Here is a 56695-nt window from a genome sequence, read left to right as displayed (position 1 = left end):
TGTGCGGCTGCCAGACCCTGTGGACCGCCGCCAACATCATCGACGACCAGATCGCCCGCGTGCGCGAGCAGGTGGGCGATGACGAAGTGATCCTGGGCCTGTCCGGCGGCGTCGATTCGTCGGTGGTGGCCGCACTGCTGCACAAGGCCATCGGCGAGAAGCTGACCTGCGTGTTCGTGGATACCGGCCTGCTGCGCTGGCAGGAAGGCGACCAGGTGATGGCGATGTTCGCCGAGCACATGGGCGTGAAGGTCGTTCGCGTGAACGCCGCCGACCGTTACTTCGCCGCGCTGGAAGGTGTGAGCGACCCGGAAGCCAAGCGCAAGATCATCGGCAACCTGTTCGTTGAGATCTTCGATGAAGAGTCGAACAAGCTGAAGAACGCCAAGTGGCTGGCGCAGGGCACCATCTACCCGGACGTGATCGAGTCGGCCGGCAGCAAGACCGGCAAGGCGCATGTGATCAAGAGCCACCACAACGTGGGCGGCCTGCCGGAGCACATGAAGCTGGGCCTGGTGGAGCCGCTGCGCGAGCTGTTCAAGGACGAAGTGCGCCGCCTGGGCGTTGAGCTGGGCCTGCCGCGCACCATGGTCTATCGCCATCCGTTCCCGGGCCCGGGCCTGGGCGTGCGTATCCTGGGCGAAGTGAAGCGCGAGTACGCCGAGCTGCTGGCCAAGGCCGATGCCATCTTCATTGATGAGCTGCGCAAGGCAGACCTGTACGACAAGACCAGCCAGGCGTTTGCCGTGTTCCTGCCGGTGAAGTCGGTGGGCGTGGTGGGCGATGCGCGTGCTTATGAGTGGGTGATTGCGCTGCGCGCGGTGGAGACGATTGATTTCATGACCGCGCACTGGGCGCATCTGCCGTATGAGTTCCTGGGTACGGTGAGTAACCGGATCATCAATGAGTTGCGGGGGGTGTCGAGGGTTGTGTATGACATCTCAGGCAAGCCGCCGGCGACCATTGAGTGGGAATGAGTTGAAAGAACGAGGGCGCCGAGAGGCGCCCTTGTTGTTTGAGGGAGGGCCCTCGCAGACATTGGCCCTGGGTTGCGGTCTGGCTGCGGTAGTGCCGGCCGCTGGCCGGCGGTCGATGTATGGGGTGGCGCGCGAAAAGAGGTGAGGGCGGCGGGGGGGCTTCCTACTCCTGCCGGCCGGCCTTGAGTGTAGACTTTCCCTTTAGCATTTGATTCAAGGTGTTGTTGCGTGAACACGGAAAATCACTCCCAGACGGCCGCATTTCTCTGGTCGATTGCCGATCTTTTGCGTGGTGACTTCAAGCAGTCCCAGTACGGTCGAGTCATTCTGCCGTTTACTCTTCTTCGCCGAATGGAGTGTGTGCTCGCACCGACCAAGGACAAGGTGATCAAACAAGCTTCGGCTCAGCAAGGTCGGCCAGATCAAGTGCGAGAGATGCTACTGCTGCGCGCTTCAGGCCAGCAGTTCTTTAATGCGTCATCGCTCAACCTCAGCACTCTATCTGATACGCAGACCGCGGCCGATCTGATGAGCTATGTGCAAGCCTTCAGCAAGGATGCACGTGAGATCTTCGAGCACTTCCACTTTGAAGATTTCGTTCAGCAGCTGGAAACTGCCAACCTGCTCTATCAAGTGGTACAGCGTTTCGCAGCTACGGATCTGAGCCCGGAGCGCATCAGCAACTTCGGCATGGGCATCATCTTCGAAGAGCTGATCCGCAAGTTTGCAGAGAGCTCCAACGAAACCGCCGGTGAGCACTTCACGCCGCGCGATATCGTGCACCTCACTACCTCCTTGGTGATCACCAATCAGGACCACAAGCTCGCGCCCAACAGCATCGTCACCATCTACGACCCAACCGCTGGCACCGGCGGTTTTCTGTCTGAGGGTGATGAGTACATCCAGTCCATCAGCGAAAAGGTCAGTGTGTCGCTGCACGGCCAAGAGCTAAACCCCGAGTCTTACGCCATCTGCAAGGCGGACATGCTGATCAAGGGCCAGGACGTGGCCAGTATCAAGCTCGGCAATACCCTGTCCAACGATCAACTGGCCGGCAAGCACTTCGACTTCATGCTCAGCAATCCGCCATTTGGCGTGGAATGGAAGAAGGTGCAAAAGCAGATCACCGACGAGCACAGCCACAAAGGCTTCGACGGCCGCTTTGGACCCGGCCTGCCACGCGTATCCGATGGCTCGCTGCTTTTCCTCCTGCACCTGGTCAGCAAGATGCGTGACCCGCGCGACGGTGGCTCGCGCATCGGCATCATCCTCAACGGCTCGCCATTGTTTACCGGCGGCGCGGGCTCGGGGGAGTCGGAAATTCGCCGCTACCTGCTGCAGAACGACCTGGTAGAGGCCATCGTCGCGTTGCCGACCGACATGTTCTACAACACCGGCATCGCCACCTATGTGTGGATACTCAGTAACCACAAGGCCGCTGTGCGTCAGGGCAAGGTGCAGCTGATCGACGGCAGCCAGCACTTCGCCAAAATGCGCAAGTCGCTGGGCAGCAAGCGCCAGTACATTACCGAAGATCAGATCAGCGATCTGGTGCGCCTATATGGTAGCTTCGAGCAGACCGCCAATAGCAAAATCTTCCCGATCGAGGCCTTCGGCTACCGGCGCATCACCGTCGAACGCCCGTTGCGTCTAAACTTCCAGACCAGTGCTGAGCGCGTCGCTAAAGTGCTGGAAGAAAAAGCCCTACAGAAGCTCGACAGCGCCGCTCAGCAGCTCCTGATGGCGGCCCTGCAAACAATGGATGCCAGCCGGCTGCACCGCAACCGCGAGCAGTTCAGCAAGCTGCTGAAAAAAGCCCTCACCGCCCACAGCGTCAGCCTCAGCACGCCGGAGCTAAAAGCTTTGATGAGCGCCTTGAGCGAGCGCGACCCCGAAGCGGACATCTGCATGACCAAGGGCCAGTCGGAAGCCGACGCCGGCCTACGCGATAACGAGAATGTGCCGCTGGGCGAATCGGTGTATGAGTACTTTGCGCGCGAAGTCATTCCCGATGTGCCGGATGCCTGGATCGACGAAAGCAAGACCGATGCGCTGGATGGTGAAGTCGGTATTGTCGGCTTCGAGATTCCCTTTAACCGCCACTTCTACGTGTTCCAGCCGCCGCGCCCATTGGTCGAGATCGACCGCGACCTAAAAGCCTGCACCGACCGCATCAAGCAGATGATCGAGAGGTTGTCGGCATGACGTTCCCAGCGTATCCGGCGTACAAGGATTCCGGGGTTGAGTGGCTGGGTGAAGTGCCGGAGCATTGGGCTGTGAATCGACTCAAACGGGCTATTGAACGAATCGAGTCTGGAACAAGTGTCAACGCGGCGGATCTTCCAGCTGAGCCTGGCTCCGTGGGTGTTCTGAAAACCAGTTGTGTTTACACCGGGAAATTCAACTGGGCCGAAAATAAGACGGTGGATGACGAAGACCTTGGCAGAGTCAGCTGTCCGCTTCGTAAAGACACGCTTATTGTTAGTCGGATGAACACTCCCGATTTGGTGGGGGCCACGGGTCTGGTTACCGAGGCTCCCAATGGGATTTTTCTCCCAGACCGACTCTGGCAAGTTTACGTCTTGGCGAACCACTCTCCAGGTTTCATTTTTTACTTCACCAAGTCTCGGGAATATCGGGAGCAGGTAAAGATGGCCTGTTCCGGAACAAGCGCAAGCATGCAGAATCTTGGTCAAGATGATTTTAGGGGTTTGATCTTCGCAGGGCCGCCAAAGATTGAGCAAATCCAAATTGCGCGCTTCCTCGACCATGAAGTTGCTCACATCGACGCGCTAATCGAAGAGCAGCAGCGCCTGATCGAACTGCTTAAGGAAAAGCGCCAGGCCGTGATCTCCCACGCCGTCACCAAAGGCCTCGACCCCAGGGTGCCGATGAAAGACTCCGGCGTGGAGTGGCTCGGTGAGGTGCCGGCACATTGGAAGCAGATTCGTATCAAGCACATATTGAACGCAATGATTGATGCTGAGCATAAAACTGCTGAATATAGTGATGATGGTGAGTACTTGGTTTGTCGCACGACAAATGTTCGAAATGGCTTGCTTAGTCTTGACGGGGCAAAATATGCCGACAGAAATACTTACATTGACTGGACTAGGAGAGGGGTGCCAGAGCCATTAGATATACTTTTCACGAGGGAGGCGCCGGCAGGTGAGGCATGTTTGGTGCCAGAAGACCTTGAGATATGCCTGGGTCAACGCATGGTGCTTTTTAAGCTTGACAAGACTAGGATTGATCCTGCCTTCACTGTCCACTCAATATATGCCGGGCTGGCTTCAGACTTCGTTAAACAGTTGTCTCAAGGAAGTACTGTCAGTCATTTCAATATGGCGGATATCGGAAATATTCCACTTTTTGAGCCGCCTCTGTCTGAGCAGAAGGGGATTTCTGATTTCTTAGCCAAGCGCTGTGACTCTTATGACCTACTAATCAACGAGGCACAGTCTTCGGTGAAGCTAATCTCCGAACGCCGCTCCGCCCTAATCTCCGCCGCCGTCACCGGGAAAATCGATGTGCGCGGCTGGCAGCCACCGACCCGCGCGTCATTCCCCGAATTAGAAGAAGAGGCCGTGTAATGGCGGATAGCAAGGAAGCGCAATTCCAGCAAGACATCATCGACGTCCTGGCCGCCCAAGGCTGGCTGGTTGGCACCGCCAGCGGCTACGATCGCCGTACGGCGTTGTACACTGAAGATGCGCTGGGTTACTTCAAGGAGGCCTGGCCGGAGCGCTGGGACAAGTTCGCCAAAGCCAATCCGAATAATCCGGATGATGTGTTGGTGCAGAAACTAGTGCGCGAGCTGGAGCAGAGTGGCACTCTGGATGTGCTGCGGCATGGCTTCAAACTGCCGGGTGTGAAGGTGGAGCTATGCAGCTTCCAGCCCGACCATGGCATGAACCCCGACACGCTAAGACGTTACCAGTGCAACCGCCTGCGCGTGGTGCCGGAGGTGTCCTACTCGCCGCATGCGCGCGAGGCTGGCAGCGGTGGCCAGAGCTACAATCCACGGCTGGATCTGGTGCTGTTCGTTAACGGCGTCCCTACCGCCACGCTGGAGCTGAAAAGCGAGTTCAAGCAATCGGTGGAAAACGCCAAGCGTCAGTACCGCCAAGACCGCCCGGTAAAAGACCCGCTCACGCGCAAGCCCGAGCCGCTGCTGACCTTCAAGCGCGGTGCGCTTGTGCACTTTGCCGTGGGCCAGAACGAAGTGGCGATGACCACCAAGCTGGCGGGCAAAGACACCTTTTTCCTGCCATTCAACCTCGGCAGCGAAGAAGGCGGCGCGGGAAACCCCATGCCCGAAGACGACAGCCAGTACGCGACCAGCTACCTGTGGCAGCGCTTGCTGCAGCCGGATGCCTGGCTCAAGGTGCTGGGGCGCTTTCTGCACATAGAAAAGAAGACCAGCGAGGGCTCCGACGGCACGCCGGTGACCAAGGAGACGATGATCTTCCCCCGTTACCATCAGTGGGAGGTGGTCAACCAGTTGATAAGCACCACCCGTGCCGAAGGGTCGGGCAAGCGCTACCTTATCCAGCACAGCGCTGGTTCCGGCAAGTCGAACTCCATTGCCTGGACGGCGCACCAGTTGGCCTCGCTCTACGAGGCTGACGGCCAGCGCCTGTTCAACTCGGTGATCGTGATTACAGATCGTACGGTGTTGGACAGCCAACTGCAGAACACCATCTACCAGTTCGAGCACGCCCAGGGCGTGGTCAAGCCGATCACTCGTGATGTCGGCACTCTGAGCAAGTCGGAGCAACTGGTTCAAGCATTGGCCGGGCAGGCGCGCATCATCATTGTCACCATCCAGACTTTCCCTGCTCTATTCGATGCCCTGGACAAGCACCCCAAGCTGGCCAGTGGGCGCTATGCGGTGATCGCCGACGAGGCGCACTCCTCACAAACCGGCTCATCGGCCAGCAAGCTGAAGCAGATTCTCGGCAGCGATGCGTTGGATGCCGAAGAGGTCAGCGCCGAAGATCTACAGAATGCCGCCGTTGCAGCACGTGGCCCCAATGAGCGCATCAGCTACTACGCCTTCACCGCCACGCCTAAGCCCAAGACACTGGAACTGTTTGGCCGCCCGGCCGACCCGACGCTCCCGGCCAGCTCCAGCAACAAGCCAGAGGCGTTTCACCTGTACTCGATGCGCCAGGCCATCGAGGAGGGCTTCATCCTCGACGTGCTGCGCAACTACGTCACCTACAGCACCGCCTGGAAGATCGCCCACCCGGAGGGCGCAGACGACGAGGTGGATAGCAAAAAGGCGCGCATCAAACTGGCCCGTTGGGTACGGCTTCACCCGTACAACATCAGCCAGAAGGTGGAGGTGATCGTGGAGCACTTCCGCGCCAGTATCCGTGGTCTGCTGAATGGTCAGGCCAAGGCCATGGTGGTGACCGGCAGCCGCCAGGAAGCGGTGCGCTACCAGTTGGCGGTGAAGGCGTATGTGCAGCAGATGGGCTACCGCGATGTACACCCCCTGGTGGCGTTCTCGGGCAGCGTGTTGCCCGATGAGGTGATCCCCGAAGAGGTGACGGAAAGCAGCAACTTGCTCAACGCCGGCCTGAATGGCCGTGACCTGGCGGATGCCTTCGATACCCAGGATTTCAATGTGATGATCGCGGCCAACAAGTACCAGACCGGCTTCGATCAGCCAAAGTTGTGCGCCATGTACGTGGACAAGAAGCTGCAAGGCGTGGACTGCGTGCAGACCCTGTCTCGCCTGAACCGCACTTTCGGTGACAGCAAGGAAACCTTCATCCTCGACTTCTTCAACGAGCCGCAGGATATCCTCGACGCCTTCCTGCCGTACTACACCAAGGCAGAGCTGACCGACGTGACCGACCCGCAGATCATCTATGACCTGCAGAAGAAACTGGATGCCGAAGGTGTCTATCACTGGCAGGAAGTTGAGGCGTTCGCCATGGCCTTCTTCGACCCCAAGGCGGCGGCCAGTAAGCTCAGCTACTACTGCGCGCCCGCGAGGGAGCGCTTCGCCAAGCGTTATGCATTCTCGCTGGAATCACGTCAGCAGGCGCTGGAGTACAAGCGCACTGCAGAGACTAATGGCGACATCGCCGGTCTGAAACTGGCCGAACACGCACTGAAAGAGGCCGGCGAGCAGGTGGACCAGCTCGATCTGTTCCGCAAGAACCTGCAGAGCTTTGTGCGCCTGTACGAGTTCCTCTCGCAGATCGTTCCTTATGAGGACCGCGAGCTGGAGCAGCTGTGCGTGTACGCTAAGCACCTACACCCGTTACTCCGCGTGGACCGTCTGCAACAAGACGATGTGGACGTGGGCGAGCTGCAATTAAGTCATTACCGCTTAAGCAAGCGCGCTGAGCACCGCCTGCGATTGAGTGAGGAAGAGGGCGAGTACGCCCTAAAGCCGGGCAGTGACGTGGGCAGCGGTAAGCCACATGATCCCGAAAAGAAGCGACTGTCGGAAATCATCGAGGCGCTGAATGATATCTTCGGTGCGGAGGTTAGCGATGACGACCAGCTGCAGTTCCTCACTGGCATCGCTCAGCGCATTAGCCGGCAGGAAGATGTAATGGCCCAGGTCAACAACCACTCGGTGGAACAGGTGATGCATGGACTGTTCCCCAAGCGGGTACTGGAAACCGTGCTGGACGCGATGACCGACCACGAGAAGCTGTCGCTGGAAGTGCTGGATAACGACACCAAGAGTCGAGCATTCGCGCTGGTCATTCTGAAAATGCTCAAGACGGCCGTTGATACGCGCAAGCTTGAGTAGCCTCCGGTGTCTCATTGCGGGTGCTGCGTGAGAGTCTAGTCGGGTCTCACTTGCTATGACGAGGCTATCGTGCGTCCATCGTCTGTACTTCATGGACTGTGGGCTCTAGTAATAAGTTCATGTGCTTCAGTTGAAGAGACGGGTATAGAGAAAGTGAGCGACATCAAACTCTTTAGATTGGTAGATGGAAGGGCGGCAGAGTTGCGTGGCAGTGCGTCTGACTTGGAGAAGCCGCTGCAATCGCTTATCGAGGCCAATCTACTCACCATGTTGGGTATCCGTTTCGTTGCCACCGAGTACGCCACGGGGAGAACTCATGGCGGTCGCATCGATTCACTGGGCTTGGACGAAAACAATAGTCCCGTGATCCTCGAGTACAAGCGTTCCGTCGGCGAGAACGTTATCAACCAGGGCCTTTACTACCTGAACTGGTTGATGGATCACCAAGCGGAGTTCAAGCTCCAGGTAATGGATGCCCTTGGCATGGACGTGGCTGCACAGATTGACTGGAGCTCGCCGCGAGTTCTTTGCATCGCCGCTGATTTCACGAAGTTCGATGCACATGCCGTTCAGCAGATCAATCAGGGCGTGGAGCTCATCCGATACCGCCGTTTTGGTGCGGATCTGCTGCTCTTCGAGCAGGTCAACACTGTTGGTGGGCCCCGATCTAAGCCGAGGGCGCGGATCCAAGAGGTTGAGGCACAGCCTGCGAGTGGGACTCGACCAGTTGGAGCTACTGGCGACCGTAGCTATGCAGAATGGATGGGCTTGTTTGGGTCGGATATGAAAGAGCTGGTCAGCTCACTGGACGACTTCATCGGATCGCTTGGTGATGACGTTCAGCGAAAAGAGCTGAAGTTGTACATGGCCTTCAAGCGTCTGAAGAACTTCGCAACGGTTGTTCCTCAGAAGAGCCGTCTGCTTCTGTTTTTACACGTGGACCCGGATTCTCTCATGCCACTCCCGCCCAATATGCGTGATGCGAGGGTATTCGGTCACTGGGGCACCGGGGATCTGGAAGTTTCTATCTCAAGCTTTGAAGATCTTGAGCAAGCGAAGCCGCTCATCGTGCAGGCTTACGCAGGCCGGGCATAGCGAGAAGGTAAGGCTGCGGTTGTGGTGCGGGCTGTGATCTGGCTCCGAAGACCTCTGGATGATCCTTTGGCGGATCATCTAGGATTATCGCAGTACCTCACGACAGGCTCACTCAGCCAGGCGCCGGTAGGCCAGAAACAAACCATCAACGATCCCCTCATCCGGATGCCGCTCCGGCTCCGCTGCCGCCCGGCATGGTCTGCCGAATGCGGTACCTTCAGCTCGGTCAGAAGCCCGCCAACGCGCGCTCGGTCCTCGCCAGACCTATGCGGCGGCCGAGCGACAGAACCTTCTCCGGCCGGAGTAGGGCATCGGCCCCGTCGCAGCCAGGCATGCCCTTGAGGATGCCGAGCAGGAATTCTAGGTCCACAATCCGGCACCTGCGAACGCTGCTCTTGCAGCGCAGTCGATGTCGCTGGCATGCAAGCTTGGGAACATACTCGCCGCCCTCCTGTCGATCCAGTTTCCTGGACGGCGTGGACGCGCGGGGTCGAGGTGCCTAGCAATGGATCGGATGCTGACACCGTTGCTGATCTCGGTCTGCGCCACGGCGCGTTCCTCTAAGCTCGAATGACTTTATTGCTTTCCCATGCGGCGCCTTACTTTAATGCGGGGTGCTGCATTTGAAAGTTGAATCTAAGCTGTCTCAGCTTGTGAGACATTATTAGTGCTCAATGTATTCGCCACTTCGGCGCTATCGAGGACTAGTGATGTCAGATCATCAGGTGCTTTGTATTAACAAGGGCAATCGTCAGAGCGCACATGAACGCATTGAGTTCATTGGAGGACTCAATGAGGACGGAACTCGCTGGAAGGTCTCGCAAAAGGACGCGATTGCCGGGATAGAGGCAGGCAAGTGGCGATTCTGGGTCCGAGCTGCTGGCCAGTCCGTTTGGGTCATTGTGGCGACCAGCGCGTCCGGGAACAAATATATTAAGACTCAAAATGACGAGGAGCAGCCTAACAACTTGCTGAGTCTTCCCGAATGCCCATAGCGAAGTACTGGTAGGTTGGTTAGCCGCCCCGTTTAACGGGGCGGGCTAACTTGTATAGATCGACTTGGTTGGGAGACTTAGGGAGAGAGACGGCACCGATTGCTCGGATGGTGCTGCGCCGAGTGTCCAATCGTGCCCTCACTCCGGCCTAACCTCCCGACAAGCCCACTCAACCAGCCCCCGGCAAGCCAGAAACAGCCCATCAACTGTCCCCTCATCCAAATGCCGCTCCGGGTCCGCTGCCACCCGGCAGCGGTCGGCCGCGTGCAGCAGTTCCAGCACCGTCAGTGCTCCCACCATTGCGCGCTCGGTCCTGGCCAGACTCACGCGGCGGCCGGGTGATACATCGGTTTCTGGCCAAGGATGCCCATCAGCCCCCTCGCAGCCGCGCATGCGCTTGAGGATGCCGAGCAAGGAGTTCAGGTCGGGGAGGGGAGTGTCGTCGTTGATGGGCTCAACAACGGTGTACGAAGAGAAGGTGTCGGACTCGTTCATGGCGTCGGCTTCCGTGGCTGTGCTTAACAGTGCCACCGCGAAGAGGTGGCGGACGATGCATGGCTGCAAACCGGGATGAAGTAGCGTCATAGAACCGGTGGATCCGAAGACCCCCACGCACCGCCCGCCAGAAAGGCCGACGGATTGCCCGCCGGCACCGGTTAAGGGCGGTGCCGACGGGCAAGCGCAAACTACAGACGCGTACATCAATGCGGGTTTGCAGACCCGGCCACCCCTTGTCGGTGGCGCGCCATGGTGTGTACGCCGTCGTTCTGAATGCCAATAGAAATTCGCGAAGGAATTGCGGAATCCGAAAGCGAAGAACTATTGTTGCACGCGCCATTCGTGCAGCACGCGACGCCAGCAGACGCATTCGCGCAGCTGCTCTGCTGATGGCGAATCAAACTGGCGCAATCGCCCGCGCCACAAGCGAATAGCGCGACGGCCTGCTTTGCAACAGTTCTTAGTCAGCCTCGGCAGGCAGCGGCGCCGGATCAGCCGCACTCCCCGAAAATCGGTTCAATCCCGACAACGCCAGCGAACCTCGCAGCCTCAACCAACGCCATCCTCAGCCGCATTCCCCACCAGCAACTCAATCATCGCCCGCGCCGCCGCCGACTGCCGCCGATGCGGCGCATAGATCACCGAGAACGGCCGCGATCTCCCCCGCAGCTGCGGCAGCACTTCCACCAGCTGCCCACGCTGCAACCGCTCGCGCACGATGAACGCATAGCTCTGGCAGATGCCGATGCCCTGTTCGGCCAGCGACACCACGCCCAGCACATCGTCGGAGGTCTCGATGGACGAACGCGGTAGCCAGTCCACGTCGCGCCCGCCGTCGCGGAAGATCCACGGCGCCAGCCGCCCGGTGCGCGGCATCACGAAGGGCAGGCACAGGTGCTGCTGCAGGTCGTCCAGCGTCTGCGGCGTGCCGCGGCGCTGCAGGTAGTCCGGCGCGGCCACCAGCAGCAGCGGCGCGTCTTCCAACTTGCGCCCCACCAGCCCGCTGTCCGGCAGCTGGCCCAGGCGGATGGCCAGGTCGAAGCCTTCGGCCACCAGGTCCACGTTGCGGTTGGTGATGTTCAGTTCCACCTGCACCTGCGGGTACTGCTGCGCAAAGCGCGCCAGCACGGGCGGCAGCCGGTAGTGGCCATAGGTGGTGGGCACGCTCAGGCGCACGCGGCCGGCCAGCGCACCGTCCTGGGCAAGCACGTCGCGCTCGGCGTCGTCCAGCAGGCCGAAGGCGGTGCGCACCTGTTCCAGATAGAGCCGCCCAGCGTCGGTCAGGCCCACGCGGCGCGTGGTCCGCTGCAGCAGCTGCCGGCCCAGCCGCGCCTCCAGGCGGGTGACCGCGCGGCTCAGCACCGAGGGCGTGGTGGACAGCGCCACCGCGCCGGCCGTGAACGAGCCGTGCTCGACCACCGCCAGGAACACCTCCACATCGCCCAGGTAGTCGAACTTGCGGCTCATTTGGCTCTCCGGGGAACAGATGTTTTGCGATGGGGCCAATTTATCGCCGCTGGGGCGATGAATAAAGTGGCGGCCATTCCCCGATAGGAGCTCCCCATGAACCTGATGACCCGGCTGGCCGCTGCGCTGGCCCTGACCCTGGCCGCCAGCGGCGCGCAGGCCGCCAACGTGCTGGTGGTGCTGTCCGACGAAAACCACCTGGACCTGAAGGACGGCAAGGTGCTGTCTACCGGCTTCTTTCTCAACGAGCTGATGCAGCCGGTCAAGCTGCTGCTGGACGCGGGTCACGAGGTGACCTTCGCCACGCCGCAGGGGCGCGCGCCGACGGTGGATGCGTCCTCGGTGACGCCGGCGTACTTCGGCAACGATGCCGCGCAGCTGACGCTGCACAAGGAGCTGCTGGAGAAACTGGCGTTGACCTCGCCGACCGCCTCGCCAGTGGTCAGCCTGGCGCGGGTCGAGCAGCAGGGCTACGCGCGTTTCGATGCGGTCTACATTCCCGGTGGCCACGCGCCGATGCAGGACCTGCTGAAGAGCCCGGCGCTGGGCCGGCTGCTGGCCGACTTCCACCAACGCAACAAGACCACCGCGCTGGTCTGCCACGGGCCGATCGCGCTGCTGTCCACGCTGCCGGATGCCGGTGGTTTCGTGGCGAAGCTGGACGCGGGTGCGATGCCGGCCACGCCGAAGTGGATCTACAGCGGCTACCAGATGACGGTGATCAGCAACCAGGAAGAAGAGCAGGCCAAGCCGCTGCTGGGCGGCGGTGAGATGAAGTTCTACCCGCAGACCGCGCTGCAGCGGGCGGGGGCGAAGTTCAGCAGCAATGCCACGCCGTGGACCGGGCATGTGGTGGTGGACCGCGAGCTGATTACCGGGCAGAACCCGGCTTCGGCGCTGGAGGTGGGGCAGCGGTTGGTGGAGCGGTTGAAGTAAGGCCGATTCTGCATCGCATGCGGTGCCGTGGCACCATGGTGGGCTGGCCTCGTCCTTCCGGGCGGGGCCGTTTTCCCAGGGAAGCCCTCGAACACGACATGCGAACGTCTTTTTTCATTCTCTCCGCCCTGTGCCTTGGCCTGCTGTCTGGCTGCGCCAGTGGCCCGGAGGAGCACGCCTCAAGCCGCGAAATCACCGGTGCGTTCGTGGCCGACGACGGCCAGCTGTACCTGCTGCCGCGCTTTGAAGAGCCAATGCGCTTCAATGCCGCGCCGTTCCGCGAGTACCGCGCGCTGATGGACAGCCCGCTGCGCGAGGCGGTGGCCTGCGCGCAGATGTACTTCCATGAGGACTGGCGCGAGCCGGCCAACAAGGCGAAGGTGCACGGCAGCTATGCGCTGCTGCTGCGGCCGGAGCAGGTGACGCCGGAACAGGCCGCGCAGTTCAAGCTGGAGCGGATTGAGGTGCTCCCGCGCGAGGCGAAGTATGTGGATGAGCGTGCGCGCTACTACCTGCCGCAGGATCGGAGCCGCTACGCGCTGGCGTTTGATCGGGCCTGCAATCTTTCAAAGAAGGGCGGCAGCTATTACAGCGCGCTGTTCGAGGGCGACGGCGAGCGGGTGAAGTTGCCGGACGCTGCTGCGTTGGCGGAGAAGGGGAAGCTGGCGCAGCCGATCAGTGCACGGGCGCAGCGGATCCTGCCGGAGAGGGAGGACAAGCCGGGTGTTGGGACGGCGGCCGGCAAGGTGCTGGGCGCGGCGCTGATTCCTGTGGCGGTTCCGGTGTTTGTGTTGAGCCTGCCGTTCCTGGGGCCGGATCATTGGAAGTGATGGGGCGTTGAAGCCGAAGCATCCACGCGTGGCGTGGACCTATTCGGGCGTCGTTAGTGCCTGAACGTTCATCCTGGAGATCTGTGTGCCCAGCACGCTGGAAACTGTTTTGAAGACCGTAGGCTTTGTTGTCCTTGCGGCGCTTCCGTTGGTGATCCTCTGGTTCATCCTTCGGCAAATGCCAGCGAGAGCCCGTTCGGCGTTGGGATCAGGGTTGCGTCTGAATCCGCCGCGCCGGATTTCTGGCAAGTCCATGACCTTGGTGATGGTGGATGGCAAAGAGGATCGCGAGCACTATTTCTTTGATACAGAATCCTTCTACCTGCGACGTGGGCCGGTGCCCACGGCGGTTCCGCTTTCGCAGATCACCTCAGTCACTCGAACGTCCGACGTCATCTATGCGCGCTATGTCTGGCAGGTATGCTTCAGCAGAGCATCGGGTAGAAAGTGCGTGACGTTCACTAACAACCTTTCGCTGTTCAACCGCGACTTTCTGCTCTTTCTGGAGGCGGTGCGGAAGGCTAATCCGCTCGCGACCGTTGAGCGAGCGAGTCTGTTTTTCTGAGTGCTGGATGACTCAGATGTGCGGGCGTTGAGGGAGTGAATCCACGCGTGGCGTGGATCTACAGCTTGGCCTGCCGCCAGCCACACAGCTTGCCCGCCAATGCTCCCAGACCTTGGCATCGATGCCAGCCTTCAGTGCGATGGCCTGCAGCTCCGCCCAGTTCTTCGGCGAAGGCGCGGCCAGTAGCTCGCGCATGAAGGCCTGCATCTTCGCCTCACCCACCTGCTTTTCCAGCGAGAGCAACAGCAAGGGGCCGTAGCCATAGCGGTACAGTTCGCCCACGTCCGAGTTGTCGTCGATGGCATCGAACGCGGGCAGCGGCTTGTCCGTCTTATCGATGGCCGATTGCAGGCGCGCAATGTAGCGATCCGCCGCGGCATCGCCACTGATTTCACGCAGCGCCTTGATCGACAGGAACTCGGCGCTGGATTCCAGCAGCACCCAGAAGTAGGGGCCCTGCGGACGGTTCAGCGTGCCGAAGTAGTAATGGCTCATTTCGTGTGCGATGTACTGCACGCGGCGGTCGGCCTTTTCGCCACCGGCGAGCAGTGAATCGGCCACGTTGCCGATGCTGCCGCTCATGGCGATGGTCGGCCAAGTGGCAAAGCCCCATTCGCTACCCTCGCGGTCGCGCTCGATCTGGTTGAGGGTGACCATGCGCAGGAAGGTGGGGCGGTCGGCCAGCGGCACGCCCATGTAACGGCTGTGCACGTCGGCTACCTTCTGCACCGTGCTGGACAATGCATCAACCTTGGCCTTGGGCAGGGTCTCGTTGAGGACCGTGACCTGCGCGGTGCGGGTGATCGGGCCGCTGCCGCCGAACAGCAGGATCGGCCGTGCGTTCTCGCTGCGGAAACGGCCCCGCGCGCCTTCGATGGCCGGGCTGCCGTTGAGATACAGGAAGCGGCAGCCGGCGCAGTCCACCTGCAGGTCGTAGCGGCTTTCGCTGCTGCGCACGCGGGCCTTGGGGTCGAATGCCTGCGGCAGCCAGGCGGACTGTTCGGTGAAGCGGGCGCTGTCGCCGTTGAAGGCCATCAGGCCCTTGAAGTCGGTTGGGACATCGTGCCGGGCATAGACCGGGAAGGCGCCCACGTACTGCACGCAGAGCGTGGCGGATGGCTTGGCCACGGTGTACACGCGTGCCTCGCCATCCACACCGGGGGCGTACCATCCTTCGAAGTCCAGCGGCGCGCCATCGCCATCGGTCACCCGCGCGACATTCAGGCCCGCGTTGAGCACGAAGGTGTTGAGCGACCCGGCAGGGCGGTTGGACACGCAGACGTCGCCCTCGACGCGGCCACTGGTGATATCCAGGCGCACGCTGCCGGTGGTAAGTGGCGTCGCGGCCTGAGCGGGCGGCGTGGCCTGGCTGATGGCAGGGGCGAGCAGTGCGGCAACAACGGCGGGCAGCAGGGCCTTGCAGGGGTTCATCGGGCCATCCATGGGTGGATTGCGCTGACTATAGGGGTAATGTGAAAGTCTGCCGAGAGGGGGGGGCATCCACGCATGGCGTGGACCCAGAGGGCTACACTGGTTGCCTGTGCCCGTTGGAAGCTCGCCCATGTTCAGTGGAAAGGTTGCGGTGGTTACCGGTTCCACCAGCGGTATCGGTCTTGGCATTGCCACGGCGCTGGCACGGCAGGGCGCCGACATCGTGCTGAACGGATTTGGCGATGCAGCGGAGATCGAACGTATCCGTACCAACTTGGAAACCGAGTTCGGCGTACGGGTGGCGCATGATGGCGCAGATCTGTCCCGTGGCGAGGCGGTGCGCGGAATGATCGACCACGCCGTTGCGACGATGGGCCGCATCAACATCCTGGTGAACAACGCGGGTATCCAGCACACCGCTTCAATCGACGAGTTTCCCGTAGAGAAGTGGGATGCGATCCTGGCGCTGAATCTCTCGGCGGTGTTCCATGCAACGGCGGCGGCCTTGCCCCACATGAAGCAGCAGGGCGCCGGTCGCATCATCAACATTGCATCCGTGCACGGCCTGGTGGGCTCGGTGAACAAGTCGGCCTATGTGGCGGCCAAGCACGGCGTGGTGGGGTTCACCAAGGTAACCGCGCTGGAGAACGCGGGCACCGGCATCACCGCCAATGCGATCTGTCCGGGTTGGGTGCGGACCGCGCTGGTCGAGCAGCAGATCACCGCGTTGGCCGAGCGCGAAGGCACGGATCAAGAAACCGCCGCGCGCGCGTTGCTGGCCGAAAAGCAGCCCTCGTTGCAGTTCGTGACGCCCGAGCAGCTGGGAGAAATGGTGGTGTTCCTGGCCTCGGACGCCGCGGCCCAGATCACCGGCACGGCGTTGCCGGTGGATGGAGGCTGGACGGCGCGCTAACTGCAGGTGTTCGGAGTAAAGAGGGGACAGGACAAGACAGCCAGCTGGATGGCGGGTTCAGTCCCGCTGGATTCGACGCAACCAAGTGTCCCACGATTCGAGCCGCACTCGGGGTGACGTTCCGCGTTCGTAATCGTGGCGTTTGCGGCTCTCTTCCAGGTCGTTCTGGGTTCTCCCTCCGATGATCACCGGGCGGATGTTGATGTCCTTATCGGGATCGACCTCAAGAGGGGCTTCGGGGCCGAGAAATGCATTATGGAGCGAACTCCCGCGCTCGGCTTCTGCGCGGATACGGTGCAGCTCGCAGCGGATGGGCTCCTGGTTGCGATAGAACAATCCGAGGCGTTTGCGGAGCTGGCCTGCGGCTTCCAGTACTTTGTGGTTGAACTCCTCGTAGTGGTTGCTATTGACGAGGTTGAAGTCGGCTCCCTTGACCTCGATCAGAATGACATCCATGCGCGAGCGACCGGTGAACACGGCGAAATCCACATAGCCGTCGCCAAAGGGAAATTCCGAAAAGCAGATGTATTCGTCATCTGGCGAGGTGAACGCTTCGGCGACAATCGATAGATCGCTCTTGAGCAAGCGTTGGAGCTCGCGTTCACCACTTCCAGCCTCGACAAGTGCGCGCACGGAGGAGCGCGAGATCATGGTGTCTGCGATCTCCAGCTTGCGCTTGGTGACCTCGGGAGACTCGGGCCAGGGTGAACCATCAAATCGCCTTGTGGAGAGTCTGAGCGTTTCGGTCCTGCCGACGATTCGCTTGTTGTTTTCGGTACGGTCTTCAAGCTCGTCCGGACTACAACCCAGAAGGGCAATCGCCGTCTTTTTCGAGATCGACTGCCAGTTCACCCCTGGAGAGACTCGCACCTGGTCAAAGGTGTCATGCTCTGGGTCAGGTCTCTCATAGTGTTCGATATAAACCGTCGCACCGAGGGCCAGTCCGCTGTCCTCGATTCGCTCCACGATCGTTTCAATGGCATTGGTGACGGACCGCCCGTTGTTACATGGGCCAAGATCCGTGATGAGAACGCGGGGGCCGTCATCTCCGGAGAACACGCGGAGACGGCACATGCCTTTGGATTGCGGGTGGTAGTCGCCTGCGTAGCTGAGTACCGTATCTACAATCTTCATTCTGCAATTGCTCTCGCTCCTCCATGGAATGTCAACAATGTGCGTCTTATGTTCCGCACACAATCGGGGATTCCCCTACAGATTTCACCAATGGGGACGACAGTTGGGAATCAACGGCCAGGGATATTCAGGCGTTACAGTCACTGGACCGGCTGCGCCCGCCGCTGCAGCATCGGCAGCGCCACCAGTGTGGCGAGGATGGCGAACAGCACCAGCGACGAGCCCACCGTGCCGAAGCCCAGGCCACCTTTTTCCAGCGGCTTGGTGAGCAGGTCGCCGAAGGTGGCACCGAACGGGCGGGTGAGCACGAAGGCGATCCAGAACAGGATGACCCGGTTGATGCCTTTGATGCGGCTGGCCAGCGCGGTGAGCGCGATGAGGCTGCCGATCAGTAGCGCGCCGCCGGTGAAGCCCAGCCCGGAATCGTCGGCGAGGAAGTCGCCCAAGGCGGTGCCCAGCGTGTTGGAGAACAGCACGGCGGTCCAGTAGAAGCCTTCGGCGCGGCGCGATGCGATGTTGCTGACCGAGATCGACTTTTCAGACAGGCGCCAGGCCAACAGCACCAGCGCCAGGCAGACGGCGAGCAGGCTGGCACCGGTGGCGTAGCCCAGGCCGAGCGTGCGGTCGATCAGGTCGGACATCGTCGTGCCGGCGGTGCTGGTAGCCAGCACCACCGACCAGAACAGCACCGGGTGGAAGCGCCGCGCTGACAATTGCACGGACAGCAGGCCGGCGAAGATCGCAAGCAGGATGGCCGAGCTGGCCACATAGCCCAGGTTGAGCGTCATCGACAGCAGGTCACCCGCGGTCTCGCCGAGGGTGGTGGCGGCGATCTTCATCACCCAGAAGCCGAGGGTGACCGCCGCCACTTTGCTGTGCAGGGAATCTGCGTCTGAAGCACTCATCGAGGGTCGCCAGGGATGCCTGCGGGCGATGCTGTGGCGGCGGGCGTCGGAGCGCGGTCGGAAACGGGTTCGGCGAGAGTGAGCGTGGGGGCGGCGTTCAGCCGGCGCGGGCCGGGGCCGGCAGGCGTGCCAGCAAGGCATCCCAGTCGGCGACGAAGCAGCCGTTGTGGCCGCGGTTGCACTCGGTGATCCATGCGTCCAGCGACTCGCTCTGCGCGCGGTAGGCACTGACATCGCCCAGCACGGCGAAGCGCAGGCGGTAGTTCACCAGCAGCTGCAGCCATTGCCCAGCCATGCCGGAGCGCAGTTCGAAGAAGTCCGGCGACAGGCGCTGCACTGGCACGGCGATCCACTCGGCCTGGTGCCCAAGGGCATCACCGACCAGGTCGCGCAGGCCGTTGTCATCCAGTACCGGGCCATGCGCTGGGTTGCGCAGGATGCGGGTGCTGCCGAACTGTTCCAGGTGTGGGTGCATGAGGGTGCTCTGAAGTCCGTGTCGTCCTTCCAGTATGGTCGCGCAACGATATGACGGCGAGCAGTTGCAGCATGCGCTGGGAGAATGAACGCGCTACGCTGCGGCGATCCCCGCACTGCGCGGGTCTACGGTGGTGGGGAAGGACATGGCAGGGTGGAAGGGGCGTTCGTTGTTGTGGGCGGTGCTGTTGTCCTGGGGCCTGCCGGCAACGGCAGCGGAGCTGTGCACGGCCAGCGCCTATGGTGACGGGCAGGGCAACATCGTGGTGCTGGGCGCACCCGCTGCGGCACCGGCCACGGGCCAACGCTATCTGATGCTGGACGGGCGACGCGGTGCCACCGGCGATGCCAACGCACCGGTAAGCTGCAGCGGCGATGTGGTCAGCTTCAGGACACCCGCCGGAACCACGCAGCGCTGGCAGCGCCTGTTGACCCGCGATACCGATGCAACCTTCAGTAGTGCCGGAACCACGCTGGTGGGGCAGTTGATCGAACCGGCTGGCCCAGCTGACCCGAAGCGGCCGCTGGTGGTGTTGGTGCACGGCTCGGAACGCACGATGGCGGTGGCGGCGATCTACCAGCGCATGCTGGTGGCTCAGGGCATTTCGGTGTTCGCCTACCAGAAGCGTGGCACCGGCGATTCGGAAGGCGAATACACCCAGAACTTCGAGCTGCTGGCTGACGATGCCGCGGCGGCCTTGGCGAAGGCACGTGAGCTGGCAGCGGGGCGTTTCGGTCGGGCCGGCTACTTCGGTGGCAGCCAGGGTGGTTGGATCGCGCCGCTGGCGGCGACGCGCTCGCAGGCGGATTTCGTGGCGATCGGGTTCGGACTGGTGGTGTCACCGATCGAGGAGGACCGCGAGCAGCTGTTCGACGAGGCACGCCGCATGCAGCTGGATGCAACGGCGATGAAGCAGGTCGGCGAGCTATCGGACGCGACCGCGCAGCTGATGCGCACGCATTTCAGCCAGGGCTACGAAGCACTGGCCCGGGTGCGTGCACGGATCGGTGCCGCACCGTGGGCAAAGACGATCAGTGGCGAATACAGCGGTGACATGCTGCGGATGAGCGATGCTGATCTGCGCCGCATCGGTCGCGCGCGCTTCGACAATCTGGAACTGATCTGGGACTACGACGCCGAGGCCACGCTGCGTCGCCTGAAGGTGCCGTTGCTGTGGGTGTTGGCCGAGCAGGACCGGGCCGCGCCGATTGCGGCCACGCGCACCATCCTGGAACGCCTGCGCGCGTCGGGGCAGCCGATTGATACCTACCTGTTCCCGGACACCGACCACGGCATGGTGGAGTTCCGCACCGATGCCGAAGGCAACCGCGTGTCGACGCGGATCACCGACGGGTATCTGCGCCTGTTGGCCGAGTGGATCAAGCAGGAGGTGAGTGGGCGCTATGGGCGTTCGCGCAGGCTGAGCGACTGAGCGGACAGGGAGTGCTGGCGGCGGGCTGCTCTCCGCCGCCAGTTGCACCGGGGCTCACTTCGGCTTCGCAAACACATCCAAGCCCTTGCCCGTCTCCAACAGCGACTTCAGGCTCGACAGCACGATCGGCCAACCCTGGCGGATGCCGGTATCCATGCCGCTGCCGGGTTCCAGTTCGTCGTGGGTGACGGTCAGTCGGACCATGTCCTGGTAGGGCACGATGTCGAAGGTGACGCGGCTGTAGGCATCCGGATTCTCCGCCTGCGAGGCGGCGGCCCAGGTGATGACCAGCCGCGAGGGAGGGGTGCTTTCCACCACTTCGCCCACCAGTTCGACCGAGCGCGTTTCGTTGGCGCGCACGTGCTGCCAGCGTGAGCCGGGTTTCCAGTCCGAGACGTTTTCGTGGCCCCAGTAGCGGCTGGCGATCTCGGGGCGGGTGATGGCCTCGAACACCTTCTGCGGGGTGGAAGCGATGTAGATCACGTGGATGAAGCGGGTGGTCTCTGCGGACATCGTCATTCTCCTTCCAGTTCTCGTTTCAGGTCATGCAGCAGGCTCAGGCGCTGCTGCTCGAACTTGCGTACCCAGCGCTCGTAGACTTCGTGCAGCGGCACCGGGTTGATGAAGTGCAGCTTCTCGCGGCCACGGCGCACGGTGCTGATCAGGTTGGCGTCTTCCAGCAGGCCGAGGTGCTGGGTGACCGATTGCCGAGCCATGTCCAGGTGGTCGCACAGCTGGCCGAGCGACTGCCCGTTGTCTTCGCAGAGCAGATCCAGCAGCGTCCGGCGCGTGGGATCGGCCAATGCCTTGAACACCTTGTCTGCGTCGCGCACGTTGTCTACCGCCATGGGGATGTCTTCAATTCCAGTTGTCGATCCTGACGTCGTGCGGGTTGGGCTGGCCCTTGCCGGTCTCCAGCAGGGCTTTCAGGCTCATCAGGAACACCGCCCATTTGGTGCTGCAGTGGGAGGTGAACTCGACGCGCTCTTTCCAGCCCTCGTGGGTGAACAGGACGATGCAGTAGTCGCCCTCCTGCTTCAGCACGAAGCGCGCGTGGGTGCCGATCCATTCGGCGGGACCGGCGAGGAACCGCCAGAGCACGAGCTCACCTGGGATGAGCTGTTCCTGCGTCATTTCCATCGCGCCGATCTCCTGGCCGTTGTTCGTGAAGCGCGCCTTGACCGTGCCGCCGACCTCGCGGTCGCCCTGGGTGTCTTCGGCCCACCAGGCGGCGACGCCTTCGGGCGTGGCCAGGGCCTGGTACACCTGGTTTGCGGGGGCCTTGATGCCGACCCTGTGTGCGATATCCACCATTGCAGGTTCCTCGCGAAGGGCCGGCAGGCGCCGCCCTTGAGTGGATGATATGCAGGTAAATGCCTGCATGTCAAGCCCGGCCCAGAGACTTCCGGCCCTGGTAGTGCCGGCCGCTGGCCGGCATCCTCGTGGCAGCTGATTGACGCGTTGAAACGAGTGCGCACATGACTGAAACAGGAAAGGACATCTTGACCCTCCGCCGCGCCAGCGTGGCCGATGCCCCTGCGGTGCTGGCGCTCTTCGACGAAGTCATCGAATGGTTCGTGTCGATCGGCAACCTGCAGCAATGGGGCAGCGAGCCGTGGTCCACGTTGCCGCGCCGGATCACCCAGGTGACCGATGCGTGCGCGCTTCCGGGTGCATGGGTGGCGCAGAACGAGCACGGCGTGGTGCGCGCATTCCTGGCGCTGGGCGAGTCGATGCCCTATGTGCCTGCGCCCACCGGCCCGGAACTGTATGTGCGGGTACTGGTGGCATCGCGTGACGTGCGCGTGCGTGGCATCGGACGCCGCCTGATGGCCTTTGCGGATGAGCAGGCGCGCGCTGCCGGGCTCGACCATCTGCGCGTGGACTGTTACGGCGGTGGCAACGGTGATCTGGTGCGCTTCTATGAGTCCTGCGGCTATACGCGCATCGCGCCTTTCAACGTGGACGGCTGGCCGGGCATGCTGCTGGGGCGACAGCTCTGAAGTGGCTGCGTCATTCGGTCGCAGCGTGCGTGCAGGAAACGGTACATCGGTTCGGCGCTAGAGTAGGGCCATGACCTGCATGGAATGGCTGTGTCATTCCACCGCGGGTTCCTGATGACCCCCTCCAGGAAGGAGCAGCGCATGTACTACAGCAGTGGCAACTACGAAGCCTTTGCGCGCCCGCGCAAGCCCGCCGGTGTCGACGGCAAGCGCGCATGGTTCGTCGGTTCGGGCCTGGCCTCGCTGGCTGGCGCCGCGTTCCTGGTGCGCGACGGCCGCATGGCCGGTGAGCGCATCACCATTCTCGAGCAGCAGCAGATTCCCGGCGGCGCGCTGGATGGCCTGAAGGTGCCGGAGAAGGGCTTCGTGATCCGCGGCGGCCGCGAGATGGAAGACCATTTCGAGTGCCTGTGGGATCTGTTCCGCTCGATTCCGTCGCTGGAGATTGAAGATGCCAGCGTGCTGGACGAGTTCTACTGGTTGAACAAGGATGATCCGAACTATTCGCTGCAGCGTGCCACGATCAATCGCGGTGAAGATGCGCACACCGACGGCCTGTTCACCCTGACCGAGCAGGCGCAGAAGGACATCATCGCGCTCTTCCTGGCCACCCGGCAGGAGATGGAGAACAAGCGCATCGACGAGGTGCTGGGCCGTGATTTCCTGGACAGCAACTTCTGGCTGTACTGGCGCACCATGTTCGCGTTCGAGGAGTGGCATTCGGCGTTGGAGATGAAGCTGTACCTGCATCGCTTCATCCACCACATCGGTGGCCTGCCGGATTTCTCGGCGTTGAAGTTCACCAAGTACAACCAGTATGAATCGCTGGTGCTGCCGCTGGTGAAGTGGTTGCAGGACCAGGGCGTGGTGTTCCAGTACGCCACCGAGGTGACCGACGTCGACTTCGATCTGGCGGCCGGCCGCAAGCAGGCCACGCGCATCCACTGGACGCGTGACGGTGTAGCCGGTGGCGTGGATCTGGGCGCGGATGACCTTGTATTCATGACGATCGGTTCGTTGACCGAGAACTCGGACAATGGCGATCACCAGACGGCTGCGCGATTGAATGAGGGACCGGCGCCTGCCTGGGACCTGTGGCGACGCATTGCTGCCAGGGATCCAGCGTTCGGGCGCCCGGATGTGTTTGGCGCGCACATTCCGCAGACCAAGTGGGAATCGGCGACGGTGACCACACTGGATGCACGCATTCCGGCCTACATCCAGAAGATCGCCAAGCGTGACCCGTTCAGTGGCAAGGTGGTGACCGGCGGCATCGTCAGCGTGCGCGATTCGCGCTGGTTGATGAGCTGGACGGTGAATCGCCAGCCGCATTTCAAGAACCAGCCCAAGGACCAGATCGTGGTCTGGGTGTACTCGCTGTTCGTCGATACGCCCGGCGATTACGTAAAGAAGCCGATGCAGGATTGCAGCGGCGAGGAGATAACCCGCGAGTGGCTGTATCACCTGGGCGTGCCGGTGGAGGAGATCGACGAACTGGCTGCCACGGGCGCAAAGACGGTGCCGGTGATGATGCCGTACGTCACCGCGTTCTTCATGCCGCGCCAGGCCGGTGATCGCCCGGACGTGGTGCCGGAGGGGGCGGTGAACTTCGCCTTCATCGGGCAGTTTGCCGAATCGAAGCAGCGCGACTGCATCTTCACCACCGAGTATTCGGTGCGTACACCGATGGAAGCGGTCTATACCCTGCTGGGCATCGAGCGCGGCGTGCCGGAGGTGTTCAATTCCACCTATGACGTGCGCTCGTTGCTGGCGGCGACCGGCCGCCTGCGCGATGGCAAGGAACTGGATGTTCCCGGCCCGGCGTTCCTGCGCAACCTGCTGATGAACAAGCTGGACAAGACCCAGATCGGTGGCTTGCTGCGCGAGTTCAAGCTGGTGCAGGAGGACTGAGCGGGCGTCGGCGTGGAGGGGAGCGTCCTGGCAACACCGCGGATCAGTCGGCCAGCACGGTACCTGCACCATCGCGATAGGTCGCCCTGGCGCTGCCACACACCGCGTAGGTGGCAGCGCTGGCAGGCAGGCCAGTGGCCTTGATGCCGCGCTGCGAATCGCCGTCAAACACCTCGGCGTAGCGCTCTGCGGCCAGCGCATCATCGGGCAGCATGTACAGCAGAACGCGCTGCAACGTGGATTGTCCCTGCAGTGGCTGCGGCTGCCGGAATGCCGGCACCTGCACGCGCGCGCTGTGCCACCGCGTCGGCGCGTCTGCAGTCTGCCAGCGCACCTGCAGGGGCAGGTTGAGTGGCAACAGCGCGGCGCTGACAGGGTAGCCGTAGGCCGTGCAATCCTGGGGCGCTTCCGGGATGTTCGCGATGGCCCGGTCGCCGATGTCCAGTGTGAGGCCGTTGATTTCCATCCGCAGGATGGGCGCACTGCCGTAGTTGTGGATCTTGAACAGCGCCAGGCCTTCGAAGCGGCTGCGCTCCAGATCATCGGTGGTGAAGCCACTGAGGCGTGCAAGTGCGGGCGCGACCTCTACGTGATCGCTGTAGTGGTAGTAGATATGCACGAGCTCGGGTGTACCCGCGCGTCGCCAGGCCGTGTTGAATGGCGCAAGGTCGGGATACGGCCGACGGACCAGTGGCACATCGGTGACGGCGCGATCTCCGGACGGAGTGGCGTAGCGGTAGTGGTCGACGGCGCGCTTCAGGCGCGCATCTTCATACGGGAACCCCCTGTCTGCATCGGACTGCGCGTTGGGGTAGCGGTGGAAGGCCAGGAAGCGCTCGGGGGTGTCGCCCTGCATGGGCAGGTCCGGGCCAGCGCCGGAGCCGGTGGATGCATGCGGCGAGGTGTCCAGCCACAGGGGGTGCCCGCTGAGGTTGACGTGCAGCTCGGCGATGGATGCACGTGAGCCGCCGGCCAGGCTGTCCACACTGCCTTGCAGGGCGTGCCACAGTGGGATGATGAGCATGGAGGCGGCGGTTGGCACGAACATCAGCACGTGTATGCGGCCCGGCACCTGCCCGCGCTGGCGCACCATGTAGCGCAGCCAGGCCAGCAGGAGTACCAGCAGCAACGGGACGCCGACCCAGATCGCGATGGTGGCCAGCGCCACGACGCCCCAACCCAGGTTGGGGGTAGCGACGGCAATCAACGAGAGCGTGGCGATCAGCGCAGCCAACACCAGCGATACGCCGATTCCAACGCGGTAGGTCCTGTAGGGGCTGTCGTTCATCACCGTTCCGTCGGCACTGCGGGGCATGCCTCTATCTTGCAGCGCAGGTGCCTGCGTGAAAAGGCCGGGAGCGGGGGACAGGGGTGTTGCCGGGAATCAGCAGCCGATCAGGCGGTCCGCACCGATGCCGCTGCGGTGCTGGCTGCGGTATTCGGTGGGGCTGGCATCGACCTGGCCACGGAAGTGGCGGCGGAACGATTCCTGCGAACCAAAGCCCACCTGCTCGGCGATCCATTGCAGCGGCCGGTCGGTGGTTTCCAGCAGCTCACGGGCGAGGGCTACGCGCTCGCGGATCAGCCAGTCGATCGGTGACAGGCCCGTTGCTTCCAGGAACTGTCGCTGCAGGGTGCGCTGGCTGAGTGCGGCCTGCTCGGCGAGGCTGCCTAGCGAATGTGGCTCGCGCAGGTTGCGGCGCATCCATTCCATCAGCTTCGCCAGGCGCGTGGGCTCGCCATGGGGGATGGCCCGGCTGACACGCTGGCTGCGCCCGGCATCACGCCACGGCGCCAGCACCAGCCGCTCGGCCACCAGGTTGGCCACGCGGGCACCGTAATCCTTGCGCACCATGTGCAGCATCATGTCCATGCCGGTGGCCGAGCCGGCCGAAGTGATGATGCTGCCGGTGTCCACATACAGCACATCCTCGCGCACGTCGATGCGTGGAAACTGGCGTGCCAGCGCTTCGGTGAGGCGCCAGTGCGTGGTGGCCTGGCGGCCATCGAGCAGCCCGGCCCAGGCCAGCACGAACGCACCGGAGCAGATCGAGGCGATGCGTGCGCCGCGTGCGTGGGCGCGGATCAGTGCATCGAGCAGGATCTGCGGTGGACGCTCGCTGGGTTCGCGCCAACCGGGGATGACGATGATGTCGGCGTCGTCGACGCTGCCAAGATCGTAGGGCAGTTGCACCTGGGTGTTGCCGAGCATGCGCAGCGCACCGGGCTCGCCGGCGCATAGCTGGGTGCGGTACCAGGCCACGCCCAGTTCAGGCCTTATCGGCGCGAACAGGCCCACCGCACAGCCGAACTCGAACAGCCCCTGGCCGTGGCAGGCAACGATGGCGACGAGCGGCGCGGTGGGATCGGCGGGTGGGCTGGGCATGGCCTGATGCTACGGGTGGCGGTGCGTGGCGCAGAGTGGTGCGCGGGCATGAGGTGATGCCGGGCGGGCATATGGAGGCCGGGGTCGGATCCCTTCCGCAGGAAGGGCTCTGACCCCGTGGAGGGATGCGTGCCTGGGGTCAGAGCCCATTCCTTTGGAAAGGGATCCGACCCCGTGTGTTCAGGCCGCCTAACGTCATTACCAGCGGTCATGTGGGTGGCCGGATGTTACGGCTGGGTGACGCGATCCCGCCTGTCGCGGTGGGTGAACAGGCCCTTGAATGGAAGCGTGTTTCCGGCCCACCCCCACGAGCCCCCATGCCTGCCGCCTACGCCCCAGCCTTGAGCACTCTTGCCGTCCTGATCGCGGTCGCCCTCGCCGCATCGCCCAGCCATGCGGCGGAAGCCGATGCAGATCCTGCCACCACTGCAGCTACCGCCAATGTGGCGGCCTCCACGCTGGATGCGGTGGTGGTCACCGGTTCACGCACCAGCACGCGCACGGTGAAGAACAGCTCCACGCCGATCGATGTGATTTCCGCCGAAGACCTTGCCGCCACCGGCCAGGGCAACCTGCTCGAAGCGCTGCAGCGCAGCCTGCCGTCGCTGAGCCAGATCGGCGGCTACCAGAGCGACCAGGAAAGCCTCATCCGCGGCTACCAGCTGCGCAACCTGTCGCCGGGCTACACACTGGTACTGGTCAACGGCAAGCGCCGCAATGCCAGTGCCTATGTGAGTGGTGCCAATGGGGGCGGCTTCCCCGGCCATGCGTGGGCGGACCTCGCGTTGATTCCGGTCTCGGCCATCGACCATGTGGAAGTGCTGCGTGATGGTGCCTCCGCCATCTACGGCTCGGACGCGATCACCGGCGTGGTCAACGTGATTCTGAAATCGCAGGCGCACGGAGGTGATGTGTCGGTGGAGAGCGGGCAGAGCATCGATGGTGATGGCTCGCGTACCAGCGTGCGCGCAAACGTGGGCCTGCCGTGGGGCGAGGATGGCTTCGTCAACCTGTCCGGCGAAACCACCCGCCAGCACCATGCAATCCGCACCCGCCGCTATATCGACGGCTACCTGAGCTATCCGGCCGTGGATGGCAGCGGCGATCTGGTGGCGCTGCGGCCGAACAATCGATTGCCAGCGGGTGCTGCGCCGAACCCGGCCGAGGCCAACCGCAATGCCGAGGCCAATACCATCCTCAGCTCGCCGTCGTATGCGTTGAAGGCCTTCGCGGTGAACGTGGGCCATGGCCTGGGTGAGAGGGCGCAGTTCTACGCCAACGCCACGGCCAGTGACCGCACCGCGCAGGCGATCCAGAATTTCCGCCTGCCGGCGACGATCTTCACCACCTACAAGGCCCCCGGCGTGCTGAGCGTGTTTCCCGACGGCTTCCTGCCGGTGCTGGAAACCAAGGAGAAGCAGTACACCGGCACCGCCGGCGTGAAAGGCCAGATCGCGGGTTGGGACTACGACGCCAGCCTGACCGGCAACCGCAGCACGGTGCGCACCTATACCCGCAACTCGGTGAACTACTCGCTGCCGTATCCCGGTTCGCCCACCGACTTCTATGACGGCAAGCTGGATTACCAGCAGGGCATTGCCAACCTCGACCTGCGCCGTGGCTTCGAGGTGGCGGCGTTTGCTTCGCCGCTGGAGGTGAGCGCGGGCGCCGAGTATCAGCACGAACAGTACGAGCGTGGAGCAGGTCAGTGGGAGTCGTATACCGGCTTCGGCGCTGCAGCCTTCGTCGGCTATTCCACCGCCGACGCGGTGAAGGCGACCCGCAACAGCAAGGCGGTGTACGTGGGTGCGGCCACCAATATCACCTCACGCTGGTACCTGGATGCTGCCGCGCGCTGGGAAGACCATTCCGATTTCGGCAGTGTCTCCACCGGCCGTCTGACCACGCGCTTCGACTTCACCGACGCGCTGGGTGTGCGTGCCACGGTCAGCAACGGCTTCCATGCGCCCAGCCTGGGCGCGCAGTACTACCAGGCTACCGGCAGCTGCCCGTGCGGGACCACACTGGTGGCGCAGGTGTCTTCGCCGGCGGCGATTGCGTTGGGTGCCACGCCGCTGAAGCCGGAAAAGGCCACCAACTACAGCCTGGGCGTGACCTGGGACCCGAGCCCGGCCTTCCACCTGGCAGTGGATGCCTATCAGATCGACATCCGCGGCCAGCTGGGGCAGTCCAGCCAGATCGGCTACAACGCGCAGGATCCGGCGCGCGTCACCGACAACAGCGGCACGGTGCTGAGTGCGGCGCAGAAGAACACGATCGATGCACTGCTGGGTTCGGCCGGCATCAGCATCCTGCCGGGTGATGCGTTCTACGCCAGCTACTTCACCAACGTGGGCAATACCCGGACACGCGGTGTCGAGCTGACCCTGGAAGCGAACCAGGAAACGGCGTGGGGCAAGCTGCGCTGGAGCTACGCGGCCAACGTCGGCCGTACCACCATCCAGAAAGTCAGCGACATTCCGGCGGCACTGCAGGGTCTGCCGAACATCAACCTGCTGACCAAGAGCAGCGAGTACGCGCTGCGCTTCCGCACGCCCAGCTACACGCAGGTGGCGGGACTGGGCTGGCAGAACGGGCGCTGGCGCTCGAACCTGGACTTCACCTACTACGGCCCGATCAAGCGCCTGAACAACGGCGTGGAGTACAGGCAGCCGCCGGTGCTGGTGACCAACCTGTCCGGTGGCGTGGAGCTGGGTGCGGGCTGGAGCGCGGCGCTGGGCATCAACAACGTGTTCGACAAGCGCACGCGCAAGGTGCCGGAGTACGCGCGCAGTGCCACCGATGTGGCGAGTATCGAGACCACCTGGGACAGCGGCGATGTGCTGAGCAATGTGGGTGCGTATTGGTTTGGCCGGGTCAGTTACCGGTTCTGATCTGGAGCAGTCGAGCATGGCTCGACTCTACAAAAGGCGAAAGGCGGCCGGACGTAGTTCGGCATCATCGAGGAGCAGTTCATGTCTTCTGCATTGAAGGTGGTTGCATTGGTGGGGTCACCGACCAGCTCGGCGACGTCGCGCACGTTGTTGCTGGCGCGGCATCTGCTGGTGTCGCTGCAGCAGCGGGTGCACGCCCGCGTGGACCTGGTGGAGCTGGCGCCGATCGCGCGCGCGCTGGGTCAGTCGCTGTCGCGCGGCGAGGCGGAGCCGGCGGTGGAACAGGCACTGCAGACCATCGAGGCCGCCGAGCTGCTGGTGGTGGCAGCGCCGGTCTATCGCGGCTCGTATCCCGGGTTGTTCAAGCACCTGGTCGACTTCATCGGGCTGGAGGCGCTGGTGGATGTGCCGGTGCTGCTGGCAGCGACCGGCGGCAGCGAGCGCCATGCGCTGGTGATCGATCACCAGCTGCGGCCGTTGTTCAGTTTCCTGCAGGCGCACACGCTGCCGATCGGGGTGTATGCCACGCCCGCCGACTTCGACGGCGAGCACATCAGCAGTGCGGCCTTGCAGGCGCGCATCGCGCTGGCGACCGAGCGTGCGGCCGGGCACTTGGCCACGCAGGCGCTGGCGGTAGCGGCGCCGCTGCGGCGTATTGCCTGACGCCATAACCGGCGGCGCTTTGCTTATGGCCACGCCGCATCTGCGTGGCCGGATCTGACCGCCGATTGTCGCCAGCCGTCGCTGCTGCGGCTGCTGGCATCTCTAGCATCGATATCGAAGCGGCATCGCATTGCCGGCCCCGATGAGGACGACCCCTGTGACTTTCGACGCAGCAAGCAAACCCATCCTGTTCCTGCTCGACCGTGAGTTCGAGGACGGCCAGATTCCCGGCCAGCGCTTCTTCTGCCGGCACAGCCTGTTGCTGGAGGGCGCGTTGTCGAGCATCGATGGCCTGGACGCGCAGCTGGACGTGCGCCGCATCGGCTTCGCGCGACCGCGCCGTGAGGTGATCGCCGAGATCGGTGAGCAGGACCAGTCACTACCCAAGCTGGTGCTGCCGCAGGGCGTGCGCAGCGAACTGGCCAGTGGCGCGCACCAGGACCGCCAGTACGTCTCCGGTGCCGAGCCGATCCTGGCCGCGTTGAACGGCTTGCTCGGCATTCCCGTGGCCCACCCCTGAGCGAGGACGTGATCATGAGCTATCAGATCAGCGTGCTGGACAAGAGCCCGGTGGCCGAAGGTGCCTCGGCAGAGCAGGCGCTGCGCAACAGCCTGCAGCTGGCGCAGCGCGCCGAGCAGCTGGGCTACCACCGCTACTGGTTTGCCGAGCACCACGCTGCGCCGACGCTGGCCAGCCCTGCACCGGAAGTGCTGGCTGCGTGGGTGCTGGCGCAGACCCGGCGCATCCGCATCGGCAGTGGCGGGGTGATGCTGCGCCACTACGCACCGTACAAGGTGGCGGAGAACTTCAACCTGCTGTCGGCGCTGGCGCCAGGGCGCGTCGATCTGGGCGTGGGCAAGGCCCCCGGTGGCCTGCCGGCCTCGACCGCGGCGCTGGCAGCCGGGCGTCCGGCGTTCGCCGACTTCGACCAGCAACTGCGCGACCTGGAAGGTTATCTGTCCGGCGCCGAAACCGAGGCACAGGCTCGGCCGGTTCCGCAGCAGGCACCGGAGCGCTTCCTGCTCGGGGCCAGCCCGCAGAGCGCGCAGCAGGCGGCCGAGCTCGGCTGGCGCTTCGTCTACGCCGCGCACTTCGATGGTGACCCGAAGCATATCGAGGCCGCGTTCGATGCCTACCGCAGCGTTTCAACGCAGCCGCCGCTGCTGGCCACGGTGGCGTTCGCCGCACCAACTGCCGAAGCCGCAGCGCGTCATATCGGCGCGCTGCGCGTCTACAAGCTGCACCTCGGCCCCGGCCAGACGGTGAATCTGCCCAGTCCCGAGGCGGCTGCCGAGTACGCGCGCCAGGTGGGCGTGGCTGACTTCCGCATCGAGGAGACACGCCCGAGCGTGTTGTCCGGTGATGCGCAGCACGTGCGTGACGAACTGGATGCGCTGCATCGGCGCTTCGGCGTGGGCGAGTTCATCCTCGATGCGCCGGTGGCCGACCTCGACGCACGCCTGACATCCCTTGAACTGCTGTCGCCCGCGCCGCGCGCGGCGGTGGCCTGACCTGCTGGAGCGATTCCCATGAGCACGACCCCGCGCCACATTCCGTTCGGCATCATGCTGCAGGGCCCTGGCAGCCACATGCATGCCTGGAAGCATCCCTCCAACCCGGCCGATGCCAGCGTCAACCTGCAGTTCTACATCGACATCGCGCGCACCGCCGAGGACAACGGCATCGCCTTCGGCTTCGTGGCCGACGGCCTGTACATCAACGAGAAGTCGATCCCGCACTTCCTCAACCGCTTCGAGCCGATCTCGCTGCTGTCGGCGCTGGCCACGGCGACGAAAAAGATCGGCCTGGCCGGCACGCTGTCGACCTCGTACAGCGACCCGTTCACCGTCGCCCGCCAGTTCGCCTCGCTGGATCTGCTCAGCGGCGGCCGTGCCGGCTGGAACGTGGTGACCTCGCCACTGGAGGGCTCTGGCCGCAACTACGGCCGGCCACACCCGGAGCACGCGCTGCGCTACCAGATCGCCGACGAATATCTGGAGGTGGTGCAGGGACTGTGGGATTCCTGGGATGACGATGCCTTTGTGCGCGAGCGCGACAGCGGCACGTTCTTCGCGCCGGAGAAGTTCCGGCGGCTCGACCACAAGGGCCGCTTCTTCCAAGTGGAAGGGCCGCTCAACATCCAGCGTTCGCCGCAGGGTCAGCCGGTGATCTTCCAGGCCGGTTCGTCCGACGATGGCATCGCGCTCGCCGGCAAGTACGCCGATGCGGTGTTCACCCATTCGCCATCGCTGGAGGAGACCCGCGCGTTCACCCAGAAGGTGAAGAACTCGGCGATCGCCCACGGCCGCAGCGGCAATGACGTGAAGATCTTCCCGGGCATCGGCCCCATCGTCGGCCGCACTGCCGAGGAGGCCGAGGCCAAGTACCAGGCGATCGCTGCGCTGGCCACGCTGGAGGACGCGCTGGCCTATCTCGGCCGCTTCTTCGACCACCATGATTTCAGCCAGTACGACCCGGACGCGCCGTTCCCGGAGCTGGGTGACATCGGCAGCAACTCGTTCCGTTCCACCACCGACCGCATCAAGCAGGATGCACGTGAGAAGGGCCTGAGCCTGCGCCAGGTGGCGCTGGAAGCGGTGAGCCCACGGCCGAATTTCATCGGTACGCCGGAGCACGTGGCCGACGAGTTGATCCGCTGGTTCGATGCCGGTGCCAGCGACGGCTTCATCCTCGGATTCGCGGCACAGCGCGAAGGCCTGGACGATTTCGTGACCCAGGTACTGCCGATCCTGCAGGCGCGCGGCTACCACCAGCGCGAGCTGGAAGGGCAGACTCTGCGCGCGCATCTGGGCCTGCCGTACAAGGCCAGCCGCCACTCGACCGACGCCGAGCCGGCGCGGAAGGCAGGGTAAGGCGATGAGCGGAGAAAGCGCGACAGCGCCGGGCCATGCCCGGCGGAGTTCCCCAACGACGGGCGTACTGCCGGAAATCGCGGCACGCGCCGAGGCGGCCATCGCGATCCGCCATGACCTGCACCGGCACCCGGAACTGGCTTTCGAGGAGCACCGCACCAGCGCCCGCGTGGCCGAGCTGCTGCAGCAGTGGGGCTATGAGGTCACCACCGGCCTCGGCGGTACCGGTGTGGTCGGTACGCTGCAGCGCGGGCAGGGCAGCCGTCGCCTCGGCCTGCGCGCCGACATCGATGCACTGCCGATCCACGAGGATTCCGGGCTGGCCTACGCCAGCCAGACCGAGGGGCTGATGCATGCCTGTGGCCACGATGGGCATACCGCCATCCTGCTGTCCGCGGCGCACTACCTGGCCCATCATGGCCGCATCGACGGCACCCTGCAGTTGGTGTTCCAGCCGGCCGAGGAAACCGGTTCGGGGGCCTCGAAGATGATTGCCGATGGCCTGTTCGAACGCTTCCCGGTGGATGCGATCTATGGCCTGCATAATTGGCCGGGCGTGCCGGTGGGGCACTTCGGTTTCGTCGATGGCCCAGCGATGGCGTCGGTGGACTGGGCGCGGCTGAAGGTGATCGGCAAGGGCGGTCACGGTGCCGAGCCACAGGGCAGCGTCGACCCGATCCTGGCGGCAGCGCACATCGTCACCGCGCTGCAGAGCGTGGTCTCGCGCAATGTCGATCCGCGGCAGATGGGCGTGGTCACCGTCGGTTCGATCCACGGCGGGCAGGCCGCCAATGTGATCCCGGACGTCGTCGAGCTGAAGCTGACCGTGCGCGCCTACCTGCCGGAAGTACGCGATACGTTGCGGCGCCGGGTCACCGAGATTGCCGAGCAGACTGCCGCCGCGTTCGGTGCGCGCGCCGAGATCGCGTTTCCGCGTGGCTTCCCCAGCGTGATCAACCACCCGCAGCAGACTGCCTATATCCGCGACGTAGCCGTACAGGGCTTCGGCAGTGAACAGGTGGTGCCGGAGTTCGCGCCACGCACGGCCAGCGAGGACTTCGCCTTCCTGCTGCAGGCGCGGCCCGGCAGCTTCGTGTTCGTCGGCAACGGCGACAGCGCACCGCTGCACAGCCCGCGCTATGTGTTCAACGACGCCGCCATCGCACCCGCCGCCAGCCTGTGGGCGCGGCTGGCCGAAGACTATCTGGTGAAGGACGTGGCATGAGCAGCAACGAACGCTTCCTCTACACCTCGGTGGACGATCCACTGGCCCGTCCACTGTTCGATGGCCTGGAGCAGGAGTACGACAGCCGCTACGCCGATGTGCGCCGCCGTATCGGTGGCAGCGCCCGCGAGGAGCTGCAGCGCTACCCGGCGCAGGCATTCGCGGCGCCGGTAGGGGCGTTCGTGCTGCTGCTGCGCGATGGTGTGGCGATCTCCGGCGGTGCGTTCATGCCGCACCGCGATCCGGATACCGCCGAGTTCAAGCGCATCTGGACATTGCCAGGGCTGCGCCGCCAGGGCATCGCGCGGCGCGTGCTGCAGGAGCTGGAAGACCAGGCAGCGCGGCAAGGATACCGGCGGGTGTTCCTGACCACCGGCTTCCGCCAACCTGAAGCCGTCGGCCTGTACCTCAGCCACGGCTACACCGCGCTGTTCGATCTGCAGGCCGACCCGGAAACCATCGCGCATCTGCCGTTCGAAAAACACCTGCGGGCCTCCGCGCCCGTCATCGCGCCTGCGCAAGCCCAGCTGCATGGAGCCCACGCATGAGCACGCCTTCGACCGCGCTGGATGGACTTGCCGCACGCCCGGCGCCAGCTCCGGCGTTGAAGATCGTGCCGGCCCGGCATCCGCTGCAGGTGGTCGGAACCCTCCTGGCGCTGGCTTTGATCCTGATCGGGCTGCAATCAGTGCTGGGCAATCCGCGCTGGGGCTGGGGCACGTTCGCCGAGTGGTTCTTCGCACGCCCGGTGCTGGAAGGCCTGGGTCGCACGCTGCTGCTGACCGCGTTGGGTACTGGCCTCGGTTTCGCGCTGGGCACCTTGCTGGCGTTGGCCCGCGTCTCCGGTTCGCCGCTGCTGTCGGCGGTGTCGTGGGGCTATGTGTGGCTGTTCCGCTCGATTCCGCTGCTGGTGCTGTTGCTGTTGTTGAACAACCTGGGCTACCTGTACAGCACCATCGAGCTGGGGGTGCCGTTCACCGGCATCAGCCTGTTCTCGTACCCGACCACGCAGCTGATCGGCGTGTTCACCGCCGCGGTGCTGGGCCTGACCCTGAATCAGGCCGCGTTCTCGGCGGAAGTGATCCGTGGCGGCATTCTCTCGGTCGACCATGGCCAGTACGAAGCCGCAGCGGCGCTTGGCCTGCCACGTGGCCGCCAGGTGCGCCGCATCATCCTGCCGCAGGCGATGCGCTCGATCCTGCCGGCCGCGTTCAACGATGTGATCGGCCTGGCCAAGAGCACGTCGGTGGTCTACGTGCTGGCGCTGCCGGAGCTGTTCTACACCGTGCAGGTGATCTACCGGCGCAACCTGGAAGTGGTGCCGTTGCTGATGGTGGCCACGGTCTGGTACCTGGTGATCCTGACCGTGCTTTCGCTGCTGCAACGGCGCGTGGAGCAGCGGTTCGCGCGCGGCCAACTGCAGCGCGAGCGTTCGGTATCGCGTGTCTCGTCGCCAACGCGCGCCACAGGTGATGCCGCACCGCGCGTAGTCAATCGCCCGCGCATCGCCGCGCAGGTTGAAGCGGGCGAGGGGGCATCGGTGTCGCTGCATGGCGTAGGCAAGGTGTTCGGCGACCAGCCGGTGCTGGAAGAGGTGAACCTGGACCTGCGCGCTGGCAGCGTGACGGTGCTGATCGGCCCGTCCGGCGCCGGCAAGTCCACGCTGCTGCGGCTGATCAACCATCTGGAACGTGCCGACAGTGGCTTTGTGACCGTCGGCGGCCAGCTGATCGGCTACCGCCGCGATGGCGACACCCTGTACGAGCTGCCCGAGCGTGAGATCCGCCGCCGTCGTGCGGAAGTGGGCATGGTGTTCCAGGGCTTCAACCTGTTCCCGCACCTGACCGCGCTGGAGAACATCATCGAGGCGCCGATCGCGGTGCGCGGTGTGCCGCGTGCGCAGGCCGAACAGCAGGCGCGCACGCTGCTGGAACGGGTCGGCCTGGCCGACAAAGCCGATGCCTTCCCGCGCCAGCTGTCCGGCGGCCAGCAGCAGCGCATCGCGATTGCCCGCGCGCTGGCCCTGCAACCGAAGGTGCTGTTGTTCGATGAACCGACCTCGGCGCTGGACCCGGAGCTGGTGGCCGAAGTGCTCAGCGTGATCGAGGAGCTGGCCCGTTCCGGCACCACGCTGGTGATCGTCACCCATGAGCTGAGCTTCGCTCGTCGCGTGGCCGACCACGTGGTGATGATGGACCAGGGCCGGGTGATCGAGCAGGGCACGCCCGAAGCCCTGTTCGAGCGTCCGCGCCAGCAACGCACCGCCGATTTCCTGGCCAAGACCCTGTGACCCCGGAAGGAACACCATGAGCCCTGCAGCACCGCGTCGCCCCTCGCGCAGCACCCTGTTGATCGTGGGCGTGCTGGTCATCGGCATCGCCGGCATCGTCTATTCGCGCGTGCGTCAGGCACCGGATGCCGGCACCGTGGCCGCAGCCAGCCTGGCGGGTGCGAACACCGCCATCCTGAAGGGCACGCTCGATCCGAAGGCGCAGGCGTTGATCCCGGCCGACTATCGCTTTGTCACGCCCGGTACGTTCACCGTGGCCACCCATCCGGGGCAGCTGCCGCTGGCCGACTACGGCGCCGACAGCAAGGACGTCGTCGGCATCGAGCCGGACATCGCGCGGCTGATTGCCGATGGGTTGGGCCTGAAGCTGGTGATCGTGCCGGTGGCGTGGGCCGACTGGCCGCTGGGGTTGGAATCAGGCAAGTACGATGCCGTGCTGTCGAACGTGACGGTTACCGAGGAGCGCAAGAAGAAGTTCGATTTCTCCAGCTACCGTTACGATCTGCTGGGCATCTATACGCGCACAGATGGGCCGATCCAGAAGATCGAAAAGCCGGCCGACGTTGCCGGGCTGAAGGTGGTGGTCGGTGCCAGCACCAACCAGGACCAGATCCTGCGGCAGTGGGACCAGCAGAACATCGCCGCTGGCTTGAAGCCGGTGGAGTACCAGTACTTCGATGACGCCGTGGTTGGGCGGCTGGCAGTGATTACCGGCCGCGCCGATGTCTCGTTCGAGCCCAACGCCACCGGCGCCTATTCGGCGCGCGATGGCAAGGTGCGGCGTGTGGGCCTGTTCCCGGGGGGCTGGCCGAACGCCGCGGCGATCTCGGTGACCACGCGCAAGGGCAGCGGCCTGGCGGATGCGGTGACGCAGGCGCTGAACACCCAGATCGGCAGCGGCACCTATGCGCAGGCATTGGCGCGCTGGAACGTGACCGAGGAAGCGGTGCCGCAGTCGCAGACCAACCCGCCGGGGCTGCCGACGCTCTGACGCCGGGCATGGCCCGGCAGCTACCGCTGCTTTTGTAGAGCCGAGCCATGCTCGGCTGCAGTTCGCGTGGTGTGCGATGCGTCGAGCATGGCTCGACTCTACAAGAGCATCCACGCATGGCGTGGATCTACTCGCAGAGTCTGATTTCTGTAGAGCCGAGCCATGCTCGGCTGCATTACCAGACCGCTTCCAACGTCCGGAACGGTTTCGCCAGGCGCACGCCCTCGGCATCGAAGTCGGAAACGCTGCGTCCATCTACGCGCACAGACTTCGGCGCGGTCCGGTTCGGCCACCACATGCGCACGGCGGTGTCCTTGCGCAGCCCCTCGCCAATCACCACTGTCAGCAGCCCGTCGCGCTGCCGCGCCTGCATCTGCAACGTGCCATACGCGGTCGGCAGGCGTTCCACCGCCAATCCATCGCCCGCCACCCACGAGGGCGGCGTGCCCGGCAGCAATGACAACGCATCATCGTCCTCGCGCATCAGCATGCCGAACAACGTGCGGCCGTACTCGGCACCGATCCAGGTATGCGGCATGTCGCCGAGGTAGCGCGGGAAGCGCAGCCGTGAATGCACTACTTCGGCCAGCACCTGCCATTCAAGCGGGCGCCGATCGTGAAGCAGGCCCTGCAACAGCTCGTCAGCCACGTCTGGCTGGCCAAGATGCACATAGCTCAGCACATTGCGGATCTCGTACGGCGTGTAGGCGTACAGCGCACCGGGCTGGCTGCGCTTGCGTACGTCCTCCAGATAGCGCGCGAAGGTCGTCCGCAGTGCCTCGGCCGGCAGCACGCTCTGCGCACCGGTGGGGTCCAATGCAATCGAAACGCCGGTGGGATCACCATCGCCCAGATCCGCCGAGGACGGAATGAAGTCGATGCCCTTCCACGCCATCGTCGCCCGGATCGAGGCATGCAGTGCGTCGTACAGCGCCTTGTACTGCTCACGTGCCCAGCGCGCGGTCTCATGATCGCCCAGCGATTCGGTCAGCCATGCACCGTCGTGCCAGCCCTTCAGGCCCCAGTAGTCATCCCAGTAGCTGTGGGTGGGCGACGGATAGCCTTCATGGCTGATCGACGGCGCGAGGATGCCGGCGAAGCGCTGCGGCGCCGGCTGGTCGGCCATGTAACCGGGTACCAGCGTGCGCTCGCGCAGTTCCTGCAGGAAACGCAGCGCTGCTTTCACTTTCGGCAGGTAGTCACGCACCGACTCGGGCCCGCCATCGAGGCGGGCGACATCGGCCACCAGTGCCACATACTGGCCCTGGCTGTCGTACTCGATGTCCGAACCAAAGCCGGTGTTGACGCTGCCATCGTCGTTGAGGATCGGCGAGACCAGTCCGCTGCCGTGCACGCCGTGCTGGCTGTACCACGCCAGGTAGTCGCGCGCGACCTTGGCTTCGCCCATACGCAGCAGCACCGCCGAGGTGGCCATGCCATCGCGGATGAAGGAGCGGTTGTAGTTGCGCGGGCCGGGCTGCATGGCCGGGCCGGTCTGGTTGATCAGCATGTAGGCAGCCTGCGCGCGCAGCATGTCGACCAGCGAGGGATCGGGCAGGCGCAGGCCAACCTGGCCCAGCCGCGCCTGCCAATCTGCGGACGCCTGCGTGGCCAGCGTCTCGAACGCCGCATTGGCATCACGGGGCAGCGTGGACAGGTCAAGCGCAGGCGCCTCGGGCAGCACGCCATTGGCATCGGCAGCGGCGGTACCGAGTGGGAACGCCACGACCACCGCATCGCTGGCACCGGGCGCGAGGCGGATCCGGTAGCTCAATGCGGCTGCGGCCAGTCCTTGCTCGTCACGTGCCTGCTGCGAGGAAGGCAGTTTGCCGGCAGCGATGTCCGCGGTGATCTCCGTTGCGCCGTCCTTCCCGAACGGCGCAACGCCGGACGCAGCCATCGGCGTGAGCGATTGCAGCAGCGTGCGGCCATTGATGCGCACCGCCTGTCCGTCGATGCGCACCTCGCGGATCGGCGACAGCCCGCCGTTCTGCCACGGCGGATTCATCTGCATGGGGCGGACGACCAGGCTGAGCGTGCCGTCGATCGCCGTGGTGCCGGTGTTGTGCAGTCGATGGCGGAGGAAGGTCACCGGCTGGCCATCGCGCTCGATGGCGAACACCTCACTGCGCAGCTCCAGCCCGGGTTGCGGTGACCAGGTGGCGGAGGGCATTGGCTTCCAGCCGTCGCGCAGTGCGTGCTGCACCTTCTGCCCGGCGGCGCCGGCGGTTTGGCCGTCGGCATTGCGCCAGATCGGCTGCACCAGCGGCGCGCCCTTGAAGGCTTCCAGATTGCCGTATTCGTCGAAGATGGATTTCTGCCGCCCTGCGTGCACGCCGACGGCGGTCCAGTAGGTCTGCTGCATCTGCAGCGACGCCGGAAACAACGCACGCTGCGCGCCGCTGGCGGCGATCTGGTAGCGCTTCATCGGCGTCATCATCGCTTTCGGGCCGAGCAGGCGCAGGCGCGCGATCTGCGGGGCAGCGCCGTCCACGGCCAGACGGAATGCACGTAGAGGGTGTGCCGTGTCAGCAGCCAGCCAACTCTGCCGATGGCTGGCCGCCTGTGCATCGTGTGCGAGGTCCTGCCAGCGGCCCTGTGCGTCCTGCGCCTGCAAGCGGGCGGCGCCGCGCCCGCCATCGGCCCAGTCGACCGCGAGACCGGCCGTGGACTGGGCGCGAGGCAGCATGATCTCGAGCATATGGGATCCACCTTTTCCGGCTGGAACCGCGACGGTGCCACCGCCTTGCCAGAGCGCCGCCGCCTGCGTTGCATCGACACCGCTGATGCGTGCGCTGAGCGTGCTGTCCAGCGGCTCCATCTCGAAGATCGACACGCCCCAATCGGAGGTGCGCTGTGGGCTGGCCAACCGCAGGTAGCGCGCCTGGCGTGGCGCGAAGTACAGCGTTTCCACGTCGCCCAGCGAATCGGCCATGGTGTACGCGGTCTGCCACTGCGTGCCGTCCAGCGAGGTCTGCAGTGAATATCCCTCTGGATTGGAGACATCCCAGGTAAGCCGTGCGCCCGCCAGCATCGTCGGTGCGCCCAGATCGATCTGGAACCAGTGGCCCGGACTGAAGGCACCGCCGGTGACGGTCTTGGGGTCGCCGTCGATCAGGTGGCTGATCGCCATCGCCGGTACCTGCTGCGAGGAGGCGCTGGCCTGCCATTGGCTGCGTGGTGGCAATGTCTGTGCCTGCGCGGAGGATGCCAGGACGGCGAGCATCAGAGTGGCGGCAGGTCGCCATGGGGCAGGTGGGCGGGAGACCTTGGAGCGTTCGGTGCGCAACGTCATTACGGACAGCCTCGCAGGTTCGACCGGATTCGGGCGAGCGCTAGGCTAGCAAGGGATGTAATCGGTTACATGACGCGCTGCAATAGCTGCGGGCGACGAAGTCACGGGTTGGCAGCGGCCGCGATCTGCTCGCGCAGCCAGCGATGCGCCGGATCGCGGTGCACACGCTCGTGCCAGAGCATCACCATCTCGAATCCCGGCACCTCGAGCGGCGCCTCGACTGCTTTCAGGCCCGGATCGGCTGCTACCAGCCGGGAGGGCATCATGGCCACCAGATCGGTCTGCAGCAGCACATCGCGCAGGAACAGGAAATGCGGCACTGACAGTACCACCTCGCGGCGGGCGCCGGCGCGGGTCAGTGCATCGTCGGTACTGCCATGGAAGCCGCCGCCGTCGGGCGAGACGATCACATGCTGCAGGGCGCAGAACTGCTTGAGCGTGGGGCGGCGCTTCAGCCTCGGATGATCGCGGCGGCCAGCGAGCACATAGCGCTCCTGGAACAGTGGACGGTGATGCAATGACGGCGGCGCCTCGGACGTGATGTGGATGGCCAGATCAATCTCGCCGCGCTCACTCAGCACTACCATCTGTGCTGGCACCAGTCCCACCACTGCCAGGCGTGCGCCGGGTGCCGAACTGCGCAGGGCGGGCAGCACGGGCAGCACCACCGTGGATTCACCGAAGTCGGAGGCCATGATCCGCCAGGTCTGCTGCGCCTGGGCCGGGTTGAAGGCTTGCACCGGTGCAAGCGTGCGCCGCACTGCCAGCAGCGCGTCAGCCAGTGGCTGGCGCAGCGCATCGGCACGCGCAGTGGCGCGCATGCCGCGCACGCTGGGCAGCAGCAACGGATCGTTGAACAGCTCGCGCAGCCGCGCCAGCTGCACGCTGACTGTAGGCTGGGCCAGATGCAGGCGCTCGGCGGCGCGGGTGACGTTCAGCTCTTCCAGCAGGGCCTGCAGAGTTACCAGCAGGTTGAGGTCGACGCGACGCAAAGTATTGTCCATGACAATGAAATGGATTGCAGGAATTCATTTCAACTATAGCGTAGTGCTGCCTATCGTCTGGGGTCTTCCCCGTCTGGTGCTCCCATGAACGTCCTGCTGGTCTATGCCCATCCCGAACCCACTTCGTTGAACGGCACATTGCGCGACTTTGCCGTGCAGCGGTTGCAGTCTGCCGGTCACAGCGTGCAGGTGTCGGACCTGTACGCAATGCGCTGGAAGGTGGCCCTCGATGCCGAAGATCATCCCGGTCGGGATTGCTCCGCGCCCTTCAATCCATCGCTGGATTCACGGGAGTCTTTCATCAACGGTCGGCAAAGCGCCGACATTGCAGCCGAGCAGGAGAAACTACGTTGGGCCGATGTACTGATCCTGCAGTTTCCACTGTGGTGGTTCTCGATGCCGTCTATCCTCAAAGGCTGGATCGAGCGGGTATATGCGTACGGCTTTGCCTATGGTGTGGGCGAACACTCCGACCAGCACTGGGGCGACCGCTACGGCGAAGGTGTGATGAGTGGCAAGCGCGCGATGCTGATGGTCACTACGGGCGGTTGGCAGTCCCACTATGCGCCGCGTGGCATCAACGGCCCGATCAACGATGTTCTGTTCCCTATCCAGCACGGGATGCTGTTCTATCCCGGGTTCGAGGTGCTGCCGCCCCACGTGATCTATCGCAGTGGCAAGGTCGACGGGAACACGTTGCCGGCGTTGCTGGAAGGGCTGGGAAGGCGGCTCGACGGCCTGGCCAGCGATCCGGTGATCCCCTATCGGCGGCAGAACACCGGTGACTACCTGATTCCCTCGCTGGAGTTGAGGCCGGAACTCGCAGAAGGACTGACGGGGTTCGGCATCCACCAGATGACGACAGACGAGCACCGCGCCTGACGGAGCGAAGGCTCTGATCTGGCACCTGACCGGCAGTCCCGCTTGGCTGCAAGCGCGCGGCAGCAGGAAAGTCACGACGGAAATGACTGAACTCGCTGTCGCCGCGTTGCAGCTCAATCTGGGCCCTGGAAGGGCGCAGGCAGCAGCCGAAGACGTAGTGCCCGCAGGGCTGGAACGCCCATTACAGCTCCACCGTCTCCCACCAGCGCGTGCCCGCCTGCGGCGCCTGCATGTCCAGCGCCTCGCCCATCATCGGCGTGGCCACCGGCACGTTCTTTGCGGCGGCCAGTGCGGTGATGCGCTCGAAGGGCTGCTGCCATGCGTGCAGCGCCAGATCGAAGGTGCCGTTGTGGATCGGCAGCAGCCACTTGCCGCGCAGGTCCAGGTGCGCCTGCAGGGTCTGCTCGGGCTGCATGTGCACGAACGCCCAACGCGGATCATAGGCACCGGTTTCGATCATGGTCAGGTCGAACGGGCCGTACTTCTCACCGATGGCCTTGAAGCCATCGAAGTAGCCGGTGTCGCCGCTGAAGAAGATGCGGAAGTCATCGTCCTGGACCACCCACGACGCCCACAGGCTGCGATCGCTGTCGCCCAGACCGCGGCCGGAGAAATGCTGGCCCGGGGTGGCGGTCAGGCGCAGGCCGCTGGCTTCGGTGGACTGCCACCAGTCCAGCTGTTCTACCTTGCTGGCGTCCACGCCCCAGGCGATCAGCTGGTCGCCCACGCCGAGCGGGGCAATGAAGCGTGCGGTCTTGCCGGCCAGCTGCATTACCGCGGCATGGTCGAGGTGGTCGTAGTGATTGTGCGAGAGGATCACGCCGGCGATCGGCGGCAGGTCGTCGATGCTGATCGGTGGCGCATGGAAGCGGGCCGGGCCCATCCACTGCACCGGCGAGGCGCGTTCGGAGAACACCGGGTCGGTCAGCCAGTACTGGCCACGCAGCTTCAGCAGGATGGTGGAGTGCCCCAGCCGGAACAGGCTGCGGTCCGGCGCGGCGTCCAGGGTGGCGCGGTCCAGCGGCAGCACCGGAATGGGGTGGGCGGGCACGGTGCCCTTGGGCTTGTTGAACAGGAACGTCCACCAGATCTCTGCGCCGTCGCGCAGGCCCATCGCAGGACGCGGCAGGGCATTGCGGAACTTGCCGTCGCGGTACTGCGGCGAATCGGAGAAGTCGGGGAGGGACCAGGACTTGCAGAAGGTGTAGGCGGTCACGGCGAGGATTCCAAGCAGGAGGACAAGGAGCAGGCGCTTCATGGGTGACGTCCGCAGGGTACACTGCACAGTGTAGTTTCGTGTTTTTCAAAAGTACACTGCCGGGTGTAAAATGGTGGCGTCCGTTCAGCTATCCGGTTTCCGCCATGTCCCGTGCCCCGCAACGCCTGACCGACCGCAAACGCGAAGCCATCGTGCGCGCGGCGGTGGAGGAGTTCCGTGCATCGGGCTACGAGGCGACCAGCATGGACCGCATTGCCGAGGTGGCCGGGGTCTCCAAGCGCACCGTCTACAATCACTTCCCAAGCAAGGAAGCGCTGTTCTCGATGATTCTGGAGGAGCTGTGGGAGCGCAGCGTGGCCAGTGATGCGCTGCCGTACCGCACCGATCTGCCGTTGCAGGCGCAGCTGATGCAGCTGCTGGGGCAGAAGCTGGAGCTGCTCAGTGATGCCAACTTCATCGACCTGGCACGGGTGGCAATGGCCGAGATCATCCATTCGCCGGAACGGGCGCAGGCCATCGTCTGCCGCATGGGCGATAAGGAAAGTGGCGAGAGCGCGTGGATCCGCGCGGCGATCGCCGATGGTCGGCTGCGCCAGGTCGATCCGGAGTTCGCCGGCCACCAGCTGCATGGGCTGGTGAAGAGCTTTGCGTTCTGGCCGCAGGTGACGATGGGGCAGGCGCCGTTGAACGAACAGGAGCGCGCACGCGTGGCCGAGTCAGCGGTGGCGATGTTCCTGGGTTACTACGCGGTGTAGGCCGGCCTTACGACCTAGCTGGCGGCGAAGCGGCGGAACTCGTCGGCCGGCAACGCGGCCGAGTACAGATAACCCTGGCCGACATCCACGCCCAGTGCCCGCAGTTGCTGTTCCTGTGCCAGGGTTTCAGTGCCCTCGGCCACCACGATGGCGCCGCAGCGGTGCGCGACTTCGACGATGAAACGCACGATCGACTGCGACTTGGCATCGGACAGGGTGGCAATCAACGCCTGCTCGATCTTGACCTCGGCGATGGCCAGCTGCGAGAGCAGGATCAGGGTCGAGTAGCCGGCACCGAAGTCATCCAGCGACAGCGTCACCTCGGCGGCCAGCAACTGCGCGATGTTGGCGTCGACCACGTCGCGCTCGACGATCTCGGTCCACTCGACGATCTCCAGGCGCAGCATCGTTCCGGGCACGTCATGCAGCTGCAGCAGTTCCTGCAGGCGCAGGCCGAAGCTGGGCAGGCGCAGTGACTCGGCGGAGACATTGACTGCTACGGTCAGTTGCGCACCATCGCGCCGGCACTGCTGCAGGAAGTGGAGGGCGGACTGCAGCGTGGCCCATTCCAGGTCGGCCAGGCGGCCCTGCCGGCGCAGCAGCGAGATTACCCGCATCGGTGCGATCAGACGGCCTTCGCCATCGCGCATGCGCAGCAACGCTTCGGCGCCGACCAGCTGGCGATCCTGCAGGCGATGCTTGGGCTGGTAGCACAGGGGGGCATCTCCCTGCTGCAGCCAGCGTTCAAGCGCGACTTCAATCAAGGCATCGATCTCGCTGTCGCGCTGGATGGGGTCATCGAAGAACACGACACCGGATTCGATCGCGCTCAGTGCCAGGGTGATCGCGCGGAACGGAAGATGGCCATCGTCTGCATCGGTGGGGGGCTTGAGTTCGACCACTGCGCAGCGGAACAGCGGGCGGAACCCTGGCCAGTCACGGCCGACCCGATCGGCCAGGTTGCTGGCCAACTCGGTGATCTGTGGCTGCGTACGCAGTTCGGACAGCGACAGGTCACGCACCAGAATTGCCAGCGCCGCATCACCGAACTGGTAGATCTCCAGCTGCCCGGCCGGCAGCGACGGCAGCAGCCGATGCACCTCGTCGGTGCTGTCGCGCTGCCATAGCCCGTTGTCCTGCAGCGGACCATAGCGCAGGCGCAGGTCACGCAGGTTGCCCATCTCGGCCACGACCAGGCAGGCCTTGCCGCTGCCGTCGTTGTCGCGCCAGTAATACTGCAGGCGTTCGCCGAGCGCGCGCATGTTGGGCAGGCCGCTGATCGGGTCGATTCGCAGCCAGGCCTGCTCGCGCTGGCGCTGGGCGTCGATCTGCGCGTCGTTGTAGACCAGTGCGAACACCGCGCCCAGCATCAGCAGCGAGACCGGCAGCGCCAGCAGGCGCTGGATCGCCAGTTCAGCCACCGGCAGCTGATCGGCGCCAATGATCGCCACGCCCAGTGCCAGGCCCAGCGCAGTCACGCCGATGCGCACACCCCAGGCCTGCAGGATCATGCGCAGCGAGAGTTCGTTGAGCATGCGCGGGTGCAGGCGCCTGCGCAGCCAGATGCCGGCCAGCATCTGCAGCAGGGATTCCAGGCCGGCAGGCAGGAAGAACTGGGCGCCGGCGAACTGGTAGCGGGCCAGCAGGCTGGCGGCCAGGCAGGTCAGGCCGCCACGCCAACCGCCCAGCAGGCCACTGACCAGCAGGATGTCGAAGCCGAGGTGCAGCTTGACCACGCCCTGGCTATAGCGGGCCACGAACCAGGAATTGAACAGGTAGATCAGGCCCAGTGCCACGCCCACATACAGGCGACGGCCTTCAATGGCATGGCCGGCGCGACGGGTGGCGATCAGCAGCACGCCGATCATGCCGATCACCGCCGTGGCCTGCAGCAGGTACAGCGGCAGGCTGGGCAGGGCGCTGTCCAGGACCTGGGCCGAGACCCTTGAAAGCGCATCCATAGCAGGTTCCCGCCTGTGACCGACGGCCAGTGACGAGCAGGGTAGTCGCAGCCGCGCGCGGGTTCAATTGCACTGGCCGCCCTAGGGAAGGAGGTGATCGGCCATGAAATCGACAAAGGCGCGCACCCGCGGTTGCTGATGGCGATGGCCTGGCCAGAGTGCCCAGAAGGTGCTTTGTTCGGTATTCCAGGCGTCCAGAACACTGACGAGCGCGCCGCGGTCGAGCGCATCCCGAACGGCGAAGTCCGGCAGGCACGCAATGCCGTGGCCATCAAGGCTCATGTGCAGGATGGTCTCAAGATGATTGGCGGTCATCGCGGGCGTCAGCCGCAGGTCATGGCCACCCATGTCTGCCTGCAGCGGCCATCGCTCGATCAGGCCGGTGCCGGGAAAACGATGGAGAAGGCATGCGTGCCCACCCAGCTCGTCCGGGTGCTGTGGCGTGCCGCGGTTCGAGAAGTACGCAGGGGCACCGACGCACAGCAGCCGGGTGCTGCCGAGGTTGCGGGCGTGCAGTCTGGAGTCGGCGGGACTGCCGGTGCGAACGACGGCGTCGAAGCCCTCTTCGATGACATCGACAAGACGGTCGCTGAAGTGCAGGTCGAGTTCGACGGCGGGAAAGCGGCGTGCAAACGCCGAAAGCACGGGCAGCATCAGTCCACTTACCAGCGGAAGGCTGACTTTCAGACGACCGCTGGGCGCGGCATGGGCGTCGGTCAGCTCGCGCTCCGCTGCGGCGACCTCGGTCATGATGCGACGGCAGCGTTCAAGGAACTGCTCGCCTTCGGCAGTCAGGCTGACGCTGCGGGTATTGCGGTTCAGGAGGCGGGCGCCCAGACGCTCCTCCAGCCTGGCGATGGTCTTGCTTGCCGCCGAAGGGGTGATGCCACGCTGTCGCGCTGCGGCCGCGAAGCTGCGTGCCCCGGCGACCAGAACGAAGAGGCTGAGACCGGCAAAGCTGTCCATAGGTGGCCATTGATGACATTTGAGTCATTAAAGCATGGACATATGGGTGGATTCTTCTGCAATAGCGTCGTCGATAGCATCAATGCCGTGGCGCTTGGCCACGCTGGAGCTTCTTCGACATGTCTGTTGCTTCTGCTGGGACGGCCGGATCATCACGCCTTGGAGTGGTGTTTGCAGGCTGTCTGACGGCCCTTACCATTCCACTGAGCATCGCCAGCCCCGCGGTGGGCATTCCTGCAATCCGGGCCGCGCTGGGCGGGTCTCCCGCAGAATTGTCCTGGGTGATCAACGCCTACCTGCTGACCTACGGCAGTACGACGCTGGTGGCCGGCGGACTGGCCGATATGTATGGCAGGCGCAGGATCTGGATCCTGGGTGGCCTGCTGTTCGCGATCGTTACCGGCCTGATTCCCCTGATGCCCGATGTGGCGTGGATCAATGCCATGAGGCTGCTGCAGGGAATGGCCGCGGCGGCGGCGTTTGCCGGTGCGATGGCGTCGCTGGCGCAGGTGTTCGACGGCCAGGCGCGGGCCAGGGTGTTCAGCCTGATCGGCACCACCTTTGGTGGAGGAGCCGCAGGCGGTCCGCTGCTGGCAGGCGGGTTGATCGATGCGCTGGGCTGGGAATGGGTGTTCTTCCTGCCTGCGTTGCTGGCTGCCCTGACCGTACCGTTGGTCGCCCTGTCATCCGTCGAATCGAAGAGCGCCGGTTCGCCTCGCCTGGACTGGCTTGGCGCCGTCACCTTCATGCTGGCGCTGGGGTCACTCACCTACGCCATGATCGTGCTGCCGGAACGCGGCCTGCTGCATCCGCAGACGCTGGTACTGCTGGCGCTCCCGGTGGTGTTGCTGGGCGTGTTCATTGCCGTGGAGCGCTCCCATCGAACACCCCTGCTGGATCTCGGCCTGTTCCGCAACCGGCGCTTTGTTGGCGTGCAGATTCTCGCCGCTGCGCCTGCGTTCTCGTACGTCGTCCTTCTGGTGGTGCTGCCGGCGGGGTTCATCGGTGTTGAAGGGCTGCGGCCCACCGAGGCTGGACTGGCGATGGCAGCACTGTCTGCGCCATTGCTGGTTGTTCCCCTGGTTGCGGGTCACCTGCTGCGCTGGATTCCGGCGCGGACGCTGTGTTGTGCGGGCCTGTTGATCGGCGCGCTTGGGCTGGCATGGCTGGCGCAGGTGTTCCAGCTACCTTCTGTGCGCTGGATGCCGATGCTGGTCATCGGGATCGGCATCGGTCTGCCTTGGGGGATCATGGATGGCCTGGCGGTCAGTGTGGTCGGCAAAGAGCAGGCGGGCATGGCCGCTGGCATTTTCAATGCGATGCGACTGGCAGGTGATTCCATTGCCCTCGCGCTTGTCGGCATCATGCTTTCAGCCCGGATTGGCGGGAGCGTAGCGCTGGAAGCCGGTGTCGTGGCACGTGCCGCCGTGCACCGGCTGTCCATGGGCGACCTTGGCGGAGCGGTGGAGGCGTTGCCCGGCGTTTCGAGAACGGCGCTGGCCCAGGCATACATGGAGGCCGTCCGTGGCCAACTGTTTGTTCTGGCGATGGCGACCGTGCTGACCGCCATCGTGCTTGGGTACCTGTTGCACGAAGAGGGTGAGCCTGGCCTGTGCAGCCCCGGTCAGTAGCGCGGGTCGGCGATGGCCGGCAGCACCAGTTCGCGCACGAAGCCGGACGGTGACAACTGCAGCAGCGCGCGCACCATCGTAACAACGTCGTGCACCGGCACCAGCTCGCCGTCGCCGCGCGCTGCGGCCTCGGCCACCGGCACCGTCAGTGCATCGTCGGTGTTGAGGTAGCCCAGTTGCAGGCTGGTCACCGCCAGGCGGCGATCGCGGAAGCCCTCGCGCAGTGCATCGGCGATGCCGTTGAGCGCGAACTTGGATGCGCCGAACGCCACTTCCGGGCGGCCGCTGCGTGGCAGTGCCGAGGTCGAGCCGGTCAGCACCAGCTGCGGGCGTGGTGCGCCGAGCACTCGCGGCAGCAGGCGCTGCAGCAGCACCAGGGTGGCGGTGATGTTGACGTCGATCAGTTGGGTGAGTGCGGCGTCGCTTTCGTTGAGGAAGGCGTACTCGTCGCTGAAGGCGGTCTCTTCCCAGATGCCCAGGTTGTGGATCAGCACATCCAGATCGGCAGGTGCCTGTGCTGCGATGTGGTCGGCAGCCACGGTCGGCTGGGACAGATCGGCTTCGATCCAGTGCAGGGTGACGCCTTCGGGGCATGCAATGTCGCCCGGGCGGCTGCGCGAGACACCAATCACAGTGTCACCCGGGCCGCACAGGCCTTCCACGAATGCGCGCCCCAGGCCTCTGCTGGCGCCGATGATCATCAGCTTCATGTTGCTTCCTTGTTGTGCAGCGGCGGCCTCACGCGGCCGCCAGAATGATGTCCCAGTCACCGAACGCGCGCAGACCACTGCGCTCAGCGGTGATGATCGAGGCCGTGTTGTCGAGCTGGCAGCGGTACTGTGGCTGCAACCCGGCGGCGTGGGCGGATACGGCCATGGCCTGCACGAGCAGGCGTGCATGACCACGGCCACGGGCTCCGGGCAGTGTCAGCACGCCCATGTCGGCGAGTGCCGGACCCAGGCTCCACGGATACAGGCTGCCGGCCGCGACCACCTGTTCGCCGTCGAAGGCGCCGAAGACCTGCCAGTGGTCCAGCTCGACCCAGGCAGCATCGAGGTCCTCCTCGCTCGCGCTGGCCTGGAACACATCGAACGCGACGGCGTCGGCCGGGCCGAGACGGCGGATATGCGGCGATGCAGGCCGCTCGGCCAGGGCCGCAAGTTCGGCGCTAGGGAAGTAGAAGACGCGATCCGCGCCGTGCGTGCGCTGGCCGAGCTGCTGCAGGCGCTGTTGCAGCTGCGGGAGCGTCCAGTGCGATTGCGCGTGCAGTTGCAGGCGAGCGGCCAGGGCGGGGCGCAGCAGCAAGCGCGCAGGGCCGGAAACCGGCTGCAGCAGCATGCCGTCCTCCCCCTCATCGAGGTCATCGCTGCACGCCAACTGCAGTTGTGAATCGTCCGGCAGCGTGCGCTGCCCGGCGAACATGCCGCGCCAGGTCGCATCGATCAACGGGGCAAACGCATCATCCATGACAACGGTCTCGCTCAGGGCCGGGGCAGGTCCACCTGCAGGCCGGCCGCCTTCCATTCGGGGTAACCGGCAGCGAGCCGCTGCGCGGTCAGTCCGGCCTCGCGCAGCATCGCCACCGCATCGTTGGACAGCACGCAGTAGGGACCGCGGCAGTACGCGACAATGTGGACGGCACGCGGCAGTTCGTCCATCCGTGCACGCAGTTCCGTAACGGGAATGTTCAGCGCGCCGGGCAGGTGGCCCAGATCGAATTCCTCACGCGGCCGCACATCCAGCAGCACCACGCTGCCGCGCTGTTCCAGCAACTGCTCGACAGTCAGACCTTCCAGAGCATCCCGGCGCTGCAGGCTGTCGTGGATCACGCCGTGCATCTCGCTGCGCTGGTGGTCGGCATAGTCGCGCAGCGCGGCCAGCAGGTTGCCCAGTGGGCCATCACCACTGCGATAGAGGATGCGCTTGCCATCGCGACGGGTCTGCACCAGGCCGGCACGGCGCAGCTGCTGCAGATGCTGGGAGGTATTGGCGACCGACAGTCCGGTCAGTTCGGCCAGGCGCTCCACTGCGCGCTCGCCCTGGGCGATGTGCTCCAGCAGGGCCAGGCGATGGGCGTGGCCGAGCGTGCGGGCGATCTCGGCCAGGGCCTCCAGCGGTGAGGGTGGCGGCTCGGTTGCGGTGTTCATGGCCGGCACGCTAGCATCGCTCTATCATTCAAGCAAATAATTGAAGGTATGCGATATGGCTGGCCTGGCGACATTCGTGATGGATGTGGTGGTAATCGGCGTGGGCGCAACCGCGGTGATGGATCTGTGGGCCCTGCTGCAGCGACGGTTGCTTGGCATTCCCTCGCTGGATTTCGCGATGGTGGGCCGCTGGCTGGGGCATCTGCCGCGCGGGCGCTTCCGCCACGACGGTATCGGCCGCTCGGCAGCGGTCAGTGGCGAGCGCGCGCTGGGTTGGACCGCGCATTACGTGACCGGGGTGATCTTCGCCGCCTTGTTGCTGGCCGTGGTGGGAAACTGTTGGGTGCAGGCGCCGACACTGTGGCCGGCGCTGGCCTTCGGTCTCCTCAGCGTCGCCGCACCGTTCCTCATCCTGCAGCCGGGCATGGGCGCGGGCATTGCCGCTTCAAAGTCCCCGGCGCCGGGCAAGGCGCGCCTGCGCAGCCTGGTGACGCACAGCGTGTTCGGTGCGGGCATGTACTTTTCCGCGCTGCTGTTGGCCGCGGTCCGTGCAGGATGAGCGAGAATCCGTGGGGTCACCGGCAACAGGAACACCTCGACATGGAAGCGCCCAACCCCACCACTGATGACATGCCGCTGCCGTGGGCGTGGCAGGAGGCGTTGGCCGATGCGCGCATCCAGCGGCAATCGATCGGTGTGTCGCGTGCGGATGTTGCCCGCGTGCATCGGCCGGGCCAGGCCGATGCCTTCCTGAAGTCGGAAGTGATCGACGCCTTCAGTGAGCTGGGCGATGAGATCGCGCGCCTGCGTTGGCTGCAGGCACAGGGACAACCGGCGCCAACGGTGATTGCCACTGCCGAAGAGGCGGGCCGGCGCTGGTTGCTGATGAGCGCGCTGCCTGGCCGCGACCTGGCCTCGTCGCCGGAACTCACGCCGCAGCAGCTGGTGGATCTGCTGGCCGACGCGCTGCGCGGGCTGCATGGGTTGCCGGTGACAGCCTGCCCGTTCGACCAGCGACTGGTCTCGCGCCTGCAGGCCGCGCAGGCCCGCGTCGAAGCGGGCCTGGTGGATGCCGATGATTTCGATGATGAGCGCCTGGGGCAGAGTCCGGAGCAGGTCTTCGCCGAACTGTGCAGCACCCGGCCCGACCATGAAGACCTGGTAGTCAGCCACGGAGACGCCTGCCTGCCGAACCTGATGGCGGTCGAGGGCCGCTTCAGTGGCTTCATCGACTGTGGCCGGCTGGGTGTGGCCGACCGCTACCAGGACCTGGCGCTGGCCGCGCGCAGCCTTGTCTACAATTTCGACAACACGCGTTGGGTGGCGCCGCTGTTCAAGCGCTACGGCATGGTTGCCGACGAACGACGGTTGGCGTTCTACCGGTTGCTCGACGAGTTCTTCTGAGCCCGCGCATGGCTGGCGATGGCCGCACAGATCAGGCCACCGACCACGCTCAGGTGCTCCAACGCGAAGAACAGGGCCAGTTGCTGTTCGGCGCCGTGCTTGCTCCAGAAGGTGTGTACGATCACGATGGTCAGCAGCATGAACACGCCCAGCGCGCCGCTGCCCAGCCAGAGCAGGCGATCGAGCAGCAGGCACAGTGCGCCGCCCAGCAGCACCACGGCGCTGGCGATGTTGAACAGCACAGGCGGTTGCAATCCGGCCGCCTGCATTTCGGCCACGCTGTTGTCCCACGCCAGCAGCTTGGCCAGGCCCGAGGACAGGAACACCACGGCCAGCAGCAGTCGGGCGAGGAACCACAGCACGCGGCTGTCGAGCAGGGTAGTGATCATCCGTGGCATGCAGCTACTCCGGGTTGAGCTTGGGACGGGCCGCGCAGCATCGGGCCTCAACCGCAGTTGAGGTCAAGGCTGGCTGAACGGAGCCCGGCGTCGGCCGGTTCGTCAGCTTCCAATTGTACGAACGTTCGTTCACTATTTGCGCCATGAACCGAGCCGACCGCAACGAGCAACGCATCGCGCAGATCCTGCAGGCCGCCCTGCAGTGCTTCCTCGTGAAGGGATTCCACCAGACCAGCATGCGTGACATCGCGCAGGCGGCCGGCGTCAGCCTGGGCAATCTCTACAACCACTTCCCGGGCAAGGAAGCGATCATCCTTGCGGTGGCGGTGGCCGAGAGCGAAGAACTGGCACCGTTGCTGCAGCGACTGGCCGCGTCCGATGGCGAACGCACACAGGTGATGGCCTTCCTGCAGGACTTCCATGCGCTGTGCCGGCAGCCGGAATGGGCAACACTTGCGGTGGAGGTGCTGGCCGAGAGCGCACGCAATCCGGCCGTGGCCGAGGCCTTCGCGGCCAATCGCAGGCACTTGCAGGCGATGCTGGCCGAAGCCCTGCAGCAGATGGCACAGCGCGAACGTCGGCGTCCCGTACTGGTGCCGGCACTGCAGGCGCAGGTGCTGCTGGATGCCATCGAAAGCGACGCACTGCGTCGGGGGCTGGGCGAAGCCGAGGGCACCAATGAGGCATCGCTGGATCTTGGCCTGCTCGCGCTGCTGCTCGGGGCACGCGCATGAGCGTCGTGGACCGGCGGTTGCACGGCCTGGACCTGGCCCGCTACCTGGCACTGGCCGGCATGGTGCTGGTGAATTTCCGTCTGGCGATGGCCGTGCCGGCAGAGGGTGAGGGTTGGCTGGCAGGGTTCTTCCATCTGCTGGAAGGCAAGGCTTCGGCGACATTCGTTACGCTGGCTGGCTTGGGCCTGGTGTTGGCCACGCAGCGGCAAGGGTGGTGGCCGGCCAGCGTGCAGACCTGGAGGCGCGCGCTGTTCCTGATGGTGCTGGGCCTGCTCAACCTGACCCTGTTCCCGGCCGATATCCTGCACTACTACGCGGTGTATTTCGCGTTGGCAGTGCTGTGGCTGCGTGCCTCGCCGCGGGTGTTGCTGGCCAGCATCGTGGGCCTGGCGGCCTGTTCGTTCTGGGCGTTGCTGCACTGGAACTACAGCGAAGGCTGGAACTGGCAGACGCTGGAATACGCCGGTCTGTGGCAATGGCCGGGCGCGGCCCGCAACCTGCTGTTCAATGGCTTCCACCCGTTGATGCCGTGGCTGTGCTTCTTCCTGCTGGGCATGCTGCTGGCGCGCCTTCAGTTGTCGCAGCCTCGGGTGCAGCATGCATTGCTGGTGCTGGGGCTGTTGCTGATCGGCGCCGGCCAGGGCGTGCAGCATATTGCGCAGGGAACGCCGTGGCAGGCGTGGCTGGGTACGCAGCCGATGCCGCCAGGACCCGCCTACGTGCTTACCGGTGCGGGCGCGGCCTGCAGTGTCATCGCCGCCTGCCTGTGGCTGACGCGCGTGCGACCGGGCGACTGGCTGGAGCCGTTCACTGCGGCCGGGCGCATGACCCTGACCCTGTATGTGGGTCACATCCTGCTGGGCATGGGCACGCTGGAAAGCCTGGGCCTGCTCGATGGCCGTGCATCGCTGGCGTCGGTGCTGTTGTGGGCGCTGCTGTTTCTGATGCTGGCGACCGCTGCGGCGTGGCTGTGGTCATGGCAGTTCGCGCGCGGTCCACTGGAGGCGGTGATGCGCCGTATTGCAGGCTAGTTCTTTGGTCGTGCCGACGCGATGTTGTGACGGACATGTCTGTGTCGTGGCGAGCGCATCTGCGATAGTGGCGGCAGGTAACACTTTCCGCTTGCATCCATGTCATTCGCTTCGGCGCAGCATCTCGGCGAAGTCCTGCAACAATCCTATGGCATCACCGCCACCGCCGTGGTGCCGCGCCCGGTGGGTGCCGACGCCAATGCCAGCGTGTATCGCGTCGACGCGCGGCACGGGCAATGGTGGTTGAAATGCCGCACCTACCAGGTCGATCCTACGGTGTGGGACAGCCTGCACTGGTTGCGCGGCACGCTCGGCATCGATGAGATCGTCGCGCCGTGGCCGGCACTGACCGGTGGTGCGTCGGTACAGCGCTGGGGATTGCAGTTCACCCTGTTTCCTTACGTGGAAGGCCAGTCCGGGTTCGAGGCGGCGTTGAGCCGCACGCAGTGGCAGCGGCTGGGTGAGGTGCTGCGGCGCCTGCACGGCGCGCGGCTGCCACCGGAACTGCAGCAGGCGTTGCCGATCGTGCGGCTTGAAACGGCGGCGCTGGAGACCGTTGGGCAATGGCTGGCCGGCGAGGGCCTGGCGGCCGCGAAGGACGGGCTGGGCCGCGCATTCGTTTCGGTATGGGACCAGCAGCACGCGCGCATCACAGCGCTGCATGCACAGGCACGGGAACTGCTCGCGGCCTTGCAGGACGTGCCGGTAGACCTGCACCTGTGCCACACCGATCTGCATGCCGGCAACCTGCTGATGGGCAATGACGGGGGCCTGCACCTGATTGATTGGGATGGCCTGTCGCTGGCACCGCGCGAGCGTGACCTGATGTTCATCGGTGGTGCCGTGGGCGGACGTTGGGGCCGCGAGAATCCGCTCGATTTCGCAGCAGGCTATGGCAGCGACCTTGGGGATCCGCGCTGGATCGCCTGGTACCGGCATTGGCGCATCCTGCAGGACCTGATCGAGTTCCAGCAGGTGCTGCTGGGCAGCGATGGGGAGGAGCGTTCGCCGCAGTTGCGCCGGCAGTCACTGCACTACCTGGGCGAGCAGTTCGCACCGGGCAATGTGTTCGATGCGGCGGAGCGGGTGTATCGGGCGTTGTAGATCCACGCCATGCGTGGATGGCATCTTCTACGATGAACCCTCGCGCTGCGCGATGCGTCGAGCATGGCTCGACTCTACAGGGTTCCCCGGTGTCTGCGCAGGGCGCGGATCTACTCGGCGGGCTTGGCCGCTGCCGAGGCCGCCGCACTCGCGGCGCGGCGCGACAGCACCGCTTCGCGGTGGGCGATGTAGGCATTGGCGGCGAGGATGATGCCGGCACCGATGATGGTCCAGCGGTCCACCGTTTCGTTGAACAGCAGCCAGCCGAACAGCGTCACCAGTGGCAGTTGCAGGAAGCTGATCGGGGTCAGTGCCGAGACTTCACCCAGGCGCAGCGCACGCGTCCACAGCAGCTGGCCGATGGTGCCGAGCACGCCGGTGGCCAGCAGCCACAGCCACGCCATGCCGGTGGGCCAGACCCACACGAACACGGCCGGCACCAACGACAATGGCACCCAGAACACGTAGGTATAGAGCACCACGGTGTCGGCGC

General features: G+C 64.7%; 51 protein-coding genes (2 of these 51 only partly in view). 30 read left to right on the top strand and 21 right to left on the bottom strand.

The genetic code is table 11. The features are described 5' to 3' along the window. From guaA to D5301_RS04780, 6 genes are all read left to right on the top strand, one after another. Positions 1-977, top strand: partial view of a glutamine-hydrolyzing GMP synthase gene (guaA, locus tag D5301_RS04805; protein ID WP_005413109.1) — the 3' portion only. The gene continues 589 nt to the left of window position 1, outside the view; 977 of the gene's 1566 nt are visible here — the last part of the coding sequence; the start codon falls outside the window, past its left edge; its stop codon occupies positions 975-977. Between the two features lie 228 nt (positions 978-1205). Next, on the top strand, positions 1206-3182 hold the full coding sequence (locus tag D5301_RS04800) for a class I SAM-dependent DNA methyltransferase (protein WP_324187269.1): 1977 nt from the start codon (positions 1206-1208) through the stop codon (positions 3180-3182). A gap of 71 nt (positions 3183-3253) precedes the next feature. Beyond that, positions 3254-4570, top strand: a complete 1317-nt coding sequence (locus D5301_RS24440; protein WP_324187268.1) for a restriction endonuclease subunit S — start codon at positions 3254-3256, stop codon at positions 4568-4570. Then, positions 4570-7758: a DEAD/DEAH box helicase family protein gene (locus D5301_RS04790; RefSeq protein WP_153855003.1), complete on the top strand. Its 3189-nt coding sequence runs from the start codon at positions 4570-4572 to the stop codon at positions 7756-7758. The genes D5301_RS24440 and D5301_RS04790 overlap by 1 nt, the downstream gene beginning before the upstream one ends. Positions 7759-7911: 153 nt before the next feature. Then, on the top strand, positions 7912-8853 hold the full coding sequence (locus tag D5301_RS04785) for a DUF5655 domain-containing protein (RefSeq protein WP_324187267.1): 942 nt from the start codon (positions 7912-7914) through the stop codon (positions 8851-8853). A gap of 674 nt (positions 8854-9527) precedes the next feature. Beyond that, a complete protein-coding gene (locus D5301_RS04780; RefSeq protein ID WP_324187266.1) occupies positions 9528-9848 on the top strand; it encodes a DUF3892 domain-containing protein in 321 nt (106 codons plus the stop codon). A gap of 138 nt (positions 9849-9986) precedes the next feature. On the opposite strand, the gene D5301_RS04775 is transcribed toward D5301_RS04780, so the two are convergent. Beyond that, positions 9987-10343 (bottom strand): hypothetical protein, encoded by a 357-nt coding sequence (locus D5301_RS04775; protein ID WP_153855001.1) that lies wholly within the window; start codon positions 10341-10343, stop codon positions 9987-9989. Between the two features lie 552 nt (positions 10344-10895). Continuing rightward, the gene (locus tag D5301_RS04770; RefSeq protein WP_153855000.1) at positions 10896-11813 is read right to left on the bottom strand and encodes a LysR family transcriptional regulator; all 918 of its coding nucleotides are present in this window, start codon (positions 11811-11813) and stop codon (positions 10896-10898) included. A gap of 96 nt (positions 11814-11909) precedes the next feature. Between D5301_RS04770 and D5301_RS04765 the strand changes: the two genes are divergently transcribed. The 3 genes from D5301_RS04765 to D5301_RS04755 all read left to right on the top strand — a co-directional run bounded on the left by D5301_RS04765 (position 11910) and on the right by D5301_RS04755 (position 14144). Beyond that, complete coding sequence (locus D5301_RS04765; RefSeq protein WP_153854999.1) at positions 11910-12749, top strand: type 1 glutamine amidotransferase domain-containing protein; 840 nt, start codon at positions 11910-11912, stop codon at positions 12747-12749. A gap of 98 nt (positions 12750-12847) precedes the next feature. Further along, a complete protein-coding gene (locus D5301_RS04760; protein WP_153854998.1) occupies positions 12848-13579 on the top strand; it encodes a hypothetical protein in 732 nt (243 codons plus the stop codon). A gap of 85 nt (positions 13580-13664) precedes the next feature. Beyond that, on the top strand, positions 13665-14144 hold the full coding sequence (locus D5301_RS04755; RefSeq protein WP_324187265.1) for a hypothetical protein: 480 nt from the start codon (positions 13665-13667) through the stop codon (positions 14142-14144). 12 nt (positions 14145-14156) lie between these two features. Here the strand turns inward: D5301_RS04755 and D5301_RS04750 are convergent, their stop codons facing one another. Continuing rightward, complete coding sequence (locus D5301_RS04750; RefSeq protein WP_153854997.1) at positions 14157-15575, bottom strand: hypothetical protein; 1419 nt, start codon at positions 15573-15575, stop codon at positions 14157-14159. Between the two features lie 130 nt (positions 15576-15705). Here D5301_RS04750 and D5301_RS04745 point away from each other — a divergent pair, with 130 nt between their 5' ends. Next, complete coding sequence (locus D5301_RS04745) at positions 15706-16488, top strand: 3-hydroxybutyrate dehydrogenase (protein WP_153854996.1); 783 nt, start codon at positions 15706-15708, stop codon at positions 16486-16488. Between the two features lie 57 nt (positions 16489-16545). Here the strand turns inward: D5301_RS04745 and D5301_RS04740 are convergent, their stop codons facing one another. The 3 genes from D5301_RS04740 to D5301_RS04730 all read right to left on the bottom strand — a co-directional run bounded on the left by D5301_RS04740 (position 16546) and on the right by D5301_RS04730 (position 19002). Then, on the bottom strand, positions 16546-17622 hold the full coding sequence (locus tag D5301_RS04740) for a Shedu immune nuclease family protein (protein ID WP_153854995.1): 1077 nt from the start codon (positions 17620-17622) through the stop codon (positions 16546-16548). Positions 17623-17762: 140 nt separating this feature from the next. Beyond that, the gene (locus tag D5301_RS04735) at positions 17763-18527 is read right to left on the bottom strand and encodes a hypothetical protein (RefSeq protein ID WP_153854994.1); all 765 of its coding nucleotides are present in this window, start codon (positions 18525-18527) and stop codon (positions 17763-17765) included. Between the two features lie 97 nt (positions 18528-18624). Further along, positions 18625-19002, bottom strand: a complete 378-nt coding sequence (locus D5301_RS04730; RefSeq protein WP_153854993.1) for a DUF4180 domain-containing protein — start codon at positions 19000-19002, stop codon at positions 18625-18627. A gap of 145 nt (positions 19003-19147) precedes the next feature. Here D5301_RS04730 and D5301_RS04725 point away from each other — a divergent pair, with 145 nt between their 5' ends. Beyond that, the gene (locus D5301_RS04725) at positions 19148-20434 is read left to right on the top strand and encodes an alpha/beta hydrolase (protein WP_153854992.1); all 1287 of its coding nucleotides are present in this window, start codon (positions 19148-19150) and stop codon (positions 20432-20434) included. 54 nt (positions 20435-20488) lie between these two features. On the opposite strand, the gene D5301_RS04720 is transcribed toward D5301_RS04725, so the two are convergent. The 3 genes from D5301_RS04720 to D5301_RS04710 are packed head-to-tail and all read right to left on the bottom strand — an operon-like array spanning position 20489 to position 21748. Beyond that, positions 20489-20947 carry an SRPBCC family protein gene (locus D5301_RS04720; RefSeq protein WP_153854991.1) on the bottom strand — a complete coding sequence of 153 codons (459 nt, stop codon included), beginning with the start codon at positions 20945-20947 and terminating at the stop codon, positions 20489-20491. 2 nt (positions 20948-20949) lie between these two features. Continuing rightward, positions 20950-21282, bottom strand: coding sequence for a metalloregulator ArsR/SmtB family transcription factor (locus tag D5301_RS04715; protein ID WP_014036929.1), 333 nt, complete (start codon positions 21280-21282; stop codon positions 20950-20952). 10 nt (positions 21283-21292) lie between these two features. Then, on the bottom strand, positions 21293-21748 hold the full coding sequence (locus tag D5301_RS04710; protein WP_153854990.1) for an SRPBCC domain-containing protein: 456 nt from the start codon (positions 21746-21748) through the stop codon (positions 21293-21295). A 164-nt stretch (positions 21749-21912) separates the two neighbouring features. Between D5301_RS04710 and D5301_RS04705 the strand changes: the two genes are divergently transcribed. After that, entirely contained in the window at positions 21913-22437 is a 525-nt protein-coding gene (locus tag D5301_RS04705; RefSeq protein ID WP_153854989.1) for a GNAT family N-acetyltransferase, read from the top strand. A 141-nt stretch (positions 22438-22578) separates the two neighbouring features. Continuing rightward, a complete protein-coding gene (locus tag D5301_RS04700) occupies positions 22579-24348 on the top strand; it encodes an oleate hydratase (RefSeq protein WP_153854988.1) in 1770 nt (589 codons plus the stop codon). Between the two features lie 43 nt (positions 24349-24391). Here the strand turns inward: D5301_RS04700 and D5301_RS04695 are convergent, their stop codons facing one another. Further along, entirely contained in the window at positions 24392-25663 is a 1272-nt protein-coding gene (locus D5301_RS04695; RefSeq protein ID WP_228756316.1) for a hypothetical protein, read from the bottom strand. A gap of 69 nt (positions 25664-25732) precedes the next feature. Further along, on the bottom strand, positions 25733-26734 hold the full coding sequence (gene ftrA / locus D5301_RS04690) for a transcriptional regulator FtrA (RefSeq protein ID WP_153854987.1): 1002 nt from the start codon (positions 26732-26734) through the stop codon (positions 25733-25735). Positions 26735-27051: 317 nt separating this feature from the next. On the opposite strand from ftrA, the gene D5301_RS04685 reads away from it, so the two are divergent. From D5301_RS04685 to D5301_RS04645, 9 genes are all read left to right on the top strand, one after another. Beyond that, positions 27052-29628, top strand: coding sequence for a TonB-dependent receptor (locus D5301_RS04685; protein ID WP_153854986.1), 2577 nt, complete (start codon positions 27052-27054; stop codon positions 29626-29628). A gap of 81 nt (positions 29629-29709) precedes the next feature. Further along, the gene (gene msuE, locus D5301_RS04680) at positions 29710-30291 is read left to right on the top strand and encodes an FMN reductase (protein ID WP_153854985.1); all 582 of its coding nucleotides are present in this window, start codon (positions 29710-29712) and stop codon (positions 30289-30291) included. 157 nt (positions 30292-30448) lie between these two features. Continuing rightward, a complete protein-coding gene (locus D5301_RS04675; RefSeq protein WP_110712056.1) occupies positions 30449-30811 on the top strand; it encodes a DUF3088 family protein in 363 nt (120 codons plus the stop codon). 14 nt (positions 30812-30825) lie between these two features. After that, positions 30826-31803 (top strand): MsnO8 family LLM class oxidoreductase, encoded by a 978-nt coding sequence (locus D5301_RS04670; RefSeq protein WP_153854983.1) that lies wholly within the window; start codon positions 30826-30828, stop codon positions 31801-31803. An 18-nt stretch (positions 31804-31821) separates the two neighbouring features. Next, the gene (locus D5301_RS04665; RefSeq protein ID WP_153854982.1) at positions 31822-33165 is read left to right on the top strand and encodes an LLM class flavin-dependent oxidoreductase; all 1344 of its coding nucleotides are present in this window, start codon (positions 31822-31824) and stop codon (positions 33163-33165) included. A gap of 4 nt (positions 33166-33169) precedes the next feature. Further along, positions 33170-34390: a M20 aminoacylase family protein gene (locus tag D5301_RS04660; RefSeq protein WP_153854981.1), complete on the top strand. Its 1221-nt coding sequence runs from the start codon at positions 33170-33172 to the stop codon at positions 34388-34390. After that, a complete protein-coding gene (locus D5301_RS04655; RefSeq protein ID WP_110712060.1) occupies positions 34387-34938 on the top strand; it encodes a GNAT family N-acetyltransferase in 552 nt (183 codons plus the stop codon). Before D5301_RS04660 ends, D5301_RS04655 begins: the two co-directional genes overlap by 4 nt. Further along, complete coding sequence (locus tag D5301_RS24435; RefSeq protein WP_153854980.1) at positions 34935-36680, top strand: amino acid ABC transporter permease/ATP-binding protein; 1746 nt, start codon at positions 34935-34937, stop codon at positions 36678-36680. Before D5301_RS04655 ends, D5301_RS24435 begins: the two co-directional genes overlap by 4 nt. A gap of 16 nt (positions 36681-36696) precedes the next feature. Beyond that, a complete protein-coding gene (locus D5301_RS04645) occupies positions 36697-37671 on the top strand; it encodes an ABC transporter substrate-binding protein (RefSeq protein WP_153854979.1) in 975 nt (324 codons plus the stop codon). A 175-nt stretch (positions 37672-37846) separates the two neighbouring features. Here D5301_RS04645 and D5301_RS04640 read toward each other — a convergent pair whose 3' ends face one another. Continuing rightward, positions 37847-40966: a discoidin domain-containing protein gene (locus D5301_RS04640; protein ID WP_153854978.1), complete on the bottom strand. Its 3120-nt coding sequence runs from the start codon at positions 40964-40966 to the stop codon at positions 37847-37849. A 101-nt stretch (positions 40967-41067) separates the two neighbouring features. Beyond that, positions 41068-41970, bottom strand: a complete 903-nt coding sequence (locus D5301_RS04635; protein WP_153854977.1) for a LysR family transcriptional regulator — start codon at positions 41968-41970, stop codon at positions 41068-41070. A gap of 84 nt (positions 41971-42054) precedes the next feature. Here D5301_RS04635 and D5301_RS04630 point away from each other — a divergent pair, with 84 nt between their 5' ends. Then, positions 42055-42852, top strand: a complete 798-nt coding sequence (locus D5301_RS04630; RefSeq protein WP_110712065.1) for an NAD(P)H-dependent oxidoreductase — start codon at positions 42055-42057, stop codon at positions 42850-42852. Positions 42853-43033: 181 nt separating this feature from the next. On the opposite strand, the gene D5301_RS04625 is transcribed toward D5301_RS04630, so the two are convergent. Beyond that, entirely contained in the window at positions 43034-44110 is a 1077-nt protein-coding gene (locus tag D5301_RS04625; protein WP_153854976.1) for an MBL fold metallo-hydrolase, read from the bottom strand. A gap of 104 nt (positions 44111-44214) precedes the next feature. Here D5301_RS04625 and D5301_RS04620 point away from each other — a divergent pair, with 104 nt between their 5' ends. Continuing rightward, on the top strand, positions 44215-44826 hold the full coding sequence (locus D5301_RS04620) for a TetR/AcrR family transcriptional regulator (protein ID WP_153854975.1): 612 nt from the start codon (positions 44215-44217) through the stop codon (positions 44824-44826). A 14-nt stretch (positions 44827-44840) separates the two neighbouring features. Here D5301_RS04620 and D5301_RS04615 read toward each other — a convergent pair whose 3' ends face one another. Both D5301_RS04615 and D5301_RS04610 read right to left on the bottom strand, forming a co-directional pair. Beyond that, a complete protein-coding gene (locus D5301_RS04615; protein WP_153854974.1) occupies positions 44841-46787 on the bottom strand; it encodes an EAL domain-containing protein in 1947 nt (648 codons plus the stop codon). Between the two features lie 81 nt (positions 46788-46868). Further along, positions 46869-47753 (bottom strand): LysR substrate-binding domain-containing protein, encoded by an 885-nt coding sequence (locus D5301_RS04610; RefSeq protein ID WP_153854973.1) that lies wholly within the window; start codon positions 47751-47753, stop codon positions 46869-46871. Between the two features lie 119 nt (positions 47754-47872). On the opposite strand from D5301_RS04610, the gene D5301_RS04605 reads away from it, so the two are divergent. Then, positions 47873-49384, top strand: coding sequence for an MFS transporter (locus D5301_RS04605; RefSeq protein WP_153854972.1), 1512 nt, complete (start codon positions 47873-47875; stop codon positions 49382-49384). Here D5301_RS04605 and D5301_RS04600 read toward each other — a convergent pair. From D5301_RS04600 to D5301_RS04590, 3 genes are read right to left on the bottom strand one after another with little or no spacing between them, the layout of a single operon-like run. Further along, complete coding sequence (locus tag D5301_RS04600) at positions 49378-50094, bottom strand: SDR family oxidoreductase (RefSeq protein ID WP_153854971.1); 717 nt, start codon at positions 50092-50094, stop codon at positions 49378-49380. The genes D5301_RS04605 and D5301_RS04600 overlap by 7 nt on opposite strands. A gap of 28 nt (positions 50095-50122) precedes the next feature. Further along, positions 50123-50851: a GNAT family N-acetyltransferase gene (locus D5301_RS04595; RefSeq protein ID WP_153854970.1), complete on the bottom strand. Its 729-nt coding sequence runs from the start codon at positions 50849-50851 to the stop codon at positions 50123-50125. A gap of 14 nt (positions 50852-50865) precedes the next feature. Then, positions 50866-51531, bottom strand: coding sequence for a metalloregulator ArsR/SmtB family transcription factor (locus tag D5301_RS04590; RefSeq protein WP_153854969.1), 666 nt, complete (start codon positions 51529-51531; stop codon positions 50866-50868). Positions 51532-51586: 55 nt separating this feature from the next. Between D5301_RS04590 and D5301_RS04585 the strand changes: the two genes are divergently transcribed. Next, positions 51587-52090 carry a DUF2938 domain-containing protein gene (locus D5301_RS04585; RefSeq protein WP_153854968.1) on the top strand — a complete coding sequence of 168 codons (504 nt, stop codon included), beginning with the start codon at positions 51587-51589 and terminating at the stop codon, positions 52088-52090. A gap of 41 nt (positions 52091-52131) precedes the next feature. After that, the gene (locus D5301_RS04580) at positions 52132-52935 is read left to right on the top strand and encodes an APH(3')-II family aminoglycoside O-phosphotransferase (protein ID WP_153854967.1); all 804 of its coding nucleotides are present in this window, start codon (positions 52132-52134) and stop codon (positions 52933-52935) included. Here the strand turns inward: D5301_RS04580 and D5301_RS04575 are convergent. Beyond that, positions 52908-53333: a DoxX family protein gene (locus D5301_RS04575; protein ID WP_153854966.1), complete on the bottom strand. Its 426-nt coding sequence runs from the start codon at positions 53331-53333 to the stop codon at positions 52908-52910. The genes D5301_RS04580 and D5301_RS04575 overlap by 28 nt on opposite strands. A gap of 143 nt (positions 53334-53476) precedes the next feature. On the opposite strand from D5301_RS04575, the gene D5301_RS04570 reads away from it, so the two are divergent. From D5301_RS04570 to D5301_RS04560, 3 genes are all read left to right on the top strand, one after another. Further along, positions 53477-54067 (top strand): TetR/AcrR family transcriptional regulator, encoded by a 591-nt coding sequence (locus D5301_RS04570; protein ID WP_153854965.1) that lies wholly within the window; start codon positions 53477-53479, stop codon positions 54065-54067. Then, a complete protein-coding gene (locus D5301_RS04565) occupies positions 54064-55098 on the top strand; it encodes a heparan-alpha-glucosaminide N-acetyltransferase domain-containing protein (RefSeq protein WP_153854964.1) in 1035 nt (344 codons plus the stop codon). Before D5301_RS04570 ends, D5301_RS04565 begins: the two co-directional genes overlap by 4 nt. 99 nt (positions 55099-55197) lie before the next feature. Continuing rightward, positions 55198-56202: an aminoglycoside phosphotransferase family protein gene (locus D5301_RS04560; protein ID WP_153854963.1), complete on the top strand. Its 1005-nt coding sequence runs from the start codon at positions 55198-55200 to the stop codon at positions 56200-56202. Between the two features lie 110 nt (positions 56203-56312). Here the strand turns inward: D5301_RS04560 and D5301_RS04555 are convergent, their stop codons facing one another. Continuing rightward, a protein-coding gene (locus tag D5301_RS04555; RefSeq protein WP_032129732.1) for a DMT family transporter crosses the window boundary here: on the bottom strand, positions 56313-56695 show its 3' end. The gene runs 505 nt beyond the window's last position; 383 of the gene's 888 nt are visible here — the last part of the coding sequence; its start codon lies off the right edge, out of view — the gene reads right to left on this strand; the stop codon is at positions 56313-56315.

This window comes from Stenotrophomonas sp. MH181796 (genome assembly GCF_009659995.1).
Lineage (GTDB): Bacteria > Pseudomonadota > Gammaproteobacteria > Xanthomonadales > Xanthomonadaceae > Stenotrophomonas > Stenotrophomonas riyadhensis.
Note: the sequence above shows the minus strand (reverse complement) of the source record. Positions and strands in the feature narration are given on the sequence as shown.

Excerpts from the sequence above, each read along its gene's own strand:
- D5301_RS04745 (WP_153854996.1), top strand. The coding sequence starts at position 15,706 with ATGTTCAGTGGAAAGGTTGCGGTGGTTACCGGTTCCACCAGCGGTATC.
- D5301_RS04655 (WP_110712060.1), top strand. The coding sequence starts at position 34,387 with ATGAGCAGCAACGAACGCTTCCTCTACACCTCGGTGGACGATCCACTG.
- D5301_RS04700 (WP_153854988.1), top strand. The coding sequence starts at position 22,579 with ATGTACTACAGCAGTGGCAACTACGAAGCCTTTGCGCGCCCGCGCAAG.
- D5301_RS04765 (WP_153854999.1), top strand. The coding sequence starts at position 11,910 with ATGAACCTGATGACCCGGCTGGCCGCTGCGCTGGCCCTGACCCTGGCC.
- D5301_RS04635 (WP_153854977.1), bottom strand. The coding sequence starts at position 41,970 with ATGGACAATACTTTGCGTCGCGTCGACCTCAACCTGCTGGTAACTCTG.
- D5301_RS04670 (WP_153854983.1), top strand. The coding sequence starts at position 30,826 with ATGAGCTATCAGATCAGCGTGCTGGACAAGAGCCCGGTGGCCGAAGGT.
- D5301_RS04735 (WP_153854994.1), bottom strand. The coding sequence starts at position 18,527 with ATGAGTGCTTCAGACGCAGATTCCCTGCACAGCAAAGTGGCGGCGGTC.
- D5301_RS04695 (WP_228756316.1), bottom strand. The coding sequence starts at position 25,663 with ATGCCCCGCAGTGCCGACGGAACGGTGATGAACGACAGCCCCTACAGG.
- D5301_RS04620 (WP_153854975.1), top strand. The coding sequence starts at position 44,215 with ATGTCCCGTGCCCCGCAACGCCTGACCGACCGCAAACGCGAAGCCATC.
- D5301_RS04565 (WP_153854964.1), top strand. The coding sequence starts at position 54,064 with ATGAGCGTCGTGGACCGGCGGTTGCACGGCCTGGACCTGGCCCGCTAC.
- D5301_RS04570 (WP_153854965.1), top strand. The coding sequence starts at position 53,477 with ATGAACCGAGCCGACCGCAACGAGCAACGCATCGCGCAGATCCTGCAG.
- D5301_RS04770 (WP_153855000.1), bottom strand. The coding sequence starts at position 11,813 with ATGAGCCGCAAGTTCGACTACCTGGGCGATGTGGAGGTGTTCCTGGCG.
- D5301_RS04585 (WP_153854968.1), top strand. The coding sequence starts at position 51,587 with ATGGCTGGCCTGGCGACATTCGTGATGGATGTGGTGGTAATCGGCGTG.
- D5301_RS04615 (WP_153854974.1), bottom strand. The coding sequence starts at position 46,787 with ATGGATGCGCTTTCAAGGGTCTCGGCCCAGGTCCTGGACAGCGCCCTG.
- D5301_RS04665 (WP_153854982.1), top strand. The coding sequence starts at position 31,822 with ATGAGCACGACCCCGCGCCACATTCCGTTCGGCATCATGCTGCAGGGC.
- D5301_RS04750 (WP_153854997.1), bottom strand. The coding sequence starts at position 15,575 with ATGAACCCCTGCAAGGCCCTGCTGCCCGCCGTTGTTGCCGCACTGCTC.
- D5301_RS04645 (WP_153854979.1), top strand. The coding sequence starts at position 36,697 with ATGAGCCCTGCAGCACCGCGTCGCCCCTCGCGCAGCACCCTGTTGATC.
- D5301_RS04610 (WP_153854973.1), bottom strand. The coding sequence starts at position 47,753 with ATGGACAGCTTTGCCGGTCTCAGCCTCTTCGTTCTGGTCGCCGGGGCA.
- D5301_RS04725 (WP_153854992.1), top strand. The coding sequence starts at position 19,148 with ATGGCAGGGTGGAAGGGGCGTTCGTTGTTGTGGGCGGTGCTGTTGTCC.
- msuE (WP_153854985.1), top strand. The coding sequence starts at position 29,710 with ATGTCTTCTGCATTGAAGGTGGTTGCATTGGTGGGGTCACCGACCAGC.
- D5301_RS04740 (WP_153854995.1), bottom strand. The coding sequence starts at position 17,622 with ATGAAGATTGTAGATACGGTACTCAGCTACGCAGGCGACTACCACCCG.
- D5301_RS04630 (WP_110712065.1), top strand. The coding sequence starts at position 42,055 with ATGAACGTCCTGCTGGTCTATGCCCATCCCGAACCCACTTCGTTGAAC.
- D5301_RS04640 (WP_153854978.1), bottom strand. The coding sequence starts at position 40,966 with ATGACGTTGCGCACCGAACGCTCCAAGGTCTCCCGCCCACCTGCCCCA.
- D5301_RS04715 (WP_014036929.1), bottom strand. The coding sequence starts at position 21,282 with ATGGCGGTAGACAACGTGCGCGACGCAGACAAGGTGTTCAAGGCATTG.
- D5301_RS04625 (WP_153854976.1), bottom strand. The coding sequence starts at position 44,110 with ATGAAGCGCCTGCTCCTTGTCCTCCTGCTTGGAATCCTCGCCGTGACC.
- ftrA (WP_153854987.1), bottom strand. The coding sequence starts at position 26,734 with ATGCCCAGCCCACCCGCCGATCCCACCGCGCCGCTCGTCGCCATCGTT.
- D5301_RS04575 (WP_153854966.1), bottom strand. The coding sequence starts at position 53,333 with ATGCCACGGATGATCACTACCCTGCTCGACAGCCGCGTGCTGTGGTTC.
- D5301_RS04790 (WP_153855003.1), top strand. The coding sequence starts at position 4,570 with ATGGCGGATAGCAAGGAAGCGCAATTCCAGCAAGACATCATCGACGTC.
- D5301_RS04730 (WP_153854993.1), bottom strand. The coding sequence starts at position 19,002 with ATGCACCCACACCTGGAACAGTTCGGCAGCACCCGCATCCTGCGCAAC.
- D5301_RS04705 (WP_153854989.1), top strand. The coding sequence starts at position 21,913 with ATGACTGAAACAGGAAAGGACATCTTGACCCTCCGCCGCGCCAGCGTG.
- D5301_RS04720 (WP_153854991.1), bottom strand. The coding sequence starts at position 20,947 with ATGTCCGCAGAGACCACCCGCTTCATCCACGTGATCTACATCGCTTCC.
- D5301_RS04780 (WP_324187266.1), top strand. The coding sequence starts at position 9,528 with ATGTATTCGCCACTTCGGCGCTATCGAGGACTAGTGATGTCAGATCAT.
- D5301_RS04775 (WP_153855001.1), bottom strand. The coding sequence starts at position 10,343 with ATGAACGAGTCCGACACCTTCTCTTCGTACACCGTTGTTGAGCCCATC.
- D5301_RS04760 (WP_153854998.1), top strand. The coding sequence starts at position 12,848 with ATGCGAACGTCTTTTTTCATTCTCTCCGCCCTGTGCCTTGGCCTGCTG.
- D5301_RS04590 (WP_153854969.1), bottom strand. The coding sequence starts at position 51,531 with ATGAACACCGCAACCGAGCCGCCACCCTCACCGCTGGAGGCCCTGGCC.
- D5301_RS04600 (WP_153854971.1), bottom strand. The coding sequence starts at position 50,094 with ATGAAGCTGATGATCATCGGCGCCAGCAGAGGCCTGGGGCGCGCATTC.
- D5301_RS04595 (WP_153854970.1), bottom strand. The coding sequence starts at position 50,851 with ATGGATGATGCGTTTGCCCCGTTGATCGATGCGACCTGGCGCGGCATG.
- D5301_RS04560 (WP_153854963.1), top strand. The coding sequence starts at position 55,198 with ATGTCATTCGCTTCGGCGCAGCATCTCGGCGAAGTCCTGCAACAATCC.
- D5301_RS04605 (WP_153854972.1), top strand. The coding sequence starts at position 47,873 with ATGTCTGTTGCTTCTGCTGGGACGGCCGGATCATCACGCCTTGGAGTG.
- D5301_RS04685 (WP_153854986.1), top strand. The coding sequence starts at position 27,052 with ATGCCTGCCGCCTACGCCCCAGCCTTGAGCACTCTTGCCGTCCTGATC.
- D5301_RS04710 (WP_153854990.1), bottom strand. The coding sequence starts at position 21,748 with ATGGTGGATATCGCACACAGGGTCGGCATCAAGGCCCCCGCAAACCAG.
- D5301_RS24435 (WP_153854980.1), top strand. The coding sequence starts at position 34,935 with ATGAGCACGCCTTCGACCGCGCTGGATGGACTTGCCGCACGCCCGGCG.
- D5301_RS04580 (WP_153854967.1), top strand. The coding sequence starts at position 52,132 with ATGGAAGCGCCCAACCCCACCACTGATGACATGCCGCTGCCGTGGGCG.
- D5301_RS04660 (WP_153854981.1), top strand. The coding sequence starts at position 33,170 with ATGAGCGGAGAAAGCGCGACAGCGCCGGGCCATGCCCGGCGGAGTTCC.